The organism is Cellulophaga sp. F20128, from assembly GCF_023015805.1.
GTDB lineage: Bacteria > Bacteroidota > Bacteroidia > Flavobacteriales > Flavobacteriaceae > Cellulophaga.
Window position 1 is genome coordinate 1 of sequence record NZ_JALKBA010000003.1, and the last position, 57,671, is coordinate 57,671.

46 protein-coding genes and 1 other RNA gene (1 of these 47 running past the window's edge) are annotated in these 57,671 nt (G+C 34.9%); 26 read left to right on the plus strand and 21 right to left on the minus strand.

All coding sequences use genetic code 11. The features are described from left to right. Window positions 1-1,071: 1,071 nt before the first annotated feature. Window positions 1,072-1,410: a hypothetical protein gene (locus tag MWU65_RS04095; RefSeq protein WP_247075907.1), complete on the minus strand. Its 339-nt coding sequence runs from the start codon at window positions 1,408-1,410 to the stop codon at window positions 1,072-1,074. A 760-nt stretch (window positions 1,411-2,170) separates the two neighbouring features. Between MWU65_RS04095 and MWU65_RS04100 the strand changes: the two genes are divergently transcribed. From MWU65_RS04100 to MWU65_RS04110, 3 genes are read left to right on the plus strand one after another with little or no spacing between them, the layout of a single operon-like run. Next, window positions 2,171-5,233 carry a SusC/RagA family TonB-linked outer membrane protein gene (locus MWU65_RS04100; RefSeq protein WP_247075908.1) on the plus strand — a complete coding sequence of 1,021 codons (3,063 nt, stop codon included), beginning with the start codon at window positions 2,171-2,173 and terminating at the stop codon, window positions 5,231-5,233. Between the two features lie 54 nt (window positions 5,234-5,287). Next, window positions 5,288-6,685 carry a RagB/SusD family nutrient uptake outer membrane protein gene (locus MWU65_RS04105; protein ID WP_247075909.1) on the plus strand — a complete coding sequence of 466 codons (1,398 nt, stop codon included), beginning with the start codon at window positions 5,288-5,290 and terminating at the stop codon, window positions 6,683-6,685. Window positions 6,686-6,737: 52 nt separating this feature from the next. After that, complete coding sequence (locus MWU65_RS04110; RefSeq protein ID WP_247075910.1) at window positions 6,738-9,050, plus strand: zinc-dependent metalloprotease; 2,313 nt, start codon at window positions 6,738-6,740, stop codon at window positions 9,048-9,050. A 126-nt stretch (window positions 9,051-9,176) separates the two neighbouring features. On the opposite strand, the gene MWU65_RS04115 is transcribed toward MWU65_RS04110, so the two are convergent. The 4 genes from MWU65_RS04115 to MWU65_RS04130 all read right to left on the minus strand — a co-directional run bounded on the left by MWU65_RS04115 (window position 9,177) and on the right by MWU65_RS04130 (window position 11,444). Further along, window positions 9,177-9,422, minus strand: coding sequence for a DUF6520 family protein (locus MWU65_RS04115; RefSeq protein ID WP_247075911.1), 246 nt, complete (start codon window positions 9,420-9,422; stop codon window positions 9,177-9,179). A 78-nt stretch (window positions 9,423-9,500) separates the two neighbouring features. After that, the gene (locus MWU65_RS04120; protein ID WP_247075912.1) at window positions 9,501-9,938 is read right to left on the minus strand and encodes a MauE/DoxX family redox-associated membrane protein; all 438 of its coding nucleotides are present in this window, start codon (window positions 9,936-9,938) and stop codon (window positions 9,501-9,503) included. A 105-nt stretch (window positions 9,939-10,043) separates the two neighbouring features. Next, window positions 10,044-11,024 (minus strand): helix-turn-helix domain-containing protein, encoded by a 981-nt coding sequence (locus MWU65_RS04125; RefSeq protein ID WP_247075913.1) that lies wholly within the window; start codon window positions 11,022-11,024, stop codon window positions 10,044-10,046. A gap of 45 nt (window positions 11,025-11,069) precedes the next feature. Next, the gene (locus MWU65_RS04130; protein ID WP_247075914.1) at window positions 11,070-11,444 is read right to left on the minus strand and encodes a hypothetical protein; all 375 of its coding nucleotides are present in this window, start codon (window positions 11,442-11,444) and stop codon (window positions 11,070-11,072) included. A gap of 195 nt (window positions 11,445-11,639) precedes the next feature. On the opposite strand from MWU65_RS04130, the gene MWU65_RS04135 reads away from it, so the two are divergent. The 8 genes from MWU65_RS04135 (at window position 11,640) to MWU65_RS04170 (ending at window position 22,200) form a co-directional block, all read left to right on the plus strand. Beyond that, window positions 11,640-14,033, plus strand: coding sequence for an aminotransferase class I/II-fold pyridoxal phosphate-dependent enzyme (locus MWU65_RS04135; RefSeq protein ID WP_247075915.1), 2,394 nt, complete (start codon window positions 11,640-11,642; stop codon window positions 14,031-14,033). A gap of 32 nt (window positions 14,034-14,065) precedes the next feature. Continuing rightward, entirely contained in the window at window positions 14,066-14,905 is an 840-nt protein-coding gene (locus MWU65_RS04140; RefSeq protein WP_247075916.1) for an RteC domain-containing protein, read from the plus strand. A 270-nt stretch (window positions 14,906-15,175) separates the two neighbouring features. Then, a complete protein-coding gene (locus tag MWU65_RS04145; protein ID WP_247075917.1) occupies window positions 15,176-15,460 on the plus strand; it encodes a helix-turn-helix domain-containing protein in 285 nt (94 codons plus the stop codon). A gap of 3 nt (window positions 15,461-15,463) precedes the next feature. Continuing rightward, window positions 15,464-16,216 carry a hypothetical protein gene (locus MWU65_RS04150; protein WP_247075918.1) on the plus strand — a complete coding sequence of 251 codons (753 nt, stop codon included), beginning with the start codon at window positions 15,464-15,466 and terminating at the stop codon, window positions 16,214-16,216. Then, complete coding sequence (locus MWU65_RS04155; RefSeq protein WP_247075919.1) at window positions 16,200-16,862, plus strand: ATPase; 663 nt, start codon at window positions 16,200-16,202, stop codon at window positions 16,860-16,862. Before MWU65_RS04150 ends, MWU65_RS04155 begins: the two co-directional genes overlap by 17 nt. Window positions 16,863-16,963: 101 nt before the next feature. Then, the gene (locus MWU65_RS04160; protein WP_247075920.1) at window positions 16,964-17,947 is read left to right on the plus strand and encodes an ATP-binding protein; all 984 of its coding nucleotides are present in this window, start codon (window positions 16,964-16,966) and stop codon (window positions 17,945-17,947) included. Between the two features lie 7 nt (window positions 17,948-17,954). Beyond that, window positions 17,955-20,426 (plus strand): S8 family peptidase, encoded by a 2,472-nt coding sequence (locus tag MWU65_RS04165; RefSeq protein ID WP_247075921.1) that lies wholly within the window; start codon window positions 17,955-17,957, stop codon window positions 20,424-20,426. A gap of 67 nt (window positions 20,427-20,493) precedes the next feature. Beyond that, window positions 20,494-22,200 carry an NERD domain-containing protein gene (locus MWU65_RS04170; RefSeq protein WP_247075922.1) on the plus strand — a complete coding sequence of 569 codons (1,707 nt, stop codon included), beginning with the start codon at window positions 20,494-20,496 and terminating at the stop codon, window positions 22,198-22,200. A gap of 59 nt (window positions 22,201-22,259) precedes the next feature. Here MWU65_RS04170 and MWU65_RS04175 read toward each other — a convergent pair whose 3' ends face one another. Continuing rightward, on the minus strand, window positions 22,260-22,919 hold the full coding sequence (locus MWU65_RS04175; protein WP_247075923.1) for an N-acetylmuramoyl-L-alanine amidase: 660 nt from the start codon (window positions 22,917-22,919) through the stop codon (window positions 22,260-22,262). A 188-nt stretch (window positions 22,920-23,107) separates the two neighbouring features. On the opposite strand from MWU65_RS04175, the gene MWU65_RS04180 reads away from it, so the two are divergent. The 8 genes from MWU65_RS04180 to MWU65_RS04215 are packed head-to-tail and all read left to right on the plus strand — an operon-like array spanning window position 23,108 to window position 29,918. Next, window positions 23,108-23,395: a hypothetical protein gene (locus tag MWU65_RS04180; RefSeq protein WP_247075924.1), complete on the plus strand. Its 288-nt coding sequence runs from the start codon at window positions 23,108-23,110 to the stop codon at window positions 23,393-23,395. Window positions 23,396-23,432: 37 nt separating this feature from the next. Beyond that, on the plus strand, window positions 23,433-23,717 hold the full coding sequence (locus tag MWU65_RS04185; RefSeq protein WP_247075925.1) for a hypothetical protein: 285 nt from the start codon (window positions 23,433-23,435) through the stop codon (window positions 23,715-23,717). Then, window positions 23,704-26,106 (plus strand): TraG family conjugative transposon ATPase, encoded by a 2,403-nt coding sequence (locus tag MWU65_RS04190; RefSeq protein ID WP_247075926.1) that lies wholly within the window; start codon window positions 23,704-23,706, stop codon window positions 26,104-26,106. The genes MWU65_RS04185 and MWU65_RS04190 overlap by 14 nt, the downstream gene beginning before the upstream one ends. Window positions 26,107-26,110: 4 nt before the next feature. Continuing rightward, on the plus strand, window positions 26,111-26,686 hold the full coding sequence (locus MWU65_RS04195; RefSeq protein WP_247075927.1) for a conjugal transfer protein: 576 nt from the start codon (window positions 26,111-26,113) through the stop codon (window positions 26,684-26,686). A gap of 1 nt (window position 26,687) precedes the next feature. Next, on the plus strand, window positions 26,688-27,530 hold the full coding sequence (locus MWU65_RS04200) for a hypothetical protein (protein WP_247075928.1): 843 nt from the start codon (window positions 26,688-26,690) through the stop codon (window positions 27,528-27,530). A 10-nt stretch (window positions 27,531-27,540) separates the two neighbouring features. Next, window positions 27,541-28,155 (plus strand): conjugal transfer protein TraK, encoded by a 615-nt coding sequence (locus MWU65_RS04205; protein ID WP_247075929.1) that lies wholly within the window; start codon window positions 27,541-27,543, stop codon window positions 28,153-28,155. A 30-nt stretch (window positions 28,156-28,185) separates the two neighbouring features. Further along, complete coding sequence (gene traM / locus MWU65_RS04210) at window positions 28,186-29,115, plus strand: conjugative transposon protein TraM (protein ID WP_247075930.1); 930 nt, start codon at window positions 28,186-28,188, stop codon at window positions 29,113-29,115. Beyond that, window positions 29,112-29,918, plus strand: coding sequence for a DUF4138 domain-containing protein (locus MWU65_RS04215; protein ID WP_247075931.1), 807 nt, complete (start codon window positions 29,112-29,114; stop codon window positions 29,916-29,918). The genes traM and MWU65_RS04215 overlap by 4 nt, the downstream gene beginning before the upstream one ends. A gap of 298 nt (window positions 29,919-30,216) precedes the next feature. Here the strand turns inward: MWU65_RS04215 and MWU65_RS04220 are convergent, their stop codons facing one another. Both MWU65_RS04220 and ssrA read right to left on the minus strand, forming a co-directional pair. Next, window positions 30,217-31,467 carry a site-specific integrase gene (locus tag MWU65_RS04220; RefSeq protein ID WP_247075932.1) on the minus strand — a complete coding sequence of 417 codons (1,251 nt, stop codon included), beginning with the start codon at window positions 31,465-31,467 and terminating at the stop codon, window positions 30,217-30,219. Window positions 31,468-31,703: 236 nt separating this feature from the next. Continuing rightward, window positions 31,704-32,099: a transfer-messenger RNA gene (ssrA, locus tag MWU65_RS04225) on the minus strand. Between the two features lie 206 nt (window positions 32,100-32,305). On the opposite strand from ssrA, the gene MWU65_RS04230 reads away from it, so the two are divergent. Continuing rightward, window positions 32,306-33,511, plus strand: coding sequence for an NAD(P)-dependent oxidoreductase (locus MWU65_RS04230; RefSeq protein ID WP_247075933.1), 1,206 nt, complete (start codon window positions 32,306-32,308; stop codon window positions 33,509-33,511). Between the two features lie 22 nt (window positions 33,512-33,533). On the opposite strand, the gene MWU65_RS04235 is transcribed toward MWU65_RS04230, so the two are convergent. The 6 genes from MWU65_RS04235 to MWU65_RS04260 are packed head-to-tail and all read right to left on the minus strand — an operon-like array spanning window position 33,534 to window position 37,307. After that, window positions 33,534-34,181 carry a DUF1361 domain-containing protein gene (locus tag MWU65_RS04235; protein ID WP_348646018.1) on the minus strand — a complete coding sequence of 216 codons (648 nt, stop codon included), beginning with the start codon at window positions 34,179-34,181 and terminating at the stop codon, window positions 33,534-33,536. A 4-nt stretch (window positions 34,182-34,185) separates the two neighbouring features. Next, window positions 34,186-34,482: a hypothetical protein gene (locus MWU65_RS04240; RefSeq protein ID WP_247075934.1), complete on the minus strand. Its 297-nt coding sequence runs from the start codon at window positions 34,480-34,482 to the stop codon at window positions 34,186-34,188. A gap of 2 nt (window positions 34,483-34,484) precedes the next feature. Then, window positions 34,485-35,870: a DUF4173 domain-containing protein gene (locus MWU65_RS04245; protein WP_247075935.1), complete on the minus strand. Its 1,386-nt coding sequence runs from the start codon at window positions 35,868-35,870 to the stop codon at window positions 34,485-34,487. Between the two features lie 9 nt (window positions 35,871-35,879). After that, window positions 35,880-36,335 carry a ubiquinone biosynthesis protein COQ4 gene (locus tag MWU65_RS04250; RefSeq protein WP_247075936.1) on the minus strand — a complete coding sequence of 152 codons (456 nt, stop codon included), beginning with the start codon at window positions 36,333-36,335 and terminating at the stop codon, window positions 35,880-35,882. 55 nt (window positions 36,336-36,390) lie between these two features. Then, the gene (locus MWU65_RS04255; protein ID WP_247075937.1) at window positions 36,391-36,681 is read right to left on the minus strand and encodes a transcriptional regulator; all 291 of its coding nucleotides are present in this window, start codon (window positions 36,679-36,681) and stop codon (window positions 36,391-36,393) included. Window positions 36,682-36,683: 2 nt separating this feature from the next. Then, window positions 36,684-37,307: a hypothetical protein gene (locus MWU65_RS04260; protein WP_247075938.1), complete on the minus strand. Its 624-nt coding sequence runs from the start codon at window positions 37,305-37,307 to the stop codon at window positions 36,684-36,686. Window positions 37,308-37,386: 79 nt separating this feature from the next. Between MWU65_RS04260 and MWU65_RS04265 the strand changes: the two genes are divergently transcribed. Next, the gene (locus MWU65_RS04265; RefSeq protein WP_247075939.1) at window positions 37,387-37,746 is read left to right on the plus strand and encodes a DUF1801 domain-containing protein; all 360 of its coding nucleotides are present in this window, start codon (window positions 37,387-37,389) and stop codon (window positions 37,744-37,746) included. Window positions 37,747-38,072: 326 nt separating this feature from the next. On the opposite strand, the gene MWU65_RS04270 is transcribed toward MWU65_RS04265, so the two are convergent. From MWU65_RS04270 to kdsA, 4 genes are all read right to left on the minus strand, one after another. Beyond that, on the minus strand, window positions 38,073-39,680 hold the full coding sequence (locus MWU65_RS04270; protein WP_247075940.1) for a sulfatase: 1,608 nt from the start codon (window positions 39,678-39,680) through the stop codon (window positions 38,073-38,075). Window positions 39,681-39,786: 106 nt separating this feature from the next. Beyond that, window positions 39,787-41,703, minus strand: a complete 1,917-nt coding sequence (locus tag MWU65_RS04275; RefSeq protein ID WP_247075941.1) for a TlpA disulfide reductase family protein — start codon at window positions 41,701-41,703, stop codon at window positions 39,787-39,789. A gap of 88 nt (window positions 41,704-41,791) precedes the next feature. Beyond that, window positions 41,792-43,759, minus strand: coding sequence for a DUF3857 domain-containing protein (locus MWU65_RS04280; protein ID WP_247075942.1), 1,968 nt, complete (start codon window positions 43,757-43,759; stop codon window positions 41,792-41,794). Between the two features lie 22 nt (window positions 43,760-43,781). Next, a complete protein-coding gene (gene kdsA / locus MWU65_RS04285; RefSeq protein ID WP_247075943.1) occupies window positions 43,782-44,603 on the minus strand; it encodes a 3-deoxy-8-phosphooctulonate synthase in 822 nt (273 codons plus the stop codon). A 170-nt stretch (window positions 44,604-44,773) separates the two neighbouring features. On the opposite strand from kdsA, the gene typA reads away from it, so the two are divergent. Further along, entirely contained in the window at window positions 44,774-46,570 is a 1,797-nt protein-coding gene (gene typA, locus MWU65_RS04290) for a translational GTPase TypA (RefSeq protein ID WP_247075944.1), read from the plus strand. A gap of 110 nt (window positions 46,571-46,680) precedes the next feature. Then, window positions 46,681-47,580 (plus strand): hypothetical protein, encoded by a 900-nt coding sequence (locus MWU65_RS04295; RefSeq protein WP_247075945.1) that lies wholly within the window; start codon window positions 46,681-46,683, stop codon window positions 47,578-47,580. Window positions 47,581-47,655: 75 nt separating this feature from the next. On the opposite strand, the gene ppgK is transcribed toward MWU65_RS04295, so the two are convergent. From ppgK to MWU65_RS04310, 3 genes are all read right to left on the minus strand, one after another. Then, complete coding sequence (gene ppgK, locus MWU65_RS04300; RefSeq protein WP_247075946.1) at window positions 47,656-48,393, minus strand: polyphosphate--glucose phosphotransferase; 738 nt, start codon at window positions 48,391-48,393, stop codon at window positions 47,656-47,658. A gap of 108 nt (window positions 48,394-48,501) precedes the next feature. Further along, window positions 48,502-50,043, minus strand: coding sequence for a carbon-nitrogen hydrolase family protein (locus tag MWU65_RS04305; protein ID WP_247075947.1), 1,542 nt, complete (start codon window positions 50,041-50,043; stop codon window positions 48,502-48,504). Window positions 50,044-50,284: 241 nt separating this feature from the next. After that, complete coding sequence (locus MWU65_RS04310) at window positions 50,285-50,968, minus strand: ATP-binding cassette domain-containing protein (protein ID WP_247075948.1); 684 nt, start codon at window positions 50,966-50,968, stop codon at window positions 50,285-50,287. Window positions 50,969-51,146: 178 nt separating this feature from the next. Between MWU65_RS04310 and MWU65_RS04315 the strand changes: the two genes are divergently transcribed. From MWU65_RS04315 to MWU65_RS04325, 3 genes are all read left to right on the plus strand, one after another. After that, the gene (locus tag MWU65_RS04315; RefSeq protein WP_247075949.1) at window positions 51,147-54,170 is read left to right on the plus strand and encodes a tetratricopeptide repeat protein; all 3,024 of its coding nucleotides are present in this window, start codon (window positions 51,147-51,149) and stop codon (window positions 54,168-54,170) included. A 9-nt stretch (window positions 54,171-54,179) separates the two neighbouring features. Further along, complete coding sequence (locus MWU65_RS04320) at window positions 54,180-55,946, plus strand: TonB-dependent receptor (protein ID WP_348646019.1); 1,767 nt, start codon at window positions 54,180-54,182, stop codon at window positions 55,944-55,946. Window positions 55,947-56,215: 269 nt separating this feature from the next. Then, a protein-coding gene (locus MWU65_RS04325; RefSeq protein ID WP_247075950.1) for an amidohydrolase crosses the window boundary here: on the plus strand, window positions 56,216-57,671 show its 5' portion. Its footprint extends 164 nt past the window's final position; only the first 1,456 of its 1,620 coding nucleotides appear in the window; the start codon lies at window positions 56,216-56,218; its stop codon lies beyond the right edge, outside the window.

The window sequence follows — 57,671 nt, forward strand, 5'->3', positions numbered from 1 at the left end:
TAGGTGTTAGCTTGCTAAAAAAAGAGTACTTGATGTTACTCTTTTTAGATTCCAAAATAATTAGTTCATCTATTATTTTGTCTGGATTTTTATTTATCATTTTAACTGAGTACTAATTTTAAAAATAAGGAGAGAGGGTTGTAAATATTTCAATCTAAGTAATGCTTTAAGAGTTGATGAGTTCATCCGTTCAACTCGAACAGTTTTTGCATCCCTTTTAGGGAATCCTGAGCATAACACTAAATAGAAATCTTTATCTACGTGTTACCTCTCTCCATTTTTTTTGTTTTGTCATTAAGTTTCTCTTCCTCGGCTAATTTCTTCTTCTCCATAAAGTTTCTAAAAGCAACAAGCCTTAATCTTTCGCTTCTGGTCATTCCCATAATCCTTTAATGTTTTACAACAATTGGATATAGACTATTGTCTATATCTACATTATGTGCCTAAGATAATAAATCTTTTATTTCCATAAATGATCTATTGGCTACAAGTGTATAAATTTCTGTTGCGATACTAGGGCTTGGTACTTATACTAGAATAGTTGATTAAAGAACGATACTAAAAGTTATTTTGAACGAATAAATAAGCAGTATTCATATAAACGAATGTTCATCGAATAATATTCGTATGTGAATACGATTAAATAAATGATAAAGGTAGGGCCAAGAACCTTGGTAGGGTAAACAAGACTTAGGGTAATCTGTCTTAATTGGGTTTTTATGTTCTCTGGAGGTAGGCAGTAAGATAACGCAGAATTCAACGAAACAAATCAACGAAAGTCGTTCAAGGATAAAAACATAATGAATTAGCGTTAGAGAACTAGACTAGGGCTTTTATTGGAACAATCAAATGATATTTTAAAAAAGAAGTAATCATAAATTCTGTTTAGTTTATCACCAACAGACAACAAGAAATCATCTTGATGAAATACATTATGATTAGATTATACCTAGTATAGTTTCTGGTCCCTGCTCATTATAGGATTCTAACAGAGTAAAAAGGTAATCTATATGTATTAGTCTTTGTCCAATTTAAAATCAAATAAATCTTTAGGAGGATGAGTTTTAAGGACTATTCTAAAATAAATGAATCATTTAGTTTGTCGCCATATTTATTTTCAACAAGTTTAAAGAAATCGGATAAACTAATTCCCTTGTTAAAACAAATAATAGATAATGTATATAGTGGCAGGTTATATCCATTTTTTTCCATAATTTTTTCAATAGTATTTTTATGGACACCATAAAACTTGCCATATTCTCTCATAGACTTTCCATCAATAAGCCACTCCTCACTTATGTATTTACATACATATTTGCTCGTTAGGTATATTTTTTGGGTACTATCATCTTTAGGCATAAAACAAAGGAAGCCATTAGCAAGTCGAATATTGGTCACTATAGTGTCCAATTAAAAAATTTATATTATATTAGTAGCAGAATTTATTCATTTAGCGATTCTTCATTTCAAATAATTGAAGCATTCGCTTTAAATTTCGCCTTGGAAACTGGTAATTTTAAAGGAACGAAATGGTAAGTTTGATGCTCACGTCTTAGGACGTGGGCTCACTTATTTTTCTTTCATACACCAGTACTTCTACGGCAGTAAGCTGAGTTCCATGCCTTTTTTAGTTTTAAAAGGATATCTATTCAGTATAAATTTCGCATTGCTTTGTTTGTAAAGTATTGCATTTGGTTATTTTTAAATTAGAGGTATGAAACACACCTATTGTATTTTTCTGCATCAAATTTATCGTCAGCATTTAAACATGTTGGAGTGTACCGCGTTTGATATCCTCTTTAAGAAAAAACCAAAGAACCCAATATAGGCTACCTTGTTATGGGACACCCGCTACATCTTTTCCGGATTACGTTTTACTCCTTATCCCATAACTAACGATTCACACACTTTTATTGTATCCGGACAAACCACGCTTAAAAGCCTAATGTTTTTATGCTTTCCTAAGACTTTGGAAACTTTCTAGTCACCACTAGATCAGTTGCCATAGCGCTCAAGGATAGACTGTACTAAAATTTTAAAAAATAAACACAAAAAACATGCTGCCAATGAATAGCTAACACTCAGATATAAAAAACCTCCTACTCAACTTCTGTCAGGTCTTATAGGAGGTCATAAGTAAACTCGTTAAAATTTAACTTAATTCAAAATTATGAAAAATAATTCAATAGTTAAGGGTAGGTGCTTTCTATGCGCTATTTTCTACCTTTTTATTTCCCTTTTTTATGCCAATACCATACATGCTAAAGCTAGTTTAAATACTAGTTTTACAACGGTTTTCACACTTCAAGAGTCCCTAGTTACAGGGCGTATAACCGATAAGAATGGGATGCCCGTACCAGATGTCACTATTAGGAACCCTAGAAAACAAATGGGTGCCATATCAGATTTTGAAGGCAATTTTAAAATCCAAGCCAATCCAAAGGATACCCTTGTTTTTTCTGCCCTCGGCTTTGTAACACAAACCATAGTAGTTTATGAAAAGAAAAATATTTTGGTACTGCTTGTAGAAGATGTTACCCAATTAAATGAAATAGTCCTAAACGCAGGCTACTATACCGTGAAAGAGAAAGAACGTACAGGTAATATTGCCAAGCTTAGCGCAGAAACCATTGAGAAACAGCCAGTCAATAATCCATTAGCGGCCATGCAAGGGCATTTGTCAGGGGTCAATATTGTTCAAAATACTGCCGTTCCTGGTGGAGGTTATAATATTGAAATTCGCGGTAAAAACTTTATCAATGGAGGAACCGAACCCTTGTATGTTGTAGATGGTGTTCCCTTTGGCTCTGAATCTTTAGCTTCGGTAAGTATATCTGTGGGCATCAATGGAGCAAATATAAGTCCATTGAATGCGATGAATCCCAATGATATTGAAAGTGTTGAGGTTTTAAAAGATGCCGATGCTACCGCCATTTATGGATCTAGAGCCGCAAATGGTGTGGTATTGATTACCACTAAAAAGGGAAAAGCCGGAAAGACAAAGTTTAATGTAAATATGAGTTCTACATTAAGTACCGTATCTCATTTTTTAGACTTGATGAATACACAACAGTATTTAGAGGCGCGCATGGAGGGTATTATCAATGATGGTTATGGTACTCTTTTTGAAAATCCATCTTATGATCGTATTTGGCCTGATGTGAAAAATTGGGATCAGAACCGGTATACCAATTGGCAAAAAGAATTAATTGGTGGTACTGCCTATAGAAATAAAATGCAACTATCTGTATCGGGTGGAAGTGAACAGACACAATTTTTAATTAATGGAGCTTATCAGAATGAAACTACCGTTTTTCCGGGAGATTCCAAGTATGGTAAAGCATCAATGCATAGTAATATAAACCACCAATCTAAAGACAATCGGTTTAAAATAAACTTCGCTACCATCTATTCTAGAGAAAAGAATAACCTACCTCGCACAGATCTTACTTCAGAAGCATACACCATAGAGCCTAATGCTCCTGCCATATTTGACGAAAATGGGGATTTAAATTGGGAAAATAACACCTTTGATAATCCGTATGCCTTACTGGAGGAAGACTACCAAGTACAGATCAATACCTTGATTGGAAATGCAGCCATCTCCTATGAGATAGTACCAGATTTATTGTTTAAGACCAATCTAGGATTCACCACCTATGACTTAGATTCGTATCGGATATTGCCTAGTAGTGCTCGTAATCCTAGGTTTGGTTTTACGCCCATAGATAACTCATCGCTTACTACAAATAGTAGTGCTAGACAATCTTGGATTGTAGAACCTCAATTGCATTGGAAACAAGACTGGAATACATTGGACCTCAATATTCTATTAGGTACTACCTTTCAAAATCAAACTACGGAACAAGTGGTCATAAACGGACGTGGGTTTCCTAATAATGATTTAATTAGGAACATTTCTGCTGCAAAAAGCCTACAAATACTTGAGGATAGTGATAGTAATTATAAATATCAAGCATTTTTTGGACGTATTAATCTAAACTTAAAAAGTAAATACATTCTAAACCTAACAGGAAGACGCGATGGCTCTTCACGTTTTGGCCCAGCAAAACAGTTTGGTAATTTTGGTGCGGTAGGCTTGGCATGGATTTTTTCAGAAGAATCATTATTAAAAAATAGTTCTTTTTTAAGTTTTGGCAAATTTCGTGCTAGTTTAGGTACCACAGGTAGCGATAATATCGGGGACTATCAGTTTCTTGATTCCTATAAGGTTTCCGGAAATAATTATAACGGGATAACGGTAGTTGAGCCCTCAGGAATTTTTAACCCCCTTTTTGGTTGGGAAGTTAATAAAAAACTGGAAGTAGCTCTTGAACTGGGTCTTTTTGAGGATCGACTCTTATTAAATAGTGTATGGTATCAAAATAGATCTTCAAATCAACTTATCGGAATTCCATTAGCGGCTACAACAGGCTTTGGTAGTTTAACAGGTAATTTTGATGCAACCGTTGAAAATACGGGCTTAGAAATAGATTTAACTACGAGAAATATACAACGTAAGCATTTTTCATGGAACACCAACTTTAATATTACAGTTCCTAAGAATAGACTAGTAAAGTTTCCAGAGCTAGAAACTTCCACTTTTGCCAATAGACTTATAATTGGTGAGCCATTAAGTATTGTGCATTTATATAATGCCCTTGGGGTTGATGCCACTACAGGTATGTATGAGTTTCAAGATTATAATGAAGATGGTAATATTACAAGTTTGTATGACAAACAGATTATTGAAGACTTTTCTCCTAAATTTTATGGAGGACTAGCCAATACCTTCACTTACAAAAATTTGTCATTGAATATGTTTTTCCAGTTTAAAAAGCAAAAGGGCTATAACAGTTTTCGGGCTCAAAGTGTTACAGGACATAGAAGCAATGGATCCGTTGCTTTATTAGATAGATGGAAACAAATTGGAGATACAGCGCCTGTTATGCTTGCTACAGCATCCTTAAATCCCAATTTTTTTAATGCTTTTTCCTATCAAAGATTTAGTAATGCTGCAGTTTCTGATGCTTCTTTTATTAGACTTCGTAATATTTCACTAACCTATAATTTCTCCAATCCAAAAAAAAATAGAATGGATGCTAGTGTGTATCTACAGGGACAAAACCTTTTAACCATTACCAGTTATGATGGTCCAGATCCAGAGCAGTCATCCCATAGTATTTTACCGCCGTTGCGGCAAATTACTTTAGGTCTTCAGTTAAGCTTTTAATCCATAAATTTTTAAACGATGAAATATTATAATAAAAATACAATACTAAAAATTATGAATAAGCAATTCGTAGAAAAGGTCATTCTTAAAATAAAGAATTTATTGCCTTTTTTACTTTTAATAAGCTGTATATCCTGTACCGACTTTATACAAGTTGATCCACCACTGAATACACTAATTTCCGAAACTGTTTTTAAGGATGCAGCTACGGTAGAATCTGCATTTGCAAATATTTATGTTAAAATGAGAGATCAAGGCATGGTATCAGGTAGTAGTGGTTTAGGTGCTATGATGGGTCTTTATAGCGATGAATTGGATTATTACCTCAATGATATTAATTATTCAGAAATATATCAAAACCACGTATCTGCATCTAATACCATTATCTATAGCTGGTGGAGTGAAGCTTATAAGCTAATTTATGCTGCAAACGATATTTTAAAGGGGGTGGAGAATTCAGATGCTCTATCTGCGGAAGATCGCGATAGATTTAAAGGTCAGGCTTTATTTGTAAGGGGATATATGCACAGTTTGCTGACGTCGATTTTTGGTGATGTTCCATATATTACAACTACAAATTATGTAGAAAATAATAAGGTTTCTCGTACTCCAGCAGCAACCGTCTACAATACTATTATTGCAGATCTTACTGAAGCTGTTGAGCTATTAAAAGATTCAGACAGCGCAGTAGAAAGAGTGATACCTAATAAAGAGGTAGCGAATGCCTTGTTAGCTCGCATGTACTTATATACAGAAAATTGGGAACTAGCAGAAGCTACCGCAACTAAATTAATTAACACCTATACCTTTGAATCGAACATTCAAAAGGTTTTTCTTAAAAATTCTTCTGGATCCATTTGGCAATTGAAGCCTGATGGTGTTTCTAATAGAAATACCTCTGAAGCCAATCAGTTTATCATTCGCTTTATTCCTGGTCAATTGTACGCTATGAATAATAATTTATTAGATGCTTTTGAACCTGGTGATTTGCGACGAACTCATTGGATATCAAATATGACAAGTTCAGATGGCTTAGTAACCCTTAACTATGCCCATAAATACAAAGCACTTTTTAATGTGGAAGAATCAATGGAATACTCCATAATTTTTAGACTAGCAGAGCAATATTTAATTCGTTCAGAAGCCAGACTGCATTTAGGGAATATTCCTGGGAGTCAAAATGATTTGAATAGGATCCGGAATAGGGCAGAACTTCCAAATACTACCGCCGAAACACAAGAAGAATTATTGTCGGCCATTCTTCAGGAACGCGCTGTAGAATTTTTCACGGAACATGGACATCGTTGGTTTGATTTGAAGCGTATGGGAAGGGCAAAAAGTGTATTGGAACCTATAAAATTGAATTGGAGTGATAAAAATCTCTTATTGCCAATTCCGGAAAAAGAGCTAGAATTCAATTCTAATTTAAAACCCCAAAATACAGGGTATTAGAGAATACGTATGACAGTGCTTAATCGCAAACTTCATCAAATACATTAAATTTATGAAATCATATATAATTTTTCTAGGTATCCTTTGTCAATTCACGGGATGGGCACATATATCGAGCCCAAAGGCATATCCTTCCAAAATACTTGTAGCGAAGTCTATAAAAGAACAACCTTTCCTAAAAGCATATTTGGTAGGAGAAAAGCTTCTTTTGGAAATTCCAAATACGCTACTAAACACAGAAATGCTATTTGTACGCCATAACACGGGAGACATAGTAGTGTCTAAGCATATTATTTGGACTAGATTTCAAGATCGCATTTTTTTAGAAGCTGTACGTGTAGAATCTCTAACAGGTGTGAAAATTCCAATATCAAATAATACTGAGAATACAAGAAGTATTTTAGCAACATTTCCTATTATTAAGGAGAAGAGCACTGAACATACTTCGATTATTGAAATTTCAAATGTACTTTTAACGGATCAAATCCAATGGTATAGGACCAGCCCTAAGTCCATAATAAAAGATTTAAGCTTTGTAAAAAAAGTAAAAAATCTTTCAAACGAAGTGTTGATTCGGACTACTTGGGGTGTACTTAAAGACCAAGCTAGAATTACCATCCCTGTTGATTTTAGTTTTTTTAAGTTACCTGAACCTATGGCACCTCGTCTATTTGATTATCGCATGGGTTTTAGAGCGGAAAGCTATGCCAGTGGTTTAAGTCATAAAACGAAAAATAGTATCGCAAGCATAGGTAGATGGCGTTTGGAAAAAAAGGATTCAAATAAGGCCGTAAGTGAACCTATAAAACCTATTGTTTTTATTTTATCACCGGAAATTCCTAAAAAATGGAGGCCTTATATTAGAGCAGGTATTCTTGCATGGCTTCCTGCTTTCGAGGCGGCTGGCTTTAAAAATGCTATTGTTGTGGAAGAACCTTCAAAAGTTAATTCAATAAAGGCATCATTTAATAGTGTTAATCATTCCATAGTTCGTTGGGGAAATTACAGAAATGTGAGAGGTTATGAAAGTGGGGGTGGGGCTAGTATAAATCAAGTAGTAGATGAACGGTCTGGTGAAATTCTAAAATCTGATATTTTAATGGGCTCCACCTTGCAATTTTTAATGGATAAATATTTTATTCAATGTGCTCCAATGGATAAGCGAGCACAACAGTATCCATTACCTGATGAGATAACAGGAGAATTACTTAAGTCGTTGGCCGCGCACGAAGTAGGGCATTCCTTTGGGCTTGTGGATGGTCATTATGGTGAATATGCGTATCCATTTGATAAAATTCGTGATAAGGACTGGTTGCAAAAAATGGGGCATACCCCAAGTATTATGACCTATGCCAGAAACAATAATTTAGTACAACCAGAAGATAGTATTCCCGTAGCATTGCTTTTTCAAAAAGTAGGCCCAACAGATCGATATAGTATAAAATGGGGATATACACCCTTTAATGGCTTAGATTCTATTCAAGAAAAAGCCTTTTTAGAAGGGGTTATAAGGGAACAAGATACTGTTCCTTGGTATAGACGTAGTATAGCTATGGGGGAAATTATTGGCCCTGGAGCCACAAATGAAGTAGTTGAAAATAATGATCCGATAAGCAGTGCTACATTGGCTTTGAAAAACTTGGAGAAGGTTATGGAACTACTACCAGAAGTAAATAAGGATAAGAACGATTATGAAATAATAGCGCGATTATATGATAAAATCTTAGTACAATGGCAAAACCAAATGCGACACGTTTTATCCTTAATAGGTGGATATGATATAAATTATAAAGCACCAGGTCAGGAGGGTAGAATGTATACCCCCATTGGTATAGAGAAACAATACCAAGCCTTAGATTTTTTTCTTACCCACGCCTTTAATCCTCCTTATTGGTTGTCAAATCCTGAATGGAAAAAAGAGATTAGTTACTCTACCTATCCAGATAAATTAATTGAACTGCAAATAAGACTCCTTTCTGAGTTAGTGTCACCAAAACGGATGAAAAGGTTGGAACATATGGAGGATACTATGCTAAACAAGGAAATTTCTAAAAACGTTGTTACACAGATACAAGCAAGTTTATTTAAAGAATTGAAGGCTAAAAATGTGGCAGTGATTAGAAGAAGACAGGAAATTCAAAAATTCTATTTGGATCGTATTGTCTTTGGGCTTGAATATAAAGGTGAGTTCAGTATTGGGGATACAAGTCGTTCAACTTATACACAGAATTCTAAAAGCATTTTTAGGAATAAATTGACAGAATTAAAAAAGGAAATTTCAAAGAAAATGAATAAAGCCAGCAATGATATCACTAGTGGTCATCTTAAACTTCTTTTACAGGAGTTACATAATCTAGAGGAATAAATTGTTTGCTCAGAAGATTTTGAGTTTTAAAGCAGACAGTATTGTTTTTGAAACTTAATTTAGTTGAATTAGTTAGGAAAAGGTGTCCAATTAGGACACCTTTTTTAATTAATAACACCTAAGCGTTTAGGGTCTTGTACCCAATGGTATTTCAAGAGATTCATCTGCATATATTGGATACGTTCCAAAGAGACATGCATCATTTCCGTCTTGAACACAATCTGAGCCCCCAGGTACTGGTTGAACACCTAAATCAGGATGATCATAATACGCCGGAGGACTAATAGTGCTGGCTTCTGTTGCAAACGATAAGCTTATTGCTAACAACATGGCAAAAGCAGGTAAAACGGTTTTAAAAAATGTAGTTTTCATAATACTAAATTTAAAAATTAACGACCTACTCTTTTGTACAGGTTTTCGGTCTTGCCCTGATACTGCGCAGTAATATTTTCAATAAGAATTGTTTTTATATTTTTTCATGAATAGGATCCCTGTAAGAGACAAAACTATAAAGAGAAGGTTAAAGACGAGATGCTCAGTCCAGCCTAGTTTTGAAATAATGCCTCCGCAAGAACAAGGAATTGAAGCGCTGAAATTTAGCACAAGGATGATATATAAAGTAAACAAAATGAGGGTGTAAAAACTTGCATAAAAGGCAGCCCGGAAGTATCTAGGGAAAAGGAATAACCCAACAATAATATATTCAACAAGCGGAATAACCCAAGCTAATATATTGGCATAATTTCCAATAAAGGGAGATTTACCCAATTGCATTGTAAACTGTTCATAAATTAACAGTTTGCTCGTGGCGGCATACACAAACAGAAGGATGAATAAAAACCGAATGCTATTTGTGATGTTCTGATATCCTATTTTAAGAATTGCCATATCTTTTGTTTTGATATGGTAAAGCTCACTATTAAAATTTATTTATAAAGGATAAGTTTTTGACTGTAAAGGATTTACTTACACAATGTCAATTATTGAAGTTATTTATCCTTGATTTAAGGATTTTTTTCGCAATTCACTAGGCGTATAACCATACCGTTTTTTAAAGGTTCTAGAAAAATGAGAAAAACTTTTAAAGCCTGATATATTTGCAATTGACTTTATCGATTGGTCACCATATTGAACCAGCATTTGAGCTTTTCTAAAGCGTTCCTGCTTTAAAAAACGGTAAACAGAAGTGCCATATAATTCTCTAAAACCATATTTTAGTTTAAATTCATTTGTACCTAATTGGTGTGCAAAATCTTTTAATGATGGAAAATCTTTACCAAGATTATTAAGGATGAAAGTATGGCCTTCTCGAATTTTACGGATATCTTCAAAGCTTAATCGAATTTTTGATTTAGCAGGCTTAACAAGGGTTTCCTTGTGTATTTTCTTTTGATGAGTAGAAAATTGATGCACACTTTGTTTTAATTTATTATCTAATTCTATTTGGTGATTGGAGTGAAGAATGATGGTGATTAAAATTTTAATTTGCTCTTTTTTTGATTCAGTTAGGGCCGTCAAATGAGCTGTTTTCGAAATTACTAAACCAGATTTCGTTCTAAATTTTAATGCAATCGTACTTTCTGTTTTCTTCTTTTGAAGAAAACTAGTCCATAGCACTTTCCATTTCGCTAGGGAGGTTGTGTCTAAAATTTTTTCAAAGGGTGTTCCAATGATATCTTGAGACGCTAAGGAAAGAAGATAACAAGATTGTTGATTCGCCATTTCAATTGTTCCAGATTCATCTAGGATAAAACTCATTTGTACCGTTTCAAACATAGGATTATTGGAATTGGCAAACCCTTGATGGATTATGATTTCTTGTATTTCTTCGGCTAACATATTTAATGAAATGCTTATAGCTTCTAAATTGTCATTCTTAGTATGTCGTTCCAAACGATAAAAAAAATTCCCTGATGCCATTTCTAATAGCATATTATGAATTCCCTGTATTCTTTCTTTTTTAGTTGTATTCACTGTAGTAGTTTAAGTTTTATAGAACGTTAAAAAGCATAGGGTTTATTATTTAAAATCGTTTAGATAATCTAATGCCCTATCAATAGTCTCAAAGGACTTATTAGGAATTGGAGGGTTACTGGTTCGGATATAGAATGCCAATAACATTTTAGATACAGGAGGTTCCACAAGTACAGCAAGAGCCTTTATGAAAATAGATCCCTCGATAGCTAAATAGGCCCTTGCAGATTTACTGATTTCCTTAATTCCTCGTATATCACAAAGAACGGGTATTGATTGCCCTTCTTGTAATTGCAACCTATCTTTTACAATTTGGATAGCAGCATCTAAGTCAATACTAACTCCCTGATGATATATAATATGTAATATTCCATCATAGAACCGATATGAGGTGTAGTTATTTTCAAATAAATTACGCATAACTAGGAAACTGGTATTCTGTATAAACTTACAAAATAATCAACAAACTAATTGAAATACAGTTAAATAGCGTTGAGTATATAGCCTTTTGCTTGTCTACAAAGGATTAAATATTGACTGTAAGGGATTTTGGATAGGTGTTATAATTAAATTCCTACAAAACGTATTAAATTATATGACTAAAAGTATAAAGTCATGGCGAAATTTAAGCACAATAATTTTTTAGATACGGTGAATGAAGTGTTTTCAGATGCAAAACAAGAGGGGGTAATGCACTTGTATGCGGAAGGGGGAACCTTTACAGGACGGACCATTGGTGTAAAAGGCAAAAAGTTATTTCATTTTGGAACTACAGGATATTTAGGACTGGAGCAGGATTCACGATTAAAAGCTGCAGCCATAGATGCAATTAAGAGGTATGGAACCCAATTTCCGCTTTCTAAGTCCTATATATCAAATCCGCTCTACAATCGGCTAGAAGAAAAATTAACCGAGATGTACCAAAATCCTATAATAATAACCAAGAACAGTACTTTAGGTCATATGGGTGTTATTCCTAATGCTGTAAACGATCAAGATGCAATTATATTAGATCATCAAGTGCATTGGAGTGTTCAGAGTGCTGCAAAAGTTTTAAAAAATAGAAGCGTCCCTATTGATATGATTCGACACAATGATCTTAATATGTTGGAAGATAAACTAAAATTGCTGGCCAATAAGCGAAATAAAATTTGGTATATGGCCGATGGTATTTACTCTATGTATGGTGATTTTGCACCAATTCAAGACTTAAAGTCATTGAGTTTAAAGTATCCCCAATTACACCTTTATATTGACGATGTTCATGGTATGAGTTGGACCGGTAAAAATGGTACAGGATATGCGTTAAGTGTACTTAAAGAGCTTTCTGAAAATGTATTACTGTTTGGAACTTTAAGCAAAACCTTTGGCGCAAGCGGTGCCGTTTTAGTTTGTTCTAATAAAAAGATGTACCAAGAAATAAAAACATTTGGAGGCCCATTAACCTTTTCAGCACAATTGGAACCCGCTTCCGTGGCGGCGGCCACAGCCTCAGCTGACATTCATCTTTCATCAGAAATCTATGAACTCCAGGATGATTTGAGACAACGCATTCAGTACTTTAACTCCTTGTTAAAGCAAACCGATTTACCGCTGATTGATCAAAATAATTCCCCAGTATTCTTTATAGGTACAGGTATGCCAAAAACAGGATATAACTTTGTTAATCGCCTGATGAGTGAAGGGTATTATGTAAACTTGGGTATTTTCCCAGCAGTGCCTGTTAAAAATACTGGCGTTAGAATAACCATATCTAGACATAATGAGAAAGAAGAAATTAAGGGCTTAGTAGAGGCTATGGTATACCATTATCCTAAAGCTTTGGAGGACACCTATACCGATCTGTTTCGTGTTAAAAAGGCTTTTAAATTAAATACCACTTTGGAAACGATGAAACCCGTAAAAAATTTAAAAATACAACTTGAAGACTCAATTTTGAAAGTGGATAAACAGTTGTGGAATACCTATGTAGGTAACCATGGGGTTTTTGATTGGGAAGGGTTAAAGTTTCAGGAGTCTGTGTTTAATGGGAATACATTTAAAGAACACAATTGGATATTCAAATATATCATTATTTCTGATGAGGAGAATAGGCCTATAATAATAACCTATTTAACTATTGCATTGTGGAAAGATGATATGTTGGCTAAGGTTAGTGCCTCTAAAATAATAGAAGAAGAAAGAAAAACAAATCCATACTACCTCACTTCAAAAGTGTTAAGTCTAGGATCTCTTTTTACAGAAGGTAATCACCTTTATATTGATGACAAAAACCCTTATAAGCAACAAGCTTTGGATGCATTTATTCAGCTAGTTGAACAGTTAGAACTAAGTTGTAAAGCCACAATGACAGTCCTTCGAGATTTTCCGAAACAAGAACCATTACACGCCTATTTTCAAGGGCAAGGATTCGTACGTGTCCAAATGCCAAATGCCTGTGAAATTAATTTGGGAGCGTATAAAACTATAGAAGACTATTGTTCTAAATTATCGTCGAGAAACAGAAAGCATTTACGTAAGGAAATACTTGGGATAGAACCTGAGTTGCATATTGAAGTCTGCGAACAGGCTAGGAAACAACAGCTACAAAAAATGGAAGTCCTATTTAAGAAAGTACATCAAAACAATTTGGGATTAAACACTTTTTCATTTCCTCAAGTTCTTTTTGAAGCGATGGCAGTGCACCCAAATTGGGAATTCATAACCATTAGTCCTAAGAATAATCCAAGCAAAATGATAGGGGTGATGTTTTGTTATAAAAATGGAAATCATTCTTATGTTCCAGCTTTTATAGGTATGGACTATAGTAATCTTGACAAGTATTACACTTATCGTCAATTATTATATCAAACCATTAAAAGAGCTATTTGCTTAAACTTTAAATACATTAACATGGGTATGACCGCCTCTTTCGAAAAAAGAAAATTAGGTGCTGTAGTAGAAGAGAAATACGCTTATATACAAACTTCTGATAATTACACTTTAGAATTAATGGGAATTTTAGAATAAACTATTTTAAGCTAATTGAGAGGTATAGTAGTGTGAAGTACCAAGAAATGATTTCGGAATTTGAGACAAAGTTAGAAACTTTGGAGTCGCGCAATGTAGATGTTTTGTGTAAAGCAGAAAAAGGCATTTCGCAAACAGAAAAGTGTATAAAAGACTTAAGAAATAATGTGCTTGAAAAAGGTTTTTTAACTGAAGAAGAAGAAATTAGGTTTTTTAAACATTTAAAACCGCAGATTTTCAGCAAACTCATTTATTATGTAAAGCTATATAATATTGAAAGCAAACGGCCTAGAAGCGGAACAAAATTCCAGGTAAAATACTTAAATAATCAAATCAATAAGCTTCAGGTTTATTTTAATGATAACTTAGAGTTTTATCAGTATTACCGAAGAGGTGCTACCACGCTCGATGTTCAGTATTTTGTTCGTGGAAAGTCAGATTTAAGATCACTTACAGAATCGTTTCATTTCTTTATTGATGATGAATTTTCAACCTGTCAAGATGCTACTGTGGCCACGATTATGGCTTTTGATATGCTGATTGTCTATTTACAACAAGAAATAGAAAAATTAGAAAGACACGTAGATAACCCAAAATCTCACCTTATGAAACATACCTCAAAACTTTTTTGGACAGGAAGCAAGACCGAATTAATTGAGCTAATTTATGCGTTGCATAGTAGTGGTGCAATCAATAGCGGTACTGCTGATATTAAGGAAATAGCATTGATGTTTGAGCAAATTTTCGGTATTGATCTGGGAAATTATTACCATACTTTTATAGAAATACGTTCAAGAAAATGTAGCAAAACTAAATTCTTAGATAAACTAATAATTGTTTTAAATAGCAGGTTTAATGATTTGGATGATTAATCCTAAGTAGCACCCAAGTCTGGATTTTATTTAAAACAATTGATTGTAATATTATTTGCTCGATTTAGTGGTTAAAAACAAAGTTAGTAAGCATTAAACCCATCTAAATAGGTGTTATTTGGCCCTATAAAAATTACCCAACTTGGGTTGAACTATAGGTATTTACCTAAATAGGTTTCCCATTTTTGCAGAACGAAAGTCAAATCAGGTCAGGGACTATCAACTAAAATCATACATGAGATAGTCCCTTTCTATTAAATCCGTTCTATTATGCCAACAAGTATCATTACCACAGACGATCTTCGAGAATTCAAAATGGAATTGCTCGATGACATTAAAAGACTACTAACAAATCAATCCAAAGGTAAACTTAAAAAATATTTAAAATCTTCCGAGCTTATGGACTTGCTTCAAGTAAGTCCTGGCACTTTACAAAACCTTCGGATCAATGGTACACTTCCCTACACCAAAGTGGGCGGCATCATCTATTACGATGCCGAAGAAATTCAGAATGTAATGACTGCCAACCGTGTTCAGCATGGTTTAAATTCTTAAACGATGAACTATATAAAGCTACTCAATGCGGCTTTTTCAACCTTCTATTTTGATGACCGGTTAAACCCTTCACATATCAGTTTGTATATGGCACTGTTTCATGAATGGAACAGTAGCCGTTTTGCCAATGAAATGTTTGTGAATCGTAGGGATTTGATGCGCTGTGCCAAAATAGGTTCAAAGTCCACGTATCACAGATGTATCGTTGAGTTAGATACTTGGCAATACCTCACCTATTTTCCTTCAAATAACCCGTACAAGGGCAGTAAAATTAAGATGGCCATTATCGGGACAAGTGATGAACCTGTTACGGGACAGTACAATCCCAAATTAGAACAACTTGCGGAACAGTACCATCCCATACGTGAACCAGTAGTGTACCAACACCATCCCAATTATGGACAAGCTTTGGACTCGTACCGTCCCACCAGTGGACAAGCATTGGTATCTACTATAAACAATACCAAACAAGTAAACAATATAAAACAACCAAAGGGCTGGCAGGCCGTTATTGATTTTTTTATTGAAAAAGGTTTTAATGCTGATGAAGGAAAAAAATTCTTTGCCCATTATGAAACTCGAAATTGGCAAACAAGTGATGGAAATGAAATTAGAGATTGGCGTTCCTTGGCTACGAACTGGATGGAAAGAGCAAAGTTATATACCGAGGAAAACAAACCAAACAAAAAACAACCGTCCCAAATCAAGGACAACTTGCGAACCACTAAAAACAAGGATTATGGACAACCCCTCTAAAATTATCGAAGGTGGTGTAGAATATTCACTCGGAAAATTTGATGGTAAAAGCGTCCTGTACGATTTTGACCAAATACTGATTTATCTGAATGCAAAAGGAAAATCGCTCTTTGGTAAACAATTTAGAATCTATGATGAAGACACGGTAATCATCCGCAAACTATGCCACTATTTTATCAAGGATAAAGAGAATTGTCAGAAGGAAGGTATAGACCCTGAAAAGGGCATTCTTCTTTCTGGACCAGTGGGGTGTGGAAAGACCACTTTGATGAAACTTCTGCGACATATCGTGCCAAGGCAACGACCGTATGAAATGATTCCTTGCAGGAATATTACCTTCAGTTTTAACCATCTTGGTTTTAAGACTGTTGAAGAATACGGCAATACTAAATTCTATTGCTTTGATGATTTGGGCGTTGAACCTGCTGGACGATTCTATGGCAAAGACTTAAACGTAATGGGAGAAGTCCTTCTCTCTCGATATGAATTATATCTACAGACCAAGCAGAAAATTAAAACGCATGCTACCACCAATTTGAATGCAGAAGAGTTAGAAGAACGCTATGGAAATCGTGTTCGTAGTCGAATGCGTGAATTGTTCAACCTGATTGCTTTTGATAAAGGTGCTGGGGATAAGAGGAAGTAGGTGTTTATTGTGCAAAGCTTAATTTGAAACTAACATTTATAAGGATTACAAATTTTCCCTTCTAATTTTTTTTAAATTCACTACATTTGTTAAAAAAATAATTGGCAGCAGCAGAAAAAATAAAAGCATTATTACAAAGCTATGGTGATGAGGACGCTAACCGTTTTTACACCACCGCAATGCAGATTGCCGCTGCTGAAGCTAAAAAGGGACATACTAAACTTGCCGAAGAACTGAAAGGACTTATTGCAAAAATAAAGTCTAAACGAAATGTAGATTCAGTTTCCAAAACGAGAATTCTTGCAATCAATGAAGCCCAAAGGGAATTAAAAGATTTACTTGAAGTATTTAGACCTCATATCAAGACCAAGGATATGGTCTTGACGGAACAAGTTTCCGAAGCGATAAAACGAATTCTTTCAGAACAGCAAAAATTCGACCAACTTTTACAGCACAATTTAGAGCCGAGAAGAAAACTAATGCTTGTAGGACCTCCGGGTTGCGGAAAAACAATGACAGCCAAGGCAATTGCTGGAGATTTAGAAATTCCTTTATTTGTAATTCGTTTGGATGGATTGATTTCTAGATATATGGGAGAATCAATCTCCAAACTAAAATTAATATTTGACTCTATGTATCAGCATAGAGCCGTTTACCTATTCGATGAATTTGATTCTATTGGCTCTAATCGAAGCTACGGAAATGAAGTTGGGGAAATAAAAAGAGTTTTAAATAGTTTCTTGATGAATATTGAGAAAGACAAGTCAAACAGTTTAATAATTGCTGCGACTAATATACCGGAATCACTCGATAAAGCTTTATTTAGAAGGTTCGACGATATAATACAATATCCCCTTCCAAATGATAAAGAAATATCACAATTAATTGCAGCACAACTCAAGGGCTACTCCATTGAAAAAGGTAAATCTATAAACGCAATTGCTAAAGAGGCAGTAGGTTTAAGTTTTGCAGATATTTCAAATGCATGTAAAGATGCTATCAAAGAAATGATTGTCCATAATTCAAAAAATGTTGCCTCTACAACCCTTCTTAAATTCATTAAGAATAAAAAGAATCCCTATTAATAGATAAATGCCAAGAAATTTAGAACACATAATTATTTCTGGTTTTGTATCTACCGAGCAATACACAAGTCCAAATAGAGGTCGAGACCGTGTAATCCCGATTGATAGAAATAGAAATTCCCACGGCAACGCCTTAATGGCACAATTGGGTATGGCAATTAGGGCATTCAATCAACATTCAGACAATGATTTTGTTTATTTGGAATTTGTTTCTGAAAAGGATTGTTTACTTGCGTTTGATAGTTTTGAAGATGGTGTAAGTGGCGACCATAGATTTGTTTCCTCAAAATTAGAAAAGGTTGTCATTGACGGTCAAGAACAAAGACTATACAGAGCTTGTGTTTATTTAAACACCAATGGAATTTCAAAATTTCTCAAAAAGATTGAAGCTTATTTGAATCCTGAAAAGGATAGTCCTTTAGGTAATCCCAAAAACAAAAAACTGCTGAATAATATTGCTGCAATACAGCAAGCAACTTTAGCGAGTTTTTGGCAAGAGGATGAAATTGAATTTCCAGGCCAAGAGGAAGAGGTGTGGTGGGAAATTTGGTTGAGAAGAGAGGATACTCAAAATGATGCTCGTGAAGATGAAAGTATTATAAATACTTTTCTTGACCACCTTATTGAAGTTGCTGAACGTAGATTGCTGTTTCCTGAACATATTGTACGTATGGTGCGTACTACTGCAAGAACACTTTCGACGTCAATCTTATATTCAGATAAGCTTGCCGAGTTAAGAAAACCCAAGGAAGCAGCAGATTTTTTCACAGGTCTTGAAAGTGATGATGCCAATGATTGGGTTCAGGACCTTAAAAATCGTACAATAAATAGGACCACGAACGATTCAGTAATCGTTTGCATTTTAGATACTGGGGTAAATAGAGGACATCCACTTTTAGAAGATTTCCTTCCTGAAGATAATATGGATTCTATAAAATCTGAATGGGGTACAGCCGACACGCACAGCCACGGTCACGGCACTCCAATGGCTGGGTCAATTCTATATGGCGACCTTACCGATATCATTCAAGACACTTCGAATATAGAAATTTTCCATCGTCTTGAATCTGTTAAACTTATTCATCCCAATAACCCACATCAACCTGAACTATACGGTGCTGTTACCGAAGAAGCAGTTGCGAGAGCAATTATACTGAATCCATTAAATAAGAGGATTATTACAATGGCCATTACAGCTACCGATGGTCGAGATAGAGGAAAACCATCCTCTTGGTCAAGTGCAGTAGATAAAATCGCTTTTGGCGAGGAAGGTACATCGAATGACAAATCCACGTTTTGTGTTTCAGGTGGAAATACCGTAATTAATTATGTTACTGAATATCCAAGTAAGAATTTTGAAGAATCCATACACGACCCAGGGCAAGCATTCAATGCACTTACAATTGGAGCATACACACTAAAAACTGTAATTGACCAGAATATATTTAGAGGTGCAACCCCATTAGTTAATGCAGGTGGTATGTCTCCAAGCAATAGTACTTCACTCTCTTGGGATAATAGTTGGGCAATTAAACCTGAATTGGTAATGGAAGGCGGTAATTATGGCATTCATAACAACGGACTTATTGACCCTGATTCGCTACGTTTGCTTTCAATCGGAAAAAACTTTAGGACAGAGCCATTATTCAGCTTTGGAGATACAAGTGGTGCAACTGGTATGGCATCAAGATATGCGGCATTGTTAACTTCTCAATATCCCGCATTATGGCCTGAAACTATAAAAGGACTTTTAGTTCACTCCGCAAATTGGACTCCTGAAATGTTAGGAAATCGTAACATTAGTGAATTGCCCAAAACAGAACTGAAAGAGTTGTTAAGAATATATGGGTATGGAGTTCCCGATTTTCAAAAAGCAGTCAGAAGCGCTAATAATTCTTTGACACTTATTGCTCAAGAATCCTTGACACCTTACAGACTTGATGGAAGTGCCGTCAAGACTAACGATATGCACTTGCACGAATTACCTTGGCCTGCGGAAGTTTTAACCGAACTTTTTGATAATGAGGTTAGTCTTACGATTACGTTGTGCTATTTTATTGAGCCTAATCCGGGAAACAAACAATATACACAATCCTACTACTATCAATCCCACGGCTTAAGATTCAAAATGATTGATGCAGGAGAATCTTTCGAGAATTTTCGTGAAAGAGTTAACAGGGAGGCAAGAGACGAAGATAGCAACGGTTCTTATCCAGGCGAATCTTGGATTGTTGGTGCTCAAATTCGAGACAAAGGTTCTATTCATAAGGATATTTGGAAAGGTAGTGCGGCTGAACTTGCAACCCGAAATGTCATAGCAATAAACCCTGTAAACGGTTGGTGGAAAACGAGAAAAAAATTGGAACGTTATAACAACGCTGTTCGATATAGTTTAATCATATCTATTGATTCCCCAGATAATAACATTGATTTATACACATCTGTATTGAATCAAATTGACATTTCGATACAGCCTTAAATTATTTTCTAATCAAAATCTACAACTACTTTAAAACTGACCTTCCTGCAATTACTCAACCTATAGATTGGAAACATTAGATATACACAAAAAATCCCTTGAAATTCAGGATATCATTTCAATATACTCAAAGGAAAGCTTCGTGTGTTTTTTTGCAGACTTCATTAGGCATAATCCAGAAAGAAGTCAATTGGGTTTTTCAAATAAACTCAAATCCAAGCTAAAGGATTCCATTTATTTAATAATGTTAAGGCTATCCTCGCCAATAGATGGAGAAGAAGTCTTGCTTTATTCTGAAGAGGTTGATAAAAATCTTAAAAAGGTAGCTGACATCCTTTTACAGATGGTGGACTTTTATCTTGGAGATATTTATTCCAAAGACTTCGATGAAATTAAAAATGAAAGACATAAAAGATTTATCCACGAAATGGCATTCAAGGACTACTTCCAAAATGGTGTTTTAAATTACAGGGAACAGGAATTAAATAAAGTCATTCGATTATTTCATCCGTATCAAGATAAAATAAAGGAAAGATTAGGAATTGAATTGAGATCCTTGATTGATATCTGTCAATATTCAGAAGATGATTATATCAAGAAATCCATAAGGAGTAAATCCTTTTTATCCAAAAAGGAATTTTCAAAATTTGCTAAAAAATCCTTAGTAGGCACAAAACTCAATAAGAAATTTTCAAATGAGTTTTTTCATTTGCCAGAAGATATTCAGAATGATTTTTTAGATTTTAATGAGCGTCCACATAGCTGTCTTTTATTTACAAAAGAAAATTATTACGAAGTGTTTGAGAAAAATGATGTAGATATATTTTGTAACCTTTTTTCTATACCAATAGATGGTGACTATAATAACTTATTCTATTCACAACCCAATCCGTTAGACGCCAACCCAATCATAAAAATTAATGATTTTGAATATCTCAATGTGTTTCAAAAACAATTGCCTACTGCCCTATATAATCTATTGTACGCTACACTTACAGCATCAGCAAAAGAAACGGAACAATTAAACTTAAGACGTGGAAAAGTTATATTGGAAAGACATACCAGAGAAATATTTGAAAGGTCCTTTAAAAAATCGAAGCACCTAACAGTATTCAGCAATTACTATGTCAACGAAAATCCAGAAGAAAAAGATTTACTCATAATTGCTGATGGAAATGCTTTTGTAATCGAGTGTAAATCCTCTCGAAATAGAGAGCCTCGAAGGGATTCAAACCAAGCTTTTCAAAGGATAAAATCAGATTTTAACGATTGTATTCAAAAAGGATATGAACAGTGTTATCAAGTAGAGCAACTAATTCTCAATTGTCCGAATATTTCAATTAAGAGTAATAATTTGGTGCAAGACCTTGATACTTCTTATATCAACGATGTATTCAGTATTGTAGTAACATCTGAAAGATTTGGAACTATTCAATCCGATTTAGGCCTTCTTCTGAAAAAACCTATTGAAGAAGACCTTTATCCTTGGTCAATAAGCATAGATGATTTAGAAATATTTCTTAAAACATTAAATTTAGAATTTAATAACCCCACCAGAAGATTTGTAGAATTTTTAGAATATCGAGAGTTATTGAATGAAAGATTATTTTCAAGGGATGAATTGGATGTGTGTGCTATGTATCTAAACAATCCATCAAATTTCAAAAAAATATGTGAAAGTAGCGATTACATTGTGACCGATCCTCTATTACAACGGCACTTTGACGAGCTATATTTTTCTAAGCGCTTAAAAATCAATATTTTAGGTTTCTAAATACAAACAGTGCTGCCTTCCAAGTGATAATCAATATTTCTTTTATTAGTTTAATTACCTTAATTCCAAGCTCTTCCATAATATTTGAAATTTTTATTTAAACATTCCAAAAATACCTTTGCCATAACTACAAAATTTTCGGAATTTTGGTAATATTTACTTTCATCAGTGTTGCTCAAAAACCCCAATTCCAATAACACAGAGGGAAAGAAATCTATAGTTTCTCGTAATACCTGAAAATTAGCGAACTTCACACCTCTACTTTCAAAACCCAACTGCCTTTTGAAAGAAGTATGAAACTCAAAAGCCAACCAAGCGGCCTCTTTTGAATATTGTGATAAAGTATTGGCCACATATACTTCAACCCCTCTCGCATTTGGATTATCTGAATGATTGCAATGCAAAGAAATAAACACATCTGCTTTTATAACCTTAGCCAGCTTAGTTCTATCCGATAGCGAAATAAGCGTGTCCTTATATCGGGTTAAATAAATATCTAAAGGTTTTTCTAATTCTTTATTTAGTTTCAAAATGGCGTTCGCAATATCCATTATGATGTCCTTTTCTTGGATTTTATTTATACCAATTGCACCACCATCTTTTCCACCGTGTCCAACATCAATTAGGATTCGTTTTTGAGCACTTATTTCTTGCCCAAAAACCAAACACATATTTAAAAGTAAAATGGCTAAGCTGACGTTTTTGAGTACATTTTTCATCTTCATTTTTTTGGTTATCAACAAACTAGCATCAAAACTTAATAGTATTTGATGTTAAATAATAGTAATTAATTTCAATTAATATCAAATAATATTATTTTCACAAATAGTTGAAAATCAGTTATTTATAAACAAATATATGTAAATTTATGGGAGCAATAATTCATTAAAATTAAAACTTTTCAATTATGACTAAATCAAATTATTTAGCAGTTTTTATTTCGTTACTCTCAACCTCACTTTTTGCACAAATTGGTGGCATCGAAGATTCAGTTGATGATGTTTCGAACACAATCAGAACAATTTTCCCGATTATCCTTGGTGTAATTTTCCTAGTAGGATTTCTATTTAATGCGGGACACTTCTTTGGAGAAAATGCAGATCTTAAAAAAGGAATTACCAGGGTTCTAGTATTCGTTTTGATTGCAGGTGCAGTAGTAGGCATATTTACTTATCTCATCGGAATCGTAGTCTAAGTCGCTAAGCGACATTTGGTAAACAATAAATGGAATTATGAAGAAGTTTGAGGTCTATAAAAACATCAGGAAACGGGCAGTCATTTTTGGATTGCCCATATCCTTGTTTGCCTTAATGATGATGTCCATACTTGCATCATTGATGGTTATAATTTTCTCATTCAGCTTTGTGATTATTATTGGCATTTTCATTTTTAATGCTGCGCTATATGTGGCTTTAACTCGAATTTCCAATAACCCACAACTATTTCAGTTGGCAAAGGCTTTTCCTAAAATAATAAGTAACAAAAGAAATTCAGGCTTCGATTATGAACAAGATTAATCTGTCAGCATATAAACCCATAATAGATATTCAAGACAATATTGTATTTGCCAATAATGGTAATGTGATCTTGTGTTATGAAGGAAATCTTCCAGAAATATATTCCTTATCTGAAAAGGACTTTGAAGATATGCACGTTGCTTGGTTTCAGGCATTAAAATCTTTACCTGTTGGAACTGTGGTTCACAAACAGGATATCTACCTTAAAAAAACCTATGCTTCAGATAAGCTTCCTAATTCAACCTTTTTGGAAAAAGCTACAAACGAACATTTTAAAGGACGTGAGCATATTGAACATAAATGCTATTTATTCTTCATCCTTACTAAGAATAAGCCACTCAACAATGCGAAATATGTCAATCCCTTCCGTAAGGTTTCCAAAGGTATTGTACAGGAAATGGATGACAATATTAAAACCTTTATCGGTTCGGTAAATGATACAGTTTCCTTCATCAATAACAGTCGTAAAGTTAAACTGACACCACTGAACCCAGAAATAATAAAGAGCATCAGTGATGCTTATTTCAATGGCTTTAACGAAGGTTTTGATACCGACATTATATTAGATAAAAAAAGCGTCAATATTGGCGAAAACCATTTTGATGCCCTAGCCATCAATAGCGAACTGTGCTTTGGCGAGAGTGTACAGAGTAGCAAAACTAATGAGAAATTCACTTCGGATGATTTTGTATTTCATCAAGGGTTTATTGATGGCATAGGGCTTACGCTAAATGAAAACCACATTGTTAATCAAATTATTTATTTAGATGATAAGCAAAAATGGCGCAAGCTCTTAGACAAGAAAATTGAAGAGCTGAACAAAAGTTCCAATTTTGGCTCGCAAAACAAAGTGATACATGGTAAAATTCAACACATTTTAGACCAGATAAATGCTGATGATAATGCACGTCTTATTCGTGGTCATCTAAACATTGTGTATTGGACTAAGGAAACCAAAGAGTTAGATAAAATAACTTCAAAAATTAAAACCGAATTTAAGGAACTCGACATCATTCCTTATTACCCAAGAGGAGAAGAACGTAAAAACTATATTCTAAACAGTTATTGCTGTTTCTCGTCTAATTTCTCAAACAATGATTTATACGTTACAGATTTAAAGCACGCACTTTGCCTGTTTATAAATAACACCAATTATAAGTCAGACAATACGGGTATTATTTTTAATGACCGTGAGCATAATATCCCTGTTTTAAAGGATGTTTGGGACGAGAAAAAGAAGCGGATTAAGGCACGTAATTTCGCCATTTTTGCACCAACTGGTGAAGGAAAATCTTTCCTTGCAAATAATATACTACGTCAATATTTTGAAAGTGGCGTGCGCTTGGTTATTATAGATTTAGGTGGTTCTTATACCAAATTTGCCAAACTCTATCCAGAGAAATACACAGTGCTTCGCTATGAAAGTGGTAAGAATTTAGGCATCAACCCTTTTTACATCAGCCATCAAAATGACTTAACACCAGAGCGTCTTGAAGATTTATCTGTATTTCTATTTGAGTTGTTTGCTTCAGATTTAAAAGCGACAAAAGCACAATCAGTTTCAATAAAAAAAATAATACGGCATTATTATGATAGTACATCTGAAAATCATTCCCTTGAAGGTTTTTACAACTTTATAGAAAGAAAGCAAAAAGATCTTCTGAGTTCCCTTAAAATCCATCCCGACTACTTTAATGTTACCAGCTTCTTGCACGTAATGTCCGAATATGTCGGCAATGGTCTATATAGTTTTCTGTTTGAAGTAAGTGAAGATCAAACCTATAAAATTGAAGACAAACGCTTGATTGTTTTTGAACTCGATGAAGTAAAAGACAATAAGGAAATCCTATCTGTAATGTTGAAGCTTATTAAATCGGCTATTCAAAGAACCATTTGGAAAAACCGTGCTGAAAAAGGAATCATCTTATTTGATGAATTTGCCAAGCAACTAAAGTTCGAAAATGTATTAGAAAGTGTAGAGTTCTACTATCAGGCGATACGTAAACAAAACGGTGCGATTGGCATTATCCTGCAATCAATAAACCAGTTGCCCAACAATTCCACCTCGGCAAGTATCCTTGAAAACACACAGGTCATTTATAGTCTGAATAACGAGAAAGGCTATGACGAACTGGTTAAAAGACTCAATTTATCCAGTCACGATTTAAACCAACTAAAATCTATTAAAAACAATCTTTCTGGTCCACGTAAGTACACCGAAATGTTTATCAAAATCGGGAAGGAAAGCAACATTTTTAGGCTCGAAGTACCTAAGGAAGTGTATGCTGCATATCTAACTGACGGACAAGAAAATGAGGCTATTATGGCTATTTATGAAAGCACTCAAAATATGGAAAAAGCAATACTAGAATTCACATCTAAACTATAATATTATGAAATCTATAATCTTACTTATCGCATTGGCAGTTATCTTTTTACTACCTGCCCGTGCAACCTCCCAAGGATTTCCAACGTATGACAATACCAATTTTGTAAGCTTGGTAAAACAATTGGTAGAATCGGGAAAACAAACAGCTCAAATGATTAAGTCTGTAAAGTTCTTAAAAGAAGCAAAAGAAAGTATTGAAAAAGTATCAAGTGTAGTACAGCAGTTAAAAGCTGTTCGGGAAATCGGTAGAAATAACCAACGTCTTATTGAGGTTATGCAAGATGATCTGAGAGACATTCTTAGGAGCCCTTATATTAAACCAGATGAAGTTGCCAGAGTATCAGAATCGTTTACATCAATTGTTGAGAATTCTTTGGACACAATGGATTTTATAGAGCAAATTTTAACTAGTGATAATCTAAAGATGAGCGATGCCGAACGTGCCGAAATCTTGAAAGCAAAAGAATTGGAATCCAAGCAAATGGTTTCCAACTTCATTACGAAAACGAAACGATATCGTGATATTATTTCCTTCAGAAAAATGCAGGATAAAGTCAATAACCGCGAAACAGAATATTAAAATGAATGCGACTATCATTTTAGGGATAGGATTGGAATACATTGATACGGTATTCCAGACCATACAGGCAAGCGACTTTTCGCAATATTCCATTGCCGGAATGAAAACGCTCGCTGTCTTATTTTTCTTGGTTAATATTCTTAAAAAATACAACGAAGGCATTGCAGACAAAGATGGCTATACTTGGGGATTGAGTCCGACCGAACTGGCTAAGAATTTTGCCATTGTCCTTATCGTTATATTTTCAACGCAGGTGTTGGGATTTTTTGATGGGATTTTAGTGGCCATTGAAGGACAATACCGCAGCACGGCACCGGCATTATTGCCTTTGCAAATGCAGGATATTCCATTAGAGGAAGATGTAAGTCTTTTTGATGCCGCAAGTTCGGCCATGGCGCTCTTATATGAAGCTTTGGTAACGCCACTATACGGATTCAAGATTTTGGCTTTTATCCTAAGTACCATACTCTGGATATTAGATTTGTTTATCTATCCGTTATTCTTGGCAGAGCGTTTTTTCCTTTTGGGTATTATGCAGGCATTCTTCCCTTTAGTCATTAGCCTTGCAGTCTTTGAAAAGTTCCGATCCTTAGCCTATACCTTTTTCAAGCTGTATGCAGCGGTATATCTGTTGGTACCCGCATTTTTCCTGGTCAATGTTTTTGTAAATGCACTCTATACGGAAATCAATACCAACTTTTGGAACAGTCTTTTTGGTACGGATGTGGGTCAAGGTTTCTTCGCTCCCGTGGTGCAGCTAGGTTCTGTGGGTTTTATCGTTTTTCTGAAATTCAAGCTGTATCGGCGTGCCACCTCTTTCACCTTAAGACTTTTTTCTCATTAATTAAATTCCTATGAAAACACCATATAAGAATATCTATAACGTCTTAAAATTAAATCGATTTATCGTTTTGGTAGTCGTTGTTTGTGCCATATTGTCCAGCACATTTTCTGTTTGGATGGTATTCAATACCAATCAAAAGGCACTAAATAGTGCCTTTGCGATTAGTACAGATGGTAGTATTATTCCCTTGAAGCTCGTTACCCAAAAAGAGAATTTTAAGGTCGAAGCTTTGGCACATCTGGAATTGTTCCACAATTACTTCTATAACATCGATGCCAGTAATTATGAACGAAACTTGGAAAAAGCACTTTGGTTGGGCAATAGTTCAATAGATAATCTATACCGCCAAAAGAAAGCGGATGGTGTGTATAATCGCCTTCTGCAATATTCCTTGGTACAAAAGGTATTGGGCATAAAATCCCAAATTGTGGAAAAGAATGGGACTTATAATTTCAAAACGGTTACACTATTTGAAATAAATAGAGGCTCTATAATTGACACTTACGAATTAGTTTCCAGCGGTAACCTTATTATGGTTGACCGAAACTTTCCTAACAATCCGCACGGACTTCTGATCACAAGCTATTTCGAAAACACTTTAAAAAAACTAAATGATAAAAATTGAGCCGATAATCGGCAATTAAAAACCACTATTATGAAGATAGAAAAGAACAAAATAGTATTTGCATCAGTATTGGTTGTGATTTTCATATTCCTGATTTCATATTCCGTGATGGTAATGGGCGATGATGAAAGTGAAAATGAAAACCTTGAACAAACTTTAGTTCCAGATTTGGAAGAAAATCAAGAAGAATATGATTCTAAATTGGATGCCATTAACGATTTGAAGGAAGTACGGGAAAATAATGCCCCAAGTATCTACGATGAAAGACTCATTGATTCCCTTGGCTTTTTTGATGCAGATTTGCCCGAACGTGAAAAAGAACGTATCGTGGATAGTATCTATGATGCTGGAAGGATTCAATATTCAAAAAAGAAATATCAAAACTTCGCAAAAGATAAAGCTGTCCCAAAAGTTATCGAATCAATTGATACTGCCGAAATCAAAAGTGAAATGAAGATTCAAAGCAGAGAACTAGGTCTGGAACATCAACTATTTTTTGCTGCTTCTCCCAAGCCAAACGATTTTTCAAAGATCGGGAATACGGATGAAACAATCTATGTGGTTGTGGATGGCACCCAAGTAGTCAAAGCAAATTCCCGATTGAGAATGCGACTTAACAAAGCTGCGATGATTAACAATAAGGAAATGCCAAAAAACACCCTTGTATTCGGATTTATAAGCTTTAAATCCAATCGTGCCTTGATTGAGATTGAAAATATAATACACCATTCAACCAAGTTGAAGGCTTTCGATTTACAGGACGGTAGTGAAGGTATTTACGTAGAGAACAATTTTAGAGCTGAAGCGACCAATGAAGTTTTGGATGACATTATAGGCGATATCAATATTCCCACAGTTCCGCAAGTAGGTGGAATTACGAAAGTACTTAGACGAAATAACCGTAATGTAAAAGTGACCGTACTAAATAATTACAGACTAATTCTAAAACCTAGGCTATGAGAACATTCATTTTATTATATGTTATTATGATTTCTGTTTTTGCGAAAGCGCAAACATCAAAAATACTAGATACCATTTATGCCAACGATACTAAAAACGTTGCTTTGTTTTTCCCTGAACCCATACGGCAAGGTATAACTGGGTCTGATAATTTTGTATTTACCTACAACCGTGAGAAAGAACAGTATTTTGGACTGCTACAAGCAAAACCAGGAACGGAAAGCAACCTATTGACCGTAACCATTGACGGTAATGTGTATTCCTATATTCTAAAGTATTCTAATATACTTCCAAAGCTAAATTTTTTCATTAATAAAAATGAAAGTATTGGTAGTGAACTTCCTAAAGAAATAAAGGACAGCCCCATTACAAAACCAGTAAATGAATATGCAAATAGGATAACAAATTTTCAAAAATTCAGCGAATTCTTATTAAAATCCAACTATGAAAATATTGAAACCAAACGTGAAAAGGGCATCAAATTACAGTTGCAAAAAATGACCTATGATGCTTCTGAAGTATATTTGGTTTTTGAAGTTAAAAACAAGTCAGGAATCGATTTTGAAATCGACTATCTCAACGTATATAGAACCAACGGCAATAAAAAAAGAAATGCCTCCTACCAAAGATTGCAACAAGGGGTAATTTACAAACACAAAATGCCCTATTCTATAATAGATGGGGAAATCCAACGCTTTGTGTATGTGATTCCAAAATTTGTATTGGGCGATAATGAAAAACTGCTGCTGGAGCTGAAGGAATTGAAAGGAAATAGAAAAGTGATTTTAAAAACCAAACTATAAATTTTTAACCTCTATTTAAAAAGAGTTTTTGGCTATACATAGGGATGTATTCTATTGTATTATTTTTAGCTGTCTAAATGTTGTTTCAGTTTATTCCAAGGTGCTTTTTAAGTCTTGTTTTTAATTGAATCATATTATTACTAATTTTCTTTTTAATTACTCTAGCGTAACTTTATGTCGTGGACAATTTAGTATGGCCAAGCAACTTGAAAACAGTTTCAATTGGAACGTCATTTAATAATACTATTGTTGTGGCATAAGGTAGATACCTATAAGATTTTATGTTTACAAGCTAGTGCTATTTTTTACGATTCTTTTTGCCTTTCTTTTTCTTGTCAGAAGCCATTTTTTCTTGTAGAATTTTCATATCATCATTCACTTTTCGGTCAATGATTTTCGCATAGTGTTGAGTTGTCCGTAGATTTTTATGCCCCAACATTTTTCCAACTGTTTCTATTGGAACTCCATTTGATAAAGTTACTGTGGTTGCAAACGTATGACGGGCTAAATGAGTTGTCAAATTCTTTTTGATACCGCAGAGTTCTGCAATCTCCTTTAAATATTCATTGGATTTTTGATTGCTTAAAACAGGAATAAGACATTCGCCATCTATAACTTTTGGATGATCCTGATAGCGCTCCAAAATTGCAACGGCAGGAGGGAGCAGGGGAATGACTAATTGCGTTTTGGTTTTGGTTCGTTTTGCCTGGATGCAAAAATTGCCATCGATGTCCGTAACAATATTATCAGCATTCAATTTCTGAATATCAATATAAGCGAGACCCGTATAACAACAGAATACAAACATATCTTTTACGATTGAAAGCCGTTCACTAGGAATTCTTTTACGTATCATTTTGTCTAGTTCCTTTTGTGTGAGAAATTCCCGTTCTACCGTTTTAAATTTTATTTTATAATTGTAGAATGGGTCTTTACTAATCCATTCATTCCCCACAGCAATGCGGATGATTTTCTTAAAATTATTCACATACTTTAAAGTAGAATTATGATTGCAAGCTTTTTTCTCCTTTAAAAAATATTCAAAACCACGAATAAATCTTAGATTCACATCCCGGACAGGAATATCTTCTTTACTATATGTTTCTTTTACATACTTGTAAATATGATTTCTGGTCGTGTGATATCTTTTGTAGGTTCCAAGCGCAAATTCAATATCAATCAATTTCTCCATCTGCTTGTTGTGCTCGTCAAAAACTTCGAGAAGCATTTTGGGCTTTTCCTTTTTGCCGAGATAAAGGTCTTTGATGTCTTGCGAAGTAAATGGGTCGCCTTTATCAATAAGCTTATTTTGAATCCGATTTATCTTATGAAGAATATTTGTCATAAGAGTGCTTAATTCTTCAGCTTCTGTTCCTTTCCCCTTCAATTTATTCATCCGGGAGTCCCATTTTTCAGGATCTATTTTTCGATGTAAACTGATTGTTGATCGCTTGCCATCCACTGTTATTCTTAGATACAAGCCTGCTTTTCCGTTTTTATCTTTTCGCTCGTCCTTGAGGTAAAAAAGAGTAGAGAATGTTGTGTTCATAAAATAGGTGTCGATTAATACCTTATAAAGGTATAAAAAATCAACGAGCATAATTTTATATTTAACATTATATCAATTAGTTACAGAGAAATCGACACCACTTTTGTATTTTTAAAATAGGTGTCGATTAGGTGACTTTTTATATGCTATTATTTGCTATCATATGATATCAATAAAAACGAAAAACCCTGTAAATCATAGAGTTACAGGGTTTTTGTGTTGACTTGGTAGTCAAAAAGTGGAGCCGGAGGGATTCGAACCCTCGTCCAAACAAGTAATTACAATGCTTTCTACGTGCTTAGTTTTTGATTAATTTTAGATGTGTAGCTGACCAAAAACCGCCCAATACACACTTAGCTTTTTTAGTTTTAAAATTATGCCAAAGCCTCACAATTTCTATATTGACATTTCTGGTGCCCTAATTAGAATCGCCGTCAACAAAGGCTATTCCAGGACATCTCGCTTCCCTACCTGGTAGGGACGAGGCTTATCCTACTATAATTCGGATTAAGCGGCAAGAGCGTAATTATTTTCGCCTATTAAAAGTGTGAAATATGATATTTACGAGCTGTATCTCAGCGCTCGGCATGCTTACACTCCAATTAGTCTCGCAGTCAAAACCAGTCGGCCCCAAAATTTCAATGATCGTTGTCAGGGCGTTTTAACGGGCTATCCGCTAAATTTTTTTGTATAAAAAAACAAAAAAGATACCGCTACTATCCCTAACGCGGTCAGCAAAGGTACTTCAAAAAGTATTCCAAAAAAAGTTTTGGCAGTATAGCTGTCAAAAGTTACATTTGAAACACCGTAGCAGTAAAAAGTTAGAAAACCATAGTATATGAAATTCGGAATCATTAAAGAACGTAAAAATCCACCAGATCGTCGTGTTGTTTTATCTCCAGAAGCCTGTAAAACAGTGACTTCTGCATTTTTGGAAGCAGAAATAGTGGTAGAGCCTTCAAACATTCGAGTCTATAAAGATGCTGAATATATAGCAGAAAACTTGCAAGTAGCCGATAAAATGGAAGATTGTGATGTGCTTATTGGTGTAAAAGAAGTCCCAATAAAAGCGCTTATTCCGAATAAAAAGTACTTTTTCTTTTCACATACCATAAAAAAACAGCCGTATAACAGAAAATTACTGCAAGCTCTTCTGGAAAAAAACATTGAATTTTTTGATCATGAGGTAATCGTAAATAGTAAAGGTGCACGCTTGGTGGCTTTTGGTAGGTATGCTGGTATTGTTGGAGCCTATAATGGGTTTAGGGCCTACGGATTAAAGTATGGCACATTTTTATTGCCCAAAGCAGAGGAATTAAAAGATCAACAAGCATTAATTACGATCTTAAAGAAGATTAAACTTCCTGCTATTAAAATTATACTTACAGGCAAAGGTAGAGTAGGTAATGGAGCCAAAGAAATGCTAGATGGTATGGGTTTAAAAAAGGTAACCGTAAAAGATTATTTAGAAAAAGAATTTACGGAAGCCGTGTATTGCCAAATAGACGCCTCTGAATACAACAAACGTAAGGATGGGGTACGTGGCTCAAAAGTAGATTTTTTTACAAATCCTAGAGCGTACAAATCAAACTTCTATCGTTTTGCACAAGTATCTGATTTTTATATAGCTGGGCATTTTTATGGTGATGGCGCTCCCTATTTGTATACCCGAGAGGACGCCAAGCAAACTGATTTTAAAATACGAGTCGTGGCAGACGTTAGTTGCGATATAGATGGCCCGGTGGCAAGTACCATTAAACCCTCTACTATTGCAGACCCTGTGTATGGGTATGACCCAAAAACAGAATCTGTAACAGATTTTAAGAACCATGAGGCTATTGCCGTTATGGCAGTAGATAATTTGCCTTGTGAGCTGCCAAGGGATGCCAGTGTGGGTTTTGGTGAGTCTTTTTTAAAGTACGTAATCCCAGCATTTTTTAATCAGGATAAGGACGGTGTCTTAGAGCGTGCCAGAATGACTAAAGATGGCAAGCTCACCCCAAGATTTGCATATTTGCAAGACTATGTAGATGGCAAAGAATAAAATTAAATATGTTGCTGCTCCTTTAGTTTTGTTTGACTATTTTGGTTTGTAAAATCCAAAATAAAATCCATACCAAACCCCCAAAAGCAAAGGTCATAGCCCAAACATTATAGTGGGTGAGACTCTGTATTATATTGTAGCCAACTACAAGAGGTTTGGTGAATAAGTCCCAGGAATTAAAACGTAAAAACCGACCTAGATAAACCCCGTAACCACACAAAAGGCTTAGGTAGATCATAAAGAAGTTCGCATTTTTAGTCTCGTATTTGTCTTTCAATATTTGGTAAATATCAATCATAGAGAATAACCCCAATAGCAATCCATTGATGGCGTAGACAAATACAATGAGCATGTCTAACCAAATTAAGGAGGCATTTTCATTCTGTAAATGCACTAAATCGGTTATAATATACGGACTGTTAGGTAGGAATAACAACCATAAACCAAAAGTAAAAAATTGCACTATTTTGTTCGTTTTGTGCGCGATAAGGTATTTTAACATTTGAGAAAAAAAGTAGGGGAGTGCAGCCAAAAATAGATTCCAAACTAAAAATGTGAAAAAGAGCGAACCAGTTATCTGTATTCTTATCATAAGAATTTGTAGTGCAAAAAGCAAGGATACTAATAGGGGTATATGGTTTTTGAAATATTTAATCAGAAGTATTTTCATTGCTTTATAATGTTAGAGAATTTAAATAAAAAATTGAGATTGGAATGTTAGCAAGGAGGAGCACAATGGCTATAATATGTTCGTCAAAATCTTGATGCTTTTTAACTGTATTTACTGCTAAAACTAGTAGCGTAATGCTATTTGTTAGTACAGCAAGAAGCACAAAGGCAAAGCCTATACCCAGAATCGCCGGAAAGTCTACAGAAACTTGAATTAAAAATAGTAGGGTCCCAATAGAGAAACAACTAATAGCTAAATACACGGCGAACTTATTTATGCTATAGGTGAAAAGTGACATCATAATTAGTTGTTTTTAATAAAGTTGTTGATGGTGTATTCTTGCCAAACTCTGGCTTTTAAGTCATTTGTATAGCGATTTGTCCTTTTTAAGATTCGGTCATTTTCTGTAGGAGTTAACTTGTTTGCATTTTTAGTTGCATACTTTAACAAGTAGGTACTGTTACTAGAATCTAGACTCATTAAATAGTTTACATCTGGATTTTCAATGTGCGCTAAGTTGAAGGTTGTAATGAATCTATCCCAAGGTATCGCGCTAGAGAATATGAGTATTGCAAATGCAATGGTTGTATTTGATCGTAGTAAAAACAAAAAGTTTTTTTGCTTGCTTATTTTTATTCCAACAGTTAGTAAGCCACCTATAATAAGTAGTAAATAGATAAATACACCAATACGTTTGTAGGTAAATCCGAGTTCACTTACATAGGTGTAATTTTTATAGAATGTAGTTGTTGTTAAAACTAGGTTTAAAGCAATCCATAAAAATGACAAAGATTTTAAGGATTTATTTTTTATAATAAAATTTAGGTTCCCTCTAAAATAATAGAGTATAACTGCAATGGCACATATGATTGACACTAATAAGGCGTAAACACCTTGGTGTACAGATTGGCTATATTGGCTTTCACTAGTAACATTAGGGTTAGATAAATATATAATATCTGTAACTAAAAACACGAGTAGTAAAAGGTTTAAGGCGCCAAGAACAATACTAGCTATGGTAACTTCATTTCCTAGTTTTTTAATTAGTACAGCGGAAAAAGTAGTTTTAGGTTTTGGTAAATCATCACCCAATTCTAGGTCTTTTTCTATCAAGATATGGGAATGGTATGGACGCAACAAATGAAGAAAAATAAAATAACCAAGTGCCGTTAAAAGCAACCAGTTAATACTTATAAAACTTAGGTTAATTTTATGGAGTAGTTCATTAAATATGGGATTGGCTTTGCTGTACAATGTTGTAAATAGAAATACGAAAACTAACGCTATTACAATGCCCTTTCCATATAAGATTAGAGTAGTGTTCTTTTTTCTTGGGATTGATTTTTCTGAATGTATTGTATTTACGATTGATGCACTAGTGATGCTTATTAACCCTACCAAGCCAGCAATAGGAGTAGCAATTTTTTGTGATGCTGTTTTTCCAATCAAAATGAATAATGCTACAAAATAGGCAAAACTAGTTAAGGAAGATGGATGTATAAAAACAAACAAACCACTTAGAATAAAAGCACTAAGGAATAGCCAAGGAATTTTATTCTTGAGGGTATTCATCACTAGGATAAAACTAATTAGTAGCGATAGTATAAAAAGATTGAGCCCTAAATCTTTGGCAAAAAATAGGAGACTAAATACCAGAGCTAATAGGATCGATTTTAAGTGTGTATTCATAATTTTTATTTAAGAGATTAAAAATGTTGTTTTTATGGTTTGTAGGGGTAAATGAAGCATCTTATGAAAATTTAACTGATGAAATTGTAAAGCTTTTGTACCCTTTGTATAGGCCTGCTTGTAAAATTTTAGGTAATCAGGAAAAAGCAGGAGCCCAAAGAACACCACTGCAAATAGATAGGGACTGCGTTTGCTATTGCCCAGTAAATAGAATTGCATGCTGATTTCTTCAGGGACAGTGGTTCCTGTATTGGTTAGGACATGAAATACATCATGATTTTCTAATTTTTCCTGTAGCTCAAAACTATGTTCCCTTAGGAAGTTGCCTAAACAATGCCCAAGGGTGTTTTTGGGATATGCCAAAAGGGAATCGATTGAAATGTTCCATGCATCATTTTTTTTGATGAACTTTTGATATGGGATTTTACTCCACTCGTATAATTTTTCTAGTATGAATGCTCTCATTTTTTATATTGTAAAGTACTTTGAAATTCAAAGTAAATAATTAAAAAAATAGGGATTACTTTCCTATTAATTTTTCTAAGGCATCAATATGCTTTTTAAAAGCTTGCTTGCCTAACTTGGTGGCTATATAGCGGGTATTTGGTTTTCTTCCAATAAATTGTTTTTCTACAGTGATATAGTCTTCTTTCTCTAGGGCCTTAGTATGGCTGGCTATATTGCCATCTGTGGCTCCTAATAATTCTTTTAACATATTAAAATCGGCAAAATCATTCACCATTAAAATAGACATAATGCCCAATCTAATGCGGTGATCAAATGCTTTGTTAATATTGTTAATTATGCTCATATTTAGTGGCGATCGTGTTTAAAATACATCAATGATCCATAGATAATATGGCATACCCCAAACCCAAGCGCCCAAAAATACAAGCCGTAGCCAATAAATTGTGTAGAAATTAAACCAATTGCAATTATGGTAATGCCTAAATAGCGTACCCCACCAAGCGTATATTTACTTGCGTTAACACAAGCAAGGCCATAAAAAATTAAGGTAGCTGGAGCAACAATTTTTATGTATTCGTATTGTATGAGTACCAGGCAGAATAAACCACCCACTACTAAGGGTAGTGCAAAATTTAAGAGCAAGCGTTTGCTAGAAATGTCCCACATTTTTTCACCGCTACGTTTGGCTTTAAAATAGGTTAGTATAGTGCCTGTAATAAGGGCCAAGGCCATAACAGACAAGGCGATAATTAATAAATAATCTAATTGTCCGAGTGTTGTAAAAAACCGTCGTATTTCATTGGGTTCCTTTCCAATTGTAGAGATGATGTTGTGGGCTAAATAAGCACCTATTAAAGCGTAAACACCTGCTAATATTCCTGATAATCCACTGAGCGACATAAATCTTGAAGATTTGCGCATCATATTTTTGATTTCAGAAATGTCGTCTAAATATTTTTTAGAATCCATATAAAGTACTTTGAACTACAAAGTAAAATAAAATTATTGAGTTGTGCAATAGTGAGGATAAAATTTATATTTTTAAAATATGAATCCAGCAGAGGACTATATTTTTAATCAGCCAGAGCATTATCGGGGTATCTTAATGCATTTGCAGCATATTATAGAAAAAACCTTGCCCGAAGCCGATTTAAAATTTAAGTATAAAATTCCCTTTTATTATATAGGAGGGAGGCCCTGTTGCTATTTAAATCAATCTAAAGATTATGTAGATCTTGGTTTTTGGAATGCGGCGCATTTAACCATTCACCTTGAACACATGACTACGGAAGGCCGGAAGATGATGAAATCATTACGCTATACTTCGTTAGAGGAAATAGATGATGCTATTCTAATTGCCGTATTAAAAGATGCCTTTGCTGTTAAGCATAAAAAGTTTTATAAATGAAAAGCAGTGGTTTAAAGTACTAAGTCGAAAGTTCAAGGGCTTGCATTTTGGCACGTAACGCTTTTTTATTCGCCTTGTGGTTTTGTTTATTTGTTGAAGTGGCTTTAAGATTTAGTTTTATTTACCTAACACCTAACACCTAACACCCAAATGTACTAGGTCTAAAGTCCAAGGTAAAAAGTACCAAGTCTTTAATTATGGAACTTTATAATCTTAATGTTATGACTTTGCCACTAGTTGCCTAGAATTGGGTACTTTAAACCGTAAACCGTAAACTGTCAACCGTCAACCGTCAACAAACAACTATCAACTACCAACCAACACCGCTATTCTTTAATAAACCCTTTATCTTTATAGATCTGAATGTATTTATTGTTCAATTCATCAGAATCTTTATACTTTACACGTAAGGCTTCAAGTTTGGTTTTCAATTCGGTTACAATTTCTGCATAGGCAGGGTCGTTGTACACATTGTTAATTTCGCTTGGATCCTTTTCCTGATCATACAATTCCCACTGATCTACATCGTAATAAAAATGAATCAACTTATATTCTTTGGTGGCAATACCATAATGTCTTTTAACGGTATGTTCAGAAGGATACTCATAGTAGTGGTAGTACACCGCATCTCTATCCCATTTTTCTTTATCTCCTTTTAACAGGGGAATTAAGCTTTTACCTTGCATATCATCCGGAGGGGTAAGGCCGGCAATTTCAAGAAAAGTCTGGGCAAAATCTAAATTCTGTACCATTTCGTCTTCCGTAGTATTTGGTGTAATTACATTAGGCCACTTAATTAATAAGGGTGTTTTAAACGATTCGTTGTACATAAAACGCTTGTCGAACCAACCGTGTTCACCTAGGTAAAATCCTTGGTCTGACGTATAAACAACCACAGTGTTTTTAGCCAAACCAGCATCGTCCATATAGTTCAATAAACGCCCCACATTTTCGTCAACCGCAGCAATAGTTCCCAAATAATCTTGTAGGTATCGCTGATATTTCCAAACCATAAGGGTAGAGTCGGTCATGGTTGGGTATCTTTTTTTAAAATCTTCATTAATGGGGTCATATACGGCATCCCAAGCCTTTTTTTGCTCCGGAGTCATTCTAGTAAGTGCAGAGCTTAATTGCTTCCCTTTAATATTTAGTTCTTCTACGACTTCTGGCTTTACCTTATTGTCATATATTAAATACATGTGTTTTAGAATATTCATTTCAGCTGTTTTGGCAGCGTCACCTCTGGTAGCATAATCATCAAACAAGGTAGCAGGCAAAGGATATATTTTTTCAGTAAATTCTTTGTAGTGTCTTTCAGCTGGAATCCAAGATCTATGGGGAGCTTTGTGTAAATACATTAAAAGGAAAGGCTTCGTTGTATCTCTACGTTTTTGCATCCAATCCAATGTTAAGTCGGTAATGATATCAGTAACATAACCGGTAATCGTTGTATCTCCTTTTTGGGTGATAAATTTAGGGTTGTTGTAACTTCCTTGACCCGGAAGAATTTTAAATTCATCAAAACCCTTGGGGTTGTTTCCAAAATGCAGTTTGCCAAACATAGCTGTGTTGTAGCCCGATTTTTGTAAGATTTGAGGGAAAGTTACATTGGTGGTGTCAAAAGGAAATGAGTTATCAACCTTGCCGTTTAAATGGGAATGTTTTCCAGTTAGTATAACCGCCCTGGATGGTGCGCAAATAGAATTGGTGACACTTGCGTTGGTGAATAGCATTCCTTCTTTAGCGATACGATCAATGTTTGGCGTTTGAATTAATTTATCACTATACGCGCTAATCGCCTGGTAAGCGTGATCATCAGACATGATGAAAACAATATTAGGTCTTGTTTGTGTTTCTTCTTTTTTAGTTGCTGTTTTACATGCACTTAAAAGAATAAAAAAGGTAACAAATAGATAGTATAGGCTAGTCTTCATAAGATAGATTCATTGAAATGAAAAAAATATTGGCTAAAGATAATCATTATAAAAAAAAGAAGACAACCTAAATTAGATTGTCTTCCCTGTATTAAAAAAAATATTGTTAGGAATTTAACAAGTCTATTTTAATAGACAATTCCTTCACTAATTTGGCAGAACTTCCACTATAACCAATAGTGATAAATTTTATATTTCCGTCTGGTCCAATTATTACTTTGGTAGGAATGCCTCTTACTTCAAAATTAGAGGCAACTAAGAATTCACGACTTCCTACTTCTATGGGGTTGTCTAAGACCACTTCAAACGTATAATTATTATCCTTAATAAAATTAGCTGCAAGTGTACTTCTTGTTTCAAAATCGCCACTTTCCAGAGTATTTATAAATAAGAAAACAACAGAATCATCATCCTTATATTTATCTACTACCATTTGCATACCAGGAAAGGCAGCTTTACAAGGGCCACACCACCTTGCCCAAAAGTCTAAAACAACGGTTTTACCTTTTAATGCGGCTAAATCTACCGTTTCTCCGTTTGTGTTTTTAAGCGAAAAATTCTTAGGCGCCTTAGTAATCATTTTTTCTTTAGTTTCTGCAACAAGCATTTCATTTGCTATTTTTTCTAAGGCTTCAAAATCTTTTTGATAGCCTTCTGTTGAGCCTTTTGTGTTGATATATGCTTCCTTATAATAGTCATTAATTTTAGTTGAAGTATTCCCTGCCTTAATATAATTAGCGGCCTCTGTGACTGCCTGGTCATACTTTTGACCAGCCATTAGAAATTGAATATACCTTTCGTTTAACTCAGCATTTAAGCCCTTTCCTGTCGCTATTTTTTGGTAGGTAATAGCTTCATCTACATCGCCTTGTTTGTACTTTATTAGGGCATAGGTGTCTGCGTACATGTTAAACGTATTTTCCATACTTTGCTTGTATTGCGAAGCAGTATAGTATTCTGGTTTGTCACTCAAGTCGTTTATAGATGCTTTGATGAGGTCTAGAGATTTTTTAGAAATATCAGCAGCGAAATCTAAGTTTTCGCCTTTTTCTGCATAGTTCCAAGCAATACTGTTATAGGCACTAGGTACCATATTTTTATCAAAAACTTTAGCCATCAAAGAGGTGTACTCTTCTTTGTTGTTATTTTTTATAGCAGCCTCAGCCAGTCGTGTAAGCATCATATCTCTAATGCGAGATTCTGTCCCAAAATTAGCTTCAAAAGCAGTATAAATTTCTTTCCTTTTATTGTAATCTTGTTCGTTGTAAAATTCCATCCATAGTTCTTCTTGAGCAGCTGCACCTTTTGGAAATTTAACTTTGAGTACCTTTTGAACTGAATCTAGTAATTCAGCCTTACCGTTGGTCTGGTATAAGATGCCTAAATTCCGATATTGGAGTTCGGTTAAATTAGCGCTACTGGCATATTCAGCAATACGATTGTCTATGTATTTTTTACCTTCTTCCTTATTTTGAGTTATTAAACTTCGAGGAAATACGGCATCCCAGTTCTCTTGTAGGTCTTTGTTTTTTAACAAATCATCCTTCATTAATTTCACTGCCATTGCTTTGTCTACCTCAATTCCAAAATTTGAAGCATATCTTAACTGGTACATTCCTATGCCAGCCATTGCTCCTGGAATGGTGTCACCTTTTGAAGTTGTTAATGGAAAAATATAGCCTTTTTTGTTATTGTGATCAAAATCTTTTCCGATTTTGAAATTGAAAGCGATTGCGGTTGCTGAGTCTGGTATGGCAAGAGCCGCTTTGTATACAGTGTCTGCCTTGGTAAGGTTTAGGTCTACAGGGTAAGCCTTACTACCTACCATATAATAGTAGTAAGCACTTAGGTCTTTTTGCTCTGCATCAGTTTTGTAGGTGACATTCAATGTTTCACCAGCAACTGGCATAGTCTTAGATAGGTGCAAGTTCCCAATAGTTGCTCCCATATCTTTGGGTGTTTCTTTACAAGACATGCAAATAGCTAAGAAGCTAAGTGCAATAACAATAGTAGATGTTTTCATAGCGTTTTTTTATTTTTGTTTTTTGATTGAGGGTTAAAACTACTTGTTTTTTATTCAATTGATAGTGATTTTTATGCTTTAGTAAAAGTTAAACCTTTTTTAGTACAATCAATGAATTGTTTTGAATAGTTGTAACCAGCTTAAATAGTTCTTTTAGCGCAAAATAACTATCAACTGAGTAGTGCGAATTGTTTAGGTTGAGTTTAAAAATTAAAGTTATGCTTCCAGGTTTATGCGTAAAGTTTAATTGTAAATCTCCTCCATCATTAGGTAGTGTTGCATGCTTTTTTTTAGGGAGTTCAGCAACTGTAAAATCCTTAGGCAGTGTAATGTTTACCGTATATAAATACTTGCGAGCATATCCAAAATCAACGGGGTAATTGCGTTCCTCTAAGGTAAAGGGGTTTTTATCAAAGAATTTAACTAAAAAAGGGTTTAAGTAAATGATGTTGTTTTCTTGAGTGTAACTTTTACTAAAATTAAAGTCTTCAACAGTACGAATTTCATTACTTTGTTCTTCTGATAAAATATAGTCATCGATTTCAAAATCATTGCCTACTTGGTCTTCTTTTTGTGTTAAATACTCTTCCTCAGTTAGATTCTGTATAGTGGCTTTTCTATGAATGGCCATATACCCATTGTTCATTTCTTTAATGGATCCAGTGATGTTGTTAGCATCCGAATTTAAATTAAGTTCCGCTATCACAAATGTTTGATTGTTTTTTTCGGGCACTATATCATACCAATAGCTATCATTTTTAAAATCCATTACCCTTCCTTGGTAATTAAGGCATCGGAAAGGTAGCATACCAAAAGGTAGTAGTTTTTCTGATGCGTCTAAGAGGTATGTTTTACCATTAATTTCCGTTTTGGCAATTACGTAATTGAAATCTGACATGACCGGATGGGATTTTTTGGGAAGGCCATTTTGCCGGGTAGATAACAAAACAAGGTCGGTCTTAATATCTGCGGTATTTAGTAGGTTTATTAAAGAGATGTTTATCTCGCCAATATTGCCTACTCTGTCATCAAAAGCACTTTTTACACGGATCCCTTTATAGATGCCATAATCCCCGTTCCAGCTGAATCTATTTTTTACAAAATTATAAATGTTCTTTGCCTTAGTTAGTTCGTCACCCTGCGTTAAAAGAGTGTCGGGAACATTGTTTTTAAGGAAACTTTTTTTGGTTAACTGTCCACCGATATCCTTGTCTTGCCTAAATTCTCTATCTACATCCTCCCAACTTTTGGTGTATCTTTTTTTACGGCCATCTAGCCCCATGTATTCAGACAACTCAAAATCTAATCGCGATATATAATTTTTGGAAGTCAGCATGTAACCTTCTTCATCTTTAAAGGCAGGGACGTCCTTCATAGCATATTTTAAGGTTTCGCAATCTGCTCTAGCCGGATACCCCTCTATGTGAAAACAGTCTTTTTCAATAGAAGATTCATTTACTGTTAATTTTAAAAAGCCTAGGAGTGATCTATTATAAAAGTAATTGCCTGGAATTTTGGCATTAAATTCACTGTAAAGCTTAGGTAAATTAGACTGAAAGGTCCAGCCTTGAAAATTAAAGATAAAAGGAGATATAAGGGTGTATTCATATTCAATGATGCTGCCAACATTTACATTGGGAAAAGCAAACTTCTTCACCGACCATCGTTCGTTGATATCGGAGGTAAAGATATTATTTTTAGACAGCCTTGTTTGCGATTCTCCGTTGTGGGTAATGGCTTTTATATCTTCAATTTCTTCAGTTGCCTGGTCACCATGGAACAGTGGAATGGCAATATTAGCCTCCCTAAGGCCTTCTTTTTTTAGGATTTTAATTTTTATATAGTATTTTTTTACAACCTTGATGCTTCCTTGAATAGCTTCAAAATAATTATCTCCTTTTTCATACAATACAACAGCATAAGCACTGCTGTCTTTTGGGTAGCTAGTGAATTTTTTATCGGCTTGGGTTAATACACCAAAGGTTTGACTTTCCTGTGCGGTTAAAAATGCAAAGCTTATGAAAGCAATACATACTAAAGTGATGGTTTTTAGCATTGGTTGGTTGGTTTAGGAAAGTTTAGTTAAGGTTGTTTACAGTTTTTCTAATGGCAACTAAATTGGTTAGTAATTTTTCTAAATGATCCAAATGTAGCATGTTGGCACCATCACTTTTAGCAATCGAAGGGTCAAAATGAGTTTCCATAAAAATACCATCAACACCAGTTACAATACCAGCTCTGGCAATGGTCTCTATCATATCAGGTCTACCACCTGTAACACCAGAAGATTGATTGGGTTGTTGTAAGGAATGGGTTACGTCTAACACTACTGGGGCATATTGCTTCATGGTTGGGATGCCTCTAAAATCTACGATCATATCTTGGTAGCCAAACATCGTACCTCGATCTGTTATCATCACTTGTTGGTTGTTGCTGTCCGTTACTTTTTTAGCTGCGTGTTGCATGCTTTCAGGGCTCATAAATTGCCCTTTTTTGAGGTTTACCACCTTGCCCGTATTGGCAGCGGCAACGACTAAATCGGTTTGACGTACTAAAAAAGCAGGTATTTGTAAAATATCTACATATTCAGCTGCTAAGGTAGCATCAGAAACTTCATGAATATCGGTTACAGTTGGAACCTTAAAGGTTTCAGAAACTTTTCTTAGGATTTTTAGGGCTTTTTCATTGCCAATTCCAGAAAAAGAATCTACTCTACTGCGATTTGCCTTTTTAAAACTACCTTTAAAAACGTAAGGAATTTCAAGTTTGTCAGTAATGGTGCAGATTTTTTCCGCGATACGCATTGCCATTTCTTCGCCTTCAATAGCACAAGGCCCCGATAATAAGAAAAAGTTGTTGTTTTTGGTGTGTTTTATTTGTGGGATAAGGTCTAGATTCATTTTAGTATATTTTAAGGATGTAAAGGTAATAGTTTTTAAGTGGATTTAGGTGTTGGTAAACTATCTCTATATCAGCTTAGTAAGAAAATTGAATCTTTTGCTTATTGCTTTAAAAAATAGAGTACCTTTGCGCGCGCATTTAGGAAGGTAAATGCATTTAAAAATTAGTTATGTCAACAAAGAATATTGCAATTATTGCTCACGTAGATCACGGGAAAACAACCTTGGTAGATAAGATAATGTATCACTGCCAGTTATTTAGGGAGAACCAAAATACAGGTGACCTAATTTTAGATAGTAACGATTTAGAACGCGAACGCGGAATTACAATCGTATCTAAAAACGTTTCTGTGGTTTATAAAGGCACAAAAATTAACATTATAGATACTCCTGGTCACGCCGATTTTGGTGGAGAGGTAGAGAGAGTATTAAATATGGCGGATGGTGTACTGCTTTTAGTAGATGCTTTTGAAGGGCCAATGCCACAAACTCGTTTTGTTTTACAAAAAGCAATTGATTTAGGGTTAAAGCCATGTGTAGTTATTAATAAGGTTGATAAAGAAAACTGTACGCCAGAAGAAGTACATGAGAAAGTTTTTGACTTAATGTTTGAGTTAGGAGCAGAAGAGTGGCAATTAGATTTTCCAACAGTGTACGGTTCAGCTAAGAATAACTGGATGAGTGACGACTGGAAAAACGAAACAGATAATATAGAGCCATTGTTAGATATGGTTATTGAGCATGTGCCAACGTTTAAAGTAGTAGAAGGAAATACGCAGATGCTTATTACTTCATTAGATTATTCTTCATTTACAGGTAGAATTGCAATTGGAAGATTGCAACGTGGTAGCTTAAAAGAAGGACAGCCAATTTCTTTGGTAAAAAGAGATGGGAGTATCACTAAATCGAAAATTAAAGAATTGTACACTTTTGAAGGTCTTGGGAGACTAAGGGTAGAAGAAGTTGTTACAGGTGATATTTGTGCTATTGTAGGTTTGGAAGGTTTTGAGATTGGTGATACGGTAGCCGATATTGAAAATCCAGAGAAATTAAAAAGTATTGCTATAGATGAGCCAACAATGAGTATGTTGTTCACTATTAACGATTCTCCTTTCTTTGGTAGAGATGGTAAATATGTAACTTCTCGTCATATTAAAGATCGTTTGGCTCGTGAGCTAGAAAAAAACTTAGCCTTACGTGTTAATGAAACAGATAGTGCTGATAAATTTTTAGTATTTGGACGTGGTGTATTGCACTTGTCTGTACTTATTGAAACAATGCGTAGAGAAGGTTATGAACTACAAATTGGACAGCCACAAGTAATAATAAAAGAAATTGACGGTGTTAAATGTGAGCCAATAGAAAGTTTAACTATAGATTTACCAGAAACTGTTTCTGGAAAGGCTGTAGAAATGGTTTCTATGCGTAAAGGTGAAATGACGAGTATGGAAGCAAAAGGAGAGCGTATGATATGCGAATTCTTAATTCCTTCTCGTGGTATAATTGGACTTAGAAATCAATTGTTAACCGCTACTGCAGGTGAAGCTATTATGGCGCACCGTTTCTTGGAATACCAACCAATGAAAGGTGATATTCCACAACGTCAAAACGGATCTTTAGTTTCTATGGAATTAGGGAAGTCAATTCCTTATTCAATTGACAAATTGCAAGATAGAGGTAAGTTTTTTGTTGAGCCTGGAGAAGATATATACGAAGGTCAAGTTATTGGTGAAAATTCAAGAGGTGATGATATGACCGTGAATATAACCAAGACAAAGAAAATGTCTAACGTACGTTCTTCGGGAGCAGATGATAAAGCGAAAATTGTACCAGCAATAAAGTTCTCTTTGGAAGAAGCTTTAGAATACATACAGAAAGACGAGTACGTAGAGGTAACTCCGAAGCACTTAAGAATACGTAAGATTTATTTAACAGAAAACGAACGTAAACGTAATAAAATAGCTTAATATTATTTTAGGCAAGCATTTAAAAAATTCCAAGAGTTTCTTCTTGGAATTTTTTTTTTTGAAATGTTTTGCCAATTTGTACGACAATTAATTAAAAAACGAAATTAGATATGATGAAGACAGCAGTTAAATTTTTAAATTTATTTATAATAGTTAGTGTTTTGAGCTGCAAAGAGACTCCTAAAAATGAGTCCAAGGAAGTGCTGCAAGATACTGCAGTAGTTGGTTATGATATCCCAGAATCATGGATTCAAAAAAGGGTAAAAGACGCTAGTGAAAAACTAAATGCAACCGAGGCGGGTAAGATTGTTTGGAAAGCGATGGAGGCACATGGTGGTTTAGAGAATTGGTACGGAAATGGATATTTGTCGATGAGGTTCAATTACATGCCTTTAGATGGCAAAGGAATTAGAGATTCTTATCAGACTATAGATACGTGGAATAATAAGGCGAGACATCATAGTGTGTTAGATACAACGGCTACTTATGGTTGGGATGGAAATGAGGCCTGGGTAAAGGCAAAAGATAGTACATCATTTGCATATGATACTAAGTTTTGGGCCTTAACCCCTTTGTATTTTTCAGGGCAACCTTTTGTTTTTGATGGTGAAGGAGTGCAATTGGAACTTTTAGAGCAAAGAACTTTTAATGATGAATTGCAAGATGTAGTTAAAGTTTCTTATGCCCCTGGAACGGGTGCTGCTCCAGATGACTATTATATCATGTACATCAATACAAAAACCAAACTGGTTGATGCCTTTCGATATATCGTTTCATATCCGGAATATTTTCCAAATGGCGGACATAATCCAGAAAAAATAACGGTTACCCAAGGAACAACTACGGTAGACGGAATTGTGTTAGCAACCGGATTTAAAACATACTGGACAGTTACAGATGGTGAACCGGGGGAGTATATTACGAAGATAGAAGTAAGTGAAATAAAATTTGAGCCACAGCTTAAAGAAGATTATTTTTCAAAGCCAGAGGGTGCTATTCTAGTAGAGTAGGTCCTTCTTATACTCAAAATAAAAAACCTTAATCCTGTTAAAGATTAAGGTTTTTTTTATAGAGCCTGTCTCAACTTATTTTGGTTCAGCTGCAGATGCAGCTCCAATAATACCAGCGTGGTTTAACAATGTTGCCGGTATAACCGGGGTTCTTATTTTTATATACTTTTTAAATTCATCAAAATCTTTAGATACGCCACCGCCAATAATAATGGTGTCTGGGGCAACCAAAAGCTCAACATATTCTAAATAGGTGTTTAGGCGTTTCCCCCATTTTTTAAAGGACAAATCTTCCTTTTTCCGAGCAGAATCTGCTGCCCATAATTCTATTTTGGAGTACTTCTTATAAGGTATTTGCCCCAATTCAAAATTAGGAATCAGTTTTCCGTCAAGAAAAGCACCGCTACCTAAGCCAGTGCCAATGGTGATCATAACTACAAAACCATTTAAGGATTTACCTGCTCCGTATTTCATTTCGGCGCTTCCTGCTGCATCGGCATCATTAATAACAGTAAAGGCTAATCCAGTTGTGTCACTAAAGAGTTTATTGACATCTACGTCAACCCATTTTTTGTTGAGATTTCCGGCAGATTTGCATACCCCATTTTTTATTAAGGTAGGGAAACCGCAACCAACAGCTCCTTTGTAGTTAAAATGTTTTACTATTTCAAGTACAACGGCAGCCATGGCTTCAGGCTTTCTAGATTTTGGCGTGGGTATCCTAAATCGGTCTGTCACCTTTTCACCCGTTTTAACATTAACAAGTGCTCCTTTTATTCCAGAGCCACCAATATCTATACCTAGAACTTCCATTTAATTACATTAGAATTGAAGTAAGCAAAGTAACGAAAAACTTTTTTGGGGTTAAAATTTTATAACTTTTATTCATTTTTCGTTTTATTACAGCGGCTTCAACTTCTTTTATTGCCCCTGGTTTTTATTAATTTTTTTCAATTCAAAAATGTCAGTTCTTCGATCTTTGAGATTGCGAACGCTACCAAATTGATTTAATTCTCGAAGTAAATCGATATCCACATCGGCTATTAATATCATTTCGGTATTGGTGGTGGCCTCTGCTTTTATACCGTTTGCTGGGAACGAAAAGTCGCATGGGGTAAAAACCATAGATTGTGCAAATTGAATATCCATATTGTGTACCTTGGGTAGATTTCCAACGCTTCCAGCTATGGCAACATAACATTCATTTTCTATGGCCCGTGCTTGTGCGCAATGACGCACTCTGGAATAACCATTTTGAGTGTCTGTTAAAAAAGGAATAAATAAAATATCCATACCTTCTTCTGCTAGTAATCTACTTAATTCAGGGAATTCAGAGTCGTAGCAGATAAGGACACCAATTTTACCGCAATCCGTATCAAAAGTCCTTAAATCATGACCGCCTTGCATGCCCCATACCTTAGCTTCGTCTGGAGTTACATGTAATTTTTCGTAGCGCTCCGTAGTTCCATCACGTTTACATAAATAACCAACATTGTATAGTAAGTCGTCTTTTAATTCTGGCATACTGCCTGAAATGATGTTAATATTGTAGCTAATGGCTAGCTCTGAAAATTTTTGAACGATTTCAGGAGTGTGTTCAGCTAATTTCCGTATCGCTTCAGATTCAGATAGGTGATTGTTGTCTGCCATTAAAGGAGCGTTAAAAAACTCAGGAAATAAAGCAAAGTCAGACCTGTAGGCAGATACGGCATCAACAAAGTACTCTGCCTGTTGCATTAACTCGTCCATATCTTTATACGGCCTCATTTGCCATTGAATTAACCCAAGTCGAATCACTTTTTTCTTGGTGGCCGCCTTTTTAGTGCTTTTTTTATAGTAAACGTTATCCCACTCCAATAAAACTGCAAATTCATTAGAAGCCTCATCTCCTTCTAGGTAGCCTTTCATTATTTTTGAAGGGTGAAAATCATTGGATATTTGAAAGTTTAATACGGGGTCGTAAATTTCTTTTCGCTTTACTTTTTCTAAATACTCTTTGGGTGTTATGTTCTCTGAGTGTTTGTGGTAATTTGGAATTCTTCCGCCAAAGGCAATGCCTCGCAAGTTTAATTTCTCGCACAATTCTTTACGATAGTCATATAATCTACGACCAAGTCGCAAGCCTCTGTATTCAGATTTGATAAATACATCAATACCATATAAAACATTGCCATCTCCATTGTGTGTTTCAAAGGTGTAGTCTCCCGTAATTTCTTGGTAGGTATGGTGGTCATCAAATTTGTCATAATCTACCATAATAGATAGTGCACAACCTGCAAGTTGGTCATTTACCTTAATAACAACTTGTCCTTCTGGAAATTTAGTAATTAATGATTGAATGTGAGATTCTTTCCAATAGGAATTGGGCATATTAGAGTATGCCTCAATCATTACTTCCTTTAACTCTTGGTAATCGTGTATCGTTAAAAATTGTAATTCTATATTTTCAATGTTCTTAATCATTGTTTTTTTTCTTTTTTTTAACTGGTTTTAAGTGTTTGTGCTATCTAATACTAGGTTTAAACCTTGCTTAATTTTAAATGAAAGATACATAAAACTAATAAATAAATCGGATTTTATCTTCGGGGGGAAATGAGTACTTAAAATTCCTAAAAATCAGGGGTCATCACAATTGAAAATCAGAATTTTAGAACTGTTTTTTGGTGTTGTTTAAAAGGCTTTGGGAACGGGTGACACTGTGGATTTACATGGCGCGTTGCACGACTTCAAAAACCTTGTTTTCATCACATTTTAAGGTTTTAGAGGGGTATTTTAGAATTAAGGCATAATCATGGGTTGCCATTAAAATAGTCCGTCCTGTTTTGTTTATTTCTTGCAAAACCTTCATAACCTCTACGCTTGTTTGAGGGTCTAAATTTCCGGTAGGCTCATCTGCTAAAATAAGTTCAGGATCATTAAGCAGAGCCCGTGCAATGGCTACACGTTGCTGTTCTCCACCAGAAAGTTCATGTGGAAATTTAAAGCCTTTGGTTTTCATTCCCACCTTGTCTAAAACCTCTTCTATCTTGGTTGTCATTTTAGACTCATCCTTCCATCCAGTCGCTTTTAAGACAAATAGAAAGTTGTTGTTAATGGTTCTGTCTGGCAATAAATTAAAATCTTGAAATACAATACCTAGTTTGCGTCTCAAATATGGAATATCCTTTTCTTGTAGTGTTTTTAAATCCATATCTACAATGTTTCCAGTACCTTCCTTTAATGCTAGATCACCGTAAAGTGTTTTCATAAAGCTACTTTTTCCACTGCCTGTTTTTCCAATTAAATAAACAAATTCTCCTTTTTTAATTTCTAGAGAAATGTTATTCAATACAAGGTTTTCTTTTTGGTAAATAGAAACGTCTTTAAGTGCTAATATGATGTCTGACATAAATTTTTAAGGTAAATAAATTTACTGGTATTATTGTTGATATAAAAGTAATAAGTTCTGAGGTAAAAAGTAGCACCATACGTTAAAAATATTTTTCTTTATGATGCGATATACTTCTGAACAATTTTTAACGTTATATAATTTAATAAGGGTATATCACTATAATACCTATGTACATATGAAAATGAAAAAAATTGCAATACTCCTGTGTTTTTTGGGGATGTCTTACTATGGCTTTTCTCAAAAAACCGAAATCTACACTCACACCAATAAAGATTATTTAGAAGCGTTGTCCTTGTACAACGACAAACAGTATCAGGCTTCTCAAGCTATTTTTAAGAACGTGGCAAAAGAGACGAATGATTATGAAGTGAAGGCAAATAGTATGTATTATTCAGCTACTGCTGCCATACGCCTTAATCAGCTCGGGGCCGATAAATTAATGGAGCAGTTTGTAGAAGACTTTCCTACCTCTACAAAAAGGAATACTGCTTTTTTAGATGTAGCTGATTATTATTTTGAAACTGGAAAATACCCACACGCCTTAAAATGGTATGCAAAAGTAGACCAGTCTTCCATGTCTAGAAAAGACAAAGAACGCTTCCAATTTAATAATGGATATGCATTATTTTCATCTAAAAAATATAGTGATGCGGAATCCTATTTAAATAAAGTAACAAATTCTCCAACCTACGGATCACAGGCAAAATATTACTTGGGATATATCTCTTATCAACAAAATGATTATGAAGCTGCCAACGAGCGTTTTGATCAAATTACCGATCAAGATGAATTAAAAGAAAAATTATCATACTATCAGGCAGATATGAATTTTAAGCTTGGTAATTTTGAAAAAGCCATTGCCCTTGCCAAAGAGCAATTAACGAAGGCTGATAGGACAGAGATTTCAGAATTAAATAAAATTATTGGGGAGAGTTATTTTAACCTCAAACAATACAACAATGCTATTCCGTACTTATCCGAATACAAAGGGAAAAGAGGTAAATGGAGCAACACAGATTATTACTTACTCGGCTATAGCTATTACAAACAAGGAGATTATGCCAATGGCATCAATCAGTTTAATAAAATTATAGATGGTGATAATAGCGTTGCGCAGAATGCCTATTATCATTTGGCAGAATCTTATTTAAAACTAGATAAGAAACAAGAAGCACTCAATGCGTTTAGAAATGCATCTCAGATGGATTATTCGGAGGAAATAAAGAAAGATGCCTATTTAAATTATGCAAGATTAAGTTATGAAATTGGTAATGCTTACGAGAGTGTGCCTGCTGTTTTAACTACGTACCTAGAAACTTATCCAGACAATGAACATGCCCCTGAAATTCAGGAGCTATTGGTAGACTCTTATATTACCTCTAAAAATTTTAAAGGGGCAATGGAACTTCTAGAAAAAAATAAGAATTATGCAAGTAAAGAAACCTATCAAAAAGTAGCATTTTATAGGGGGGTAGAGTTGTTTGTTGAGTCGGATTATGAAGGAGCATTAGCTGTTTTTGATAAATCGCTAGATAGTGCCACAGATGAAATATTTAAAGCAAGAGCCTCTTTTTGGAAAGCTGAATCTGAATATTCTTTAAATAGATTTGAGGAAGCGCTTGTGTCTTATGCGGAGTTTAAAAGAATTCCAATGGCAAGTACCTTAGAAGAGTATACAGAGCTAGATTACAATATGGCTTATACGTATTTTAAGTTGAATGATTATACCAATGCAATTACACATTTTAAAAATTTCACAGATAGTTCTGATGCAGAAGAGACAAAGAAAAATGATGCATTCTTGCGTTTGGGAGACTGCTATTTTGTGTCTAGTAAGTATTGGCCAGCGATTGAGACCTATAATATTGCCTTAAAGAATAGGGGCGGTCAAAAAGATTATGCCGCTTTTCAAAGGGCCTTAAGCTACGGGTTTGTAGGTAAAAGTGATACTAAGGTTGAAGAATTAAATAGTTTCGTTTCTAAATATGCTAATTCTACGCTAAAAGATGATGCCTTATATGAATTGGGGAATACCTATATAAAATTAGGAAAAGAAACCGAAGGGTTAAATGCTTACGACAGATTAATACAAGGATATAAAGGAAGTAGCTTGGCGCCACAAGCCTTGTTACGTCAAGGATTAGTGCATTACAATGCAAGTAGAAACGAGCAGGCATTGGCAAAATTTAAAACCGTAGTTCGGGATCACTCTAAAACACAAGAAGCTGTACAAGCTGTAGCTACTGCTAAATTGGTGTATGTAGATTTAGGTAGAGTTGATGAATATGCCAATTGGGTACGAGATCTAGAGTTTGTTGAAGTTACAGATTCTGAATTAGACAATGCAACCTATGAATCGGCAGAAAAACAATTGTTAGAAAATAAAACAGATGCGGCTATAAGAGGTTTTACCAATTATATCAAAAATTTCCCTAACGGAGCCTATACATTAAATGCTAACTTTAAATTGGCACAGTTGTATTTCGGGAAAGAAAGTAAGGACAGTGCATTGCCACATTATATTTATGTAGCAGATCAAGGGGCAAGTGAGTTTGCAGAGCAAGCCTTAACTCGTGTATGTGAGATTTATATTGGTAATGATAAATATACAGCTGCTTTTCCTTATTTGGAAAAGTTAGAGCAAACAGCGAACATCAAACAGAATGTAACTTTTGCGCAATCCAATTTAATGAAAGGGTATTATACCCAAAAGAATTACAGTAAAACAATGGAATATGCGGAAAAAGTATTGGCAACCGCCAGTATAGACGATCGTATAAAGAGTGATGCACATATTATGATAGCGCGTGCAGCCATAAGCACCAATAAGGAGGTCAAGGCAAAAGAAGCCTATGCCATTGTGCAAAAAATAGCAAGTGGAGAAAGAGCCGCAGAAGCATGGTATTACGATGCTTATTTTAAAAATAAAGAACAAGCGTATAAGGCTTCTTCTGCGTCCATACAAACGTTAGTAAAAGATTTTTCTAGTTATAAAGAATGGGCGGGCAAAGGTTTGTTGCTTATGGCAGATAATTTCTATGCCTTAGGAGATGCGTACCAAGCCAATTATATTTTAGAAAATATAATTAAAAACTTTGGTGCCTATCCAGCGATTGTAGCCAAGGCAAAAGTAGAGCAAACTATGATTAAACAAAAAGAAGCTCGCAGTAATTCATCCATCAACCCAGAGGGTAATTAATTAAAATTCATGATGCAAAAATATATATATATCACTATAAGCTTATTTTTAGGAGCAATACAAATTACATCGGCTCAAGATAAGGACAAGGAAGAGAAAGATTTAGGGACTGAAACGGTAACGGTTACTAAGGCGTATAAGCCTACAATTTCAGATGCTTTTAAGGTGAAGTCCGTCCCTGTTATTAATGGTGCTGTAGAACTAAAGAAGAAGCCAATTACCTATAGTATTTTTTCCATTCCTGTTGCTTCTACCTTTACACCGGCTAAAGGAAAAGCCACTGCTGTAAAGAAAACCAAACCTGAAGAATTGTACAATTCGTATGCTTCTGTAGGGTTGGGAAATATGAGCAACGGCTTGTTGGATTTTTATACGAGTAGGCCAATTAATAGAAATGAAACCTTAGATATTGGAGTAAATCACCATTCTTCTCGAGGTGATATTGATGAGACTGTTGTAGATAATGTTTTTTATGATACCAAGGTAAAAGGTGTTTATACGATGCGGGAAAGAGATATGGAGTGGAACGCTAATTTAGGGTTACAACATAAATTGTATAGTTGGTATGGGGTTACGGACGCTGCTTTAGGGGCAACTCCAGAGGCTTTAATCGATGAAAAACAGAATTACTTTAACGCCGAGGCCGGGGGAGAATTAATTATGGATGATTACCTTATCAAAGGAGGTGATGTATTAGTAAGGCGCTTTTGGGATGCTACACAATCTGGTGAGAATAGAGCCGTGGTAAATGCAGCGGTAGAAGTTCCAATTTCAACGGAATTAATTAATTTTAATATAAAGTTAGATTATTTAGGTGGGAAATTTAAAAATGCCAGTCTAAATAATACAGAGAATACAGCAGCGATTAAGTACGGGCAGCTGCAAGCAGGGATAAACCCCAGTTTGGTGATTTTAAGAGATGATCTTACCGTGAACTTAGGTGCAAATTTAGTATATGGATTAAATACAGAGGGAAGTGAAAGTAATTTTTATATTTATCCGGCCGTAACGGCTTCCTACAGATTAGCTGGGGAAACTGCTATTGCTTATGGAGGTATAGAAGGGGAATTAAAACAAAACTCCTATTATGATTTTGTGGAAGAAAACCCTTTTGTTTCACCAACCCTAACTATTTCGCCAACGGATAATCAGTACAATGGGTATGTGGGATTAAAAGGGCAATTGTTAACCAATTTGGGGTATAATGTAAAGGCATCCTATGCTGCAGAAAACAACCGACCGCTATATAAACTAAACCCAGAAAATGCTTTCAGAGAGGATGACCCTAAAGATTATCATTTAGGTAATTCTTTTGATATTTTTTACGATGATATAAAGACCCTTGCATTTTTTGCAGAGCTGAATGTAGATGTCAATAGAAATTTTGCCTTGGGAGTAAATGCTGAGGTTTTTGATTACACCACAGAAACAGATAATCCAGCTTGGAATTTACCAAATATTAAAGGATCTCTTTTTATGGATTATCAAATTGGAGAAAAATGGTTTATGGGGGCCAACTTGTTTTATGTTGGAGAACGAGAAGATTTAAGTTCTATTGCGGCGCCTGCAACACAACCACAAGATTTTGCTTCTACCGTGGTTACTCTAGAGAGTTATTTTGATGCCAATGCACATGCGGGGTATCGCTTTGATAAAACCTTATCTATTTTTGTGAAAGCTGCTAATATTGCAAATAATAATTACCAACGTTGGGCCAATTATCCGGTACAGGGTTTTCAGGTTTTAGCAGGAGCCACCTATAAGTTTGACTTATAATAAGCCTTTTTTCTTTAAAATACTATTTACGCACTATTGTTAGGAAATAGTCGGGCATATGGCGCTACCACCTTTGTGTATTCATAATTACAGTTGCTGGGAATATGTGAAACTGAGGGAAAGAAGTATTAAAAGGTAAAAAGAATTAAGAAGAATTAAAAAAGGAATTGAAGAGAGGTTGGTACCTATCATCAATTCCTTTTTTGACTTAATATTGCATTCCTTTTTAAAATTAAAATTTCATTACTTTTGATTAAATTCAAGAAGAGATGAAAACATTGTTATTTGTACTCGTGCTCAGTCTTAGTGCATGTACCTCCACGAAAGAAAAGGTAGACCTGATCGTTACGAACGCAAGGATTTATACCGTAGATGAAAACTTTACGACTACAGAGGCATTTGCTGTTAAGGATGGTGAATTCGTTGCGGTAGGATCGTCTAAGGAGATTTCAGAAAAATATAGTTCAGAAGAGCGTTTTAATGCCAATAACAAAACAATAATACCTGGGTTAATAGATGCCCACTGTCATTTTTATGGATTGGGAATAGACCTGCAAGTTGTTGATTTGAGAGGAGCCAAAAGTTTTGATGAGGTACTTGACAAGGTGGTCTTATATCAAAAAAAGTACCCCAGAACATTTATTAGAGGTAGGGGTTGGGATCAAAACGATTGGGAGCTTAAAAATTTTCCGACCAAAAAAAAGCTAGATAGTTTGTTTCCTGATATAGCTGTTGTGTTGCAACGTGTAGATGGGCATGCATATATCGTAAATCAAAAAGCTTTAGACTTAGCTGGTATTACGGTAGAAACAAAAGTGGAAGGTGGTGAAATTGTAAAAATTGACGGAAAGTTAACCGGGGTTTTAGTTGATAACCCTATGGTAATGATAGATGCAATACTGCCGAAACCCTCTGTGAAAACCAAAGTAAATGCGTTAAAAGCGGCTGAGAAATTATGTGTAGATTTTGGGTTAACTACAGTTAATGATGCAGGTCTAGATAGGGAGACCATTGAAATTATAGATAGCTTGCAGCAGATAGGAGAACTGTCTATTAGAGTGTATGCTATGGTTAGTGCCTACAAGGAAAATTTAGATTACTATTTAAATAAAGGCATTCTAAAAACAGATAAATTAAATGTGAGATCTGTAAAATTATACGCTGATGGGGCCTTAGGTTCCAGAGGGGCAGCTTTAAAAAGACCCTATTCTGATAAACATAATCACTTTGGAGCCATGGTAACTCCTGTCTCTGAAATAAATGAGCTGGCAAGTCGTATCGCGGCATCGGAGTACCAGATGAATACCCATGCTATTGGAGATTCGGCCAATATAGTGGTCTTGAGAGCCTATAATAAAGTATTGAAAAATTCAAAAGACAGACGTTGGAAAGTAGAGCACGCACAAGTTATTGCCGCTGAAGATTTTACCAATTTTAAAATGGGTATCATACCATCTGTACAGCCCACACATGCTACTAGTGATATGTATTGGTCAGAGGAACGGTTAGGGAAAGAACGTGTTACCGGTGCCTATGCCTATAAAAAATTATTGCAAAATGCAGGAATTATTGTCCTTGGTACAGACTTTCCTGTAGAGAAAGTAAATCCATTTTTAACCTTCTATAGTGCAGTGGCACGGAAAGATGTAGCGCAATATCCAGAGAATGGTTTTCAGATGGAAAATGCATTAACACGAGAAGAAACCCTGAAGGGGATGACCATTT

Excerpts from the sequence above, each read along its gene's own strand:
- MWU65_RS04100 (WP_247075908.1), top strand. The coding sequence starts at position 2,171 with ATGAAAAATAATTCAATAGTTAAGGGTAGGTGCTTTCTATGCGCTATT.
- MWU65_RS04105 (WP_247075909.1), top strand. The coding sequence starts at position 5,288 with ATGAATAAGCAATTCGTAGAAAAGGTCATTCTTAAAATAAAGAATTTA.
- MWU65_RS04110 (WP_247075910.1), top strand. The coding sequence starts at position 6,738 with ATGAAATCATATATAATTTTTCTAGGTATCCTTTGTCAATTCACGGGA.
- MWU65_RS04115 (WP_247075911.1), bottom strand. The coding sequence starts at position 9,422 with ATGAAAACTACATTTTTTAAAACCGTTTTACCTGCTTTTGCCATGTTG.
- MWU65_RS04120 (WP_247075912.1), bottom strand. The coding sequence starts at position 9,938 with ATGGCAATTCTTAAAATAGGATATCAGAACATCACAAATAGCATTCGG.
- MWU65_RS04130 (WP_247075914.1), bottom strand. The coding sequence starts at position 11,444 with ATGCGTAATTTATTTGAAAATAACTACACCTCATATCGGTTCTATGAT.
- MWU65_RS04135 (WP_247075915.1), top strand. The coding sequence starts at position 11,640 with ATGGCGAAATTTAAGCACAATAATTTTTTAGATACGGTGAATGAAGTG.
- MWU65_RS04145 (WP_247075917.1), top strand. The coding sequence starts at position 15,176 with ATGCCAACAAGTATCATTACCACAGACGATCTTCGAGAATTCAAAATG.
- MWU65_RS04150 (WP_247075918.1), top strand. The coding sequence starts at position 15,464 with ATGAACTATATAAAGCTACTCAATGCGGCTTTTTCAACCTTCTATTTT.
- MWU65_RS04155 (WP_247075919.1), top strand. The coding sequence starts at position 16,200 with ATGGACAACCCCTCTAAAATTATCGAAGGTGGTGTAGAATATTCACTC.
- MWU65_RS04165 (WP_247075921.1), top strand. The coding sequence starts at position 17,955 with ATGCCAAGAAATTTAGAACACATAATTATTTCTGGTTTTGTATCTACC.
- MWU65_RS04175 (WP_247075923.1), bottom strand. The coding sequence starts at position 22,919 with ATGAAAAATGTACTCAAAAACGTCAGCTTAGCCATTTTACTTTTAAAT.
- MWU65_RS04180 (WP_247075924.1), top strand. The coding sequence starts at position 23,108 with ATGACTAAATCAAATTATTTAGCAGTTTTTATTTCGTTACTCTCAACC.
- MWU65_RS04185 (WP_247075925.1), top strand. The coding sequence starts at position 23,433 with ATGAAGAAGTTTGAGGTCTATAAAAACATCAGGAAACGGGCAGTCATT.
- MWU65_RS04190 (WP_247075926.1), top strand. The coding sequence starts at position 23,704 with ATGAACAAGATTAATCTGTCAGCATATAAACCCATAATAGATATTCAA.
- MWU65_RS04195 (WP_247075927.1), top strand. The coding sequence starts at position 26,111 with ATGAAATCTATAATCTTACTTATCGCATTGGCAGTTATCTTTTTACTA.
- MWU65_RS04200 (WP_247075928.1), top strand. The coding sequence starts at position 26,688 with ATGAATGCGACTATCATTTTAGGGATAGGATTGGAATACATTGATACG.
- MWU65_RS04205 (WP_247075929.1), top strand. The coding sequence starts at position 27,541 with ATGAAAACACCATATAAGAATATCTATAACGTCTTAAAATTAAATCGA.
- traM (WP_247075930.1), top strand. The coding sequence starts at position 28,186 with ATGAAGATAGAAAAGAACAAAATAGTATTTGCATCAGTATTGGTTGTG.
- MWU65_RS04215 (WP_247075931.1), top strand. The coding sequence starts at position 29,112 with ATGAGAACATTCATTTTATTATATGTTATTATGATTTCTGTTTTTGCG.
- MWU65_RS04220 (WP_247075932.1), bottom strand. The coding sequence starts at position 31,467 with ATGAACACAACATTCTCTACTCTTTTTTACCTCAAGGACGAGCGAAAA.
- MWU65_RS04230 (WP_247075933.1), top strand. The coding sequence starts at position 32,306 with ATGAAATTCGGAATCATTAAAGAACGTAAAAATCCACCAGATCGTCGT.
- MWU65_RS04235 (WP_348646018.1), bottom strand. The coding sequence starts at position 34,181 with ATGAAAATACTTCTGATTAAATATTTCAAAAACCATATACCCCTATTA.
- MWU65_RS04240 (WP_247075934.1), bottom strand. The coding sequence starts at position 34,482 with ATGATGTCACTTTTCACCTATAGCATAAATAAGTTCGCCGTGTATTTA.
- MWU65_RS04245 (WP_247075935.1), bottom strand. The coding sequence starts at position 35,870 with ATGAATACACACTTAAAATCGATCCTATTAGCTCTGGTATTTAGTCTC.
- MWU65_RS04250 (WP_247075936.1), bottom strand. The coding sequence starts at position 36,335 with ATGAGAGCATTCATACTAGAAAAATTATACGAGTGGAGTAAAATCCCA.
- MWU65_RS04255 (WP_247075937.1), bottom strand. The coding sequence starts at position 36,681 with ATGAGCATAATTAACAATATTAACAAAGCATTTGATCACCGCATTAGA.
- MWU65_RS04260 (WP_247075938.1), bottom strand. The coding sequence starts at position 37,307 with ATGGATTCTAAAAAATATTTAGACGACATTTCTGAAATCAAAAATATG.
- MWU65_RS04265 (WP_247075939.1), top strand. The coding sequence starts at position 37,387 with ATGAATCCAGCAGAGGACTATATTTTTAATCAGCCAGAGCATTATCGG.
- MWU65_RS04270 (WP_247075940.1), bottom strand. The coding sequence starts at position 39,680 with ATGAAGACTAGCCTATACTATCTATTTGTTACCTTTTTTATTCTTTTA.
- MWU65_RS04275 (WP_247075941.1), bottom strand. The coding sequence starts at position 41,703 with ATGAAAACATCTACTATTGTTATTGCACTTAGCTTCTTAGCTATTTGC.
- MWU65_RS04280 (WP_247075942.1), bottom strand. The coding sequence starts at position 43,759 with ATGCTAAAAACCATCACTTTAGTATGTATTGCTTTCATAAGCTTTGCA.
- kdsA (WP_247075943.1), bottom strand. The coding sequence starts at position 44,603 with ATGAATCTAGACCTTATCCCACAAATAAAACACACCAAAAACAACAAC.
- typA (WP_247075944.1), top strand. The coding sequence starts at position 44,774 with ATGTCAACAAAGAATATTGCAATTATTGCTCACGTAGATCACGGGAAA.
- MWU65_RS04295 (WP_247075945.1), top strand. The coding sequence starts at position 46,681 with ATGATGAAGACAGCAGTTAAATTTTTAAATTTATTTATAATAGTTAGT.
- ppgK (WP_247075946.1), bottom strand. The coding sequence starts at position 48,393 with ATGGAAGTTCTAGGTATAGATATTGGTGGCTCTGGAATAAAAGGAGCA.
- MWU65_RS04305 (WP_247075947.1), bottom strand. The coding sequence starts at position 50,043 with ATGATTAAGAACATTGAAAATATAGAATTACAATTTTTAACGATACAC.
- MWU65_RS04310 (WP_247075948.1), bottom strand. The coding sequence starts at position 50,968 with ATGTCAGACATCATATTAGCACTTAAAGACGTTTCTATTTACCAAAAA.
- MWU65_RS04315 (WP_247075949.1), top strand. The coding sequence starts at position 51,147 with ATGAAAATGAAAAAAATTGCAATACTCCTGTGTTTTTTGGGGATGTCT.
- MWU65_RS04320 (WP_348646019.1), top strand. The coding sequence starts at position 54,180 with ATGATGCAAAAATATATATATATCACTATAAGCTTATTTTTAGGAGCA.